At 66.1% G+C, this 57,671-nt stretch carries 48 protein-coding genes, 1 tRNA gene and 2 pseudogenes (1 of these 51 running past the window's edge); 18 read left to right on the forward strand and 33 right to left on the reverse strand.

Going from position 1 to position 57,671, the window contains the following annotated elements; all coding sequences use genetic code 11:
• Positions 1–118: 118 nt before the first annotated feature.
• The 5 genes from tuf to rpsL all read right to left on the reverse strand — a co-directional run bounded on the left by tuf (position 119) and on the right by rpsL (position 5,300).
• Positions 119–1,294: an elongation factor Tu gene (gene tuf, locus MF270_RS23505; protein WP_238368184.1), complete on the reverse strand. Its 1,176-nt coding sequence runs from the start codon at positions 1,292–1,294 to the stop codon at positions 119–121.
• Positions 1,295–1,454: 160 nt separating this feature from the next.
• Complete coding sequence (locus MF270_RS23510) at positions 1,455–2,111, reverse strand: sulfotransferase family 2 domain-containing protein (RefSeq protein WP_238368185.1); 657 nt, start codon at positions 2,109–2,111, stop codon at positions 1,455–1,457.
• Positions 2,112–2,135: 24 nt separating this feature from the next.
• The gene (gene fusA, locus MF270_RS23515) at positions 2,136–4,259 is read right to left on the reverse strand and encodes an elongation factor G (RefSeq protein ID WP_238368186.1); all 2,124 of its coding nucleotides are present in this window, start codon (positions 4,257–4,259) and stop codon (positions 2,136–2,138) included.
• A 174-nt stretch (positions 4,260–4,433) separates the two neighbouring features.
• Complete coding sequence (gene rpsG / locus MF270_RS23520) at positions 4,434–4,904, reverse strand: 30S ribosomal protein S7 (protein ID WP_238368187.1); 471 nt, start codon at positions 4,902–4,904, stop codon at positions 4,434–4,436.
• Positions 4,905–4,928: 24 nt separating this feature from the next.
• Positions 4,929–5,300 carry a 30S ribosomal protein S12 gene (rpsL, locus tag MF270_RS23525; protein WP_005862801.1) on the reverse strand — a complete coding sequence of 124 codons (372 nt, stop codon included), beginning with the start codon at positions 5,298–5,300 and terminating at the stop codon, positions 4,929–4,931.
• Positions 5,301–5,644: 344 nt separating this feature from the next.
• Between rpsL and MF270_RS23530 the strand changes: the two genes are divergently transcribed.
• Together MF270_RS23530 and MF270_RS23535 are read left to right on the forward strand one after the other, a co-directional pair.
• The gene (locus MF270_RS23530; protein ID WP_238368188.1) at positions 5,645–6,220 is read left to right on the forward strand and encodes a hypothetical protein; all 576 of its coding nucleotides are present in this window, start codon (positions 5,645–5,647) and stop codon (positions 6,218–6,220) included.
• A complete protein-coding gene (locus tag MF270_RS23535) occupies positions 6,217–7,041 on the forward strand; it encodes a glycosyltransferase (protein WP_238368189.1) in 825 nt (274 codons plus the stop codon). Before MF270_RS23530 ends, MF270_RS23535 begins: the two co-directional genes overlap by 4 nt.
• Here MF270_RS23535 and MF270_RS23540 read toward each other — a convergent pair.
• The 9 genes from MF270_RS23540 to MF270_RS23580 all read right to left on the reverse strand — a co-directional run bounded on the left by MF270_RS23540 (position 7,038) and on the right by MF270_RS23580 (position 21,582).
• Positions 7,038–7,844 (reverse strand): glycosyltransferase, encoded by an 807-nt coding sequence (locus tag MF270_RS23540; protein WP_238368190.1) that lies wholly within the window; start codon positions 7,842–7,844, stop codon positions 7,038–7,040. The two genes, MF270_RS23535 and MF270_RS23540, sit on opposite strands and share 4 nt — an antisense overlap.
• A 136-nt stretch (positions 7,845–7,980) precedes the next feature.
• On the reverse strand, positions 7,981–8,844 hold the full coding sequence (locus MF270_RS23545) for a DMT family transporter (protein WP_238368191.1): 864 nt from the start codon (positions 8,842–8,844) through the stop codon (positions 7,981–7,983).
• Positions 8,845–8,968: 124 nt separating this feature from the next.
• Positions 8,969–13,210 carry a DNA-directed RNA polymerase subunit beta' gene (gene rpoC, locus MF270_RS23550; protein WP_238368192.1) on the reverse strand — a complete coding sequence of 1,414 codons (4,242 nt, stop codon included), beginning with the start codon at positions 13,208–13,210 and terminating at the stop codon, positions 8,969–8,971.
• A gap of 72 nt (positions 13,211–13,282) precedes the next feature.
• A complete protein-coding gene (rpoB, locus tag MF270_RS23555; protein ID WP_238368193.1) occupies positions 13,283–17,419 on the reverse strand; it encodes a DNA-directed RNA polymerase subunit beta in 4,137 nt (1,378 codons plus the stop codon).
• Between the two features lie 617 nt (positions 17,420–18,036).
• On the reverse strand, positions 18,037–18,420 hold the full coding sequence (gene rplL / locus MF270_RS23560; RefSeq protein ID WP_238368194.1) for a 50S ribosomal protein L7/L12: 384 nt from the start codon (positions 18,418–18,420) through the stop codon (positions 18,037–18,039).
• 72 nt (positions 18,421–18,492) lie between these two features.
• Positions 18,493–19,005, reverse strand: a complete 513-nt coding sequence (rplJ, locus tag MF270_RS23565) for a 50S ribosomal protein L10 (protein WP_238368195.1) — start codon at positions 19,003–19,005, stop codon at positions 18,493–18,495.
• Positions 19,006–19,336: 331 nt separating this feature from the next.
• Positions 19,337–20,035 carry a 50S ribosomal protein L1 gene (gene rplA / locus MF270_RS23570; protein ID WP_238368196.1) on the reverse strand — a complete coding sequence of 233 codons (699 nt, stop codon included), beginning with the start codon at positions 20,033–20,035 and terminating at the stop codon, positions 19,337–19,339.
• 3 nt (positions 20,036–20,038) lie between these two features.
• The gene (gene rplK, locus MF270_RS23575) at positions 20,039–20,491 is read right to left on the reverse strand and encodes a 50S ribosomal protein L11 (RefSeq protein ID WP_238368197.1); all 453 of its coding nucleotides are present in this window, start codon (positions 20,489–20,491) and stop codon (positions 20,039–20,041) included.
• 182 nt (positions 20,492–20,673) lie between these two features.
• On the reverse strand, positions 20,674–21,582 hold the full coding sequence (locus MF270_RS23580; RefSeq protein ID WP_238368198.1) for a LysR substrate-binding domain-containing protein: 909 nt from the start codon (positions 21,580–21,582) through the stop codon (positions 20,674–20,676).
• A 103-nt stretch (positions 21,583–21,685) separates the two neighbouring features.
• Between MF270_RS23580 and MF270_RS23585 the strand changes: the two genes are divergently transcribed.
• Complete coding sequence (locus MF270_RS23585; RefSeq protein WP_336246053.1) at positions 21,686–22,225, forward strand: DUF6647 family protein; 540 nt, start codon at positions 21,686–21,688, stop codon at positions 22,223–22,225.
• A gap of 48 nt (positions 22,226–22,273) precedes the next feature.
• Here the strand turns inward: MF270_RS23585 and nusG are convergent, their stop codons facing one another.
• The 7 genes from nusG to MF270_RS23620 form a co-directional block, all read right to left on the reverse strand.
• On the reverse strand, positions 22,274–22,804 hold the full coding sequence (gene nusG, locus MF270_RS23590; RefSeq protein ID WP_238368200.1) for a transcription termination/antitermination protein NusG: 531 nt from the start codon (positions 22,802–22,804) through the stop codon (positions 22,274–22,276).
• 147 nt (positions 22,805–22,951) lie between these two features.
• Positions 22,952–23,149: a preprotein translocase subunit SecE gene (gene secE, locus MF270_RS23595; protein ID WP_238368201.1), complete on the reverse strand. Its 198-nt coding sequence runs from the start codon at positions 23,147–23,149 to the stop codon at positions 22,952–22,954.
• 78 nt (positions 23,150–23,227) lie between these two features.
• The gene (locus tag MF270_RS23600) at positions 23,228–23,998 is read right to left on the reverse strand and encodes a hypothetical protein (protein ID WP_238368202.1); all 771 of its coding nucleotides are present in this window, start codon (positions 23,996–23,998) and stop codon (positions 23,228–23,230) included.
• A 187-nt stretch (positions 23,999–24,185) separates the two neighbouring features.
• Positions 24,186–24,261, reverse strand: a tRNA-Trp gene (locus MF270_RS23605).
• A gap of 578 nt (positions 24,262–24,839) precedes the next feature.
• Positions 24,840–26,471, reverse strand: coding sequence for a GMC family oxidoreductase (locus MF270_RS23610; RefSeq protein ID WP_238368203.1), 1,632 nt, complete (start codon positions 26,469–26,471; stop codon positions 24,840–24,842).
• Positions 26,468–27,499: a sugar phosphate isomerase/epimerase family protein gene (locus MF270_RS23615; RefSeq protein WP_238368204.1), complete on the reverse strand. Its 1,032-nt coding sequence runs from the start codon at positions 27,497–27,499 to the stop codon at positions 26,468–26,470. The genes MF270_RS23610 and MF270_RS23615 overlap by 4 nt, the downstream gene beginning before the upstream one ends.
• A complete protein-coding gene (locus MF270_RS23620; protein ID WP_238368205.1) occupies positions 27,496–27,873 on the reverse strand; it encodes a C-glycoside deglycosidase beta subunit domain-containing protein in 378 nt (125 codons plus the stop codon). Before MF270_RS23620 ends, MF270_RS23615 begins: the two co-directional genes overlap by 4 nt.
• 239 nt (positions 27,874–28,112) lie before the next feature.
• Here MF270_RS23620 and MF270_RS23625 point away from each other — a divergent pair, with 239 nt between their 5' ends.
• From MF270_RS23625 to MF270_RS23645, 5 genes are all read left to right on the forward strand, one after another.
• On the forward strand, positions 28,113–29,354 hold the full coding sequence (locus MF270_RS23625; RefSeq protein ID WP_238368206.1) for an ABC transporter substrate-binding protein: 1,242 nt from the start codon (positions 28,113–28,115) through the stop codon (positions 29,352–29,354).
• Positions 29,355–29,474: 120 nt separating this feature from the next.
• The gene (locus MF270_RS23630) at positions 29,475–30,350 is read left to right on the forward strand and encodes a carbohydrate ABC transporter permease (RefSeq protein ID WP_238368207.1); all 876 of its coding nucleotides are present in this window, start codon (positions 29,475–29,477) and stop codon (positions 30,348–30,350) included.
• Positions 30,347–31,177, forward strand: coding sequence for a carbohydrate ABC transporter permease (locus MF270_RS23635; protein WP_238368208.1), 831 nt, complete (start codon positions 30,347–30,349; stop codon positions 31,175–31,177). The genes MF270_RS23630 and MF270_RS23635 overlap by 4 nt, the downstream gene beginning before the upstream one ends.
• 11 nt (positions 31,178–31,188) lie before the next feature.
• A complete protein-coding gene (locus MF270_RS23640; protein ID WP_238368209.1) occupies positions 31,189–32,376 on the forward strand; it encodes an ABC transporter ATP-binding protein in 1,188 nt (395 codons plus the stop codon).
• Positions 32,377–32,450: 74 nt separating this feature from the next.
• Positions 32,451–33,152: a TetR/AcrR family transcriptional regulator gene (locus tag MF270_RS23645; protein WP_238368210.1), complete on the forward strand. Its 702-nt coding sequence runs from the start codon at positions 32,451–32,453 to the stop codon at positions 33,150–33,152.
• Between the two features lie 467 nt (positions 33,153–33,619).
• Here MF270_RS23645 and MF270_RS23650 read toward each other — a convergent pair whose 3' ends face one another.
• Genes MF270_RS23650 through MF270_RS23660 form a run of 3 tightly spaced genes read right to left on the reverse strand, consistent with a single transcriptional unit; the run spans position 33,620 to position 35,685 of the window.
• Entirely contained in the window at positions 33,620–34,240 is a 621-nt protein-coding gene (locus MF270_RS23650) for a class I SAM-dependent methyltransferase (RefSeq protein WP_238368211.1), read from the reverse strand.
• 20 nt (positions 34,241–34,260) lie between these two features.
• On the reverse strand, positions 34,261–34,998 hold the full coding sequence (gene pssA / locus MF270_RS23655; RefSeq protein ID WP_238368212.1) for a CDP-diacylglycerol--serine O-phosphatidyltransferase: 738 nt from the start codon (positions 34,996–34,998) through the stop codon (positions 34,261–34,263).
• Between the two features lie 12 nt (positions 34,999–35,010).
• Entirely contained in the window at positions 35,011–35,685 is a 675-nt protein-coding gene (locus MF270_RS23660) for a phosphatidylserine decarboxylase (RefSeq protein WP_238368213.1), read from the reverse strand.
• Positions 35,686–35,827: 142 nt separating this feature from the next.
• Between MF270_RS23660 and MF270_RS23665 the strand changes: the two are divergent.
• Positions 35,828–36,250 (forward strand): annotated as a pseudogene (locus MF270_RS23665) (transposase); the annotation flags it as partial.
• Positions 36,251–36,389: 139 nt separating this feature from the next.
• Here the strand turns inward: MF270_RS23665 and MF270_RS23670 are convergent.
• Genes MF270_RS23670 through MF270_RS23695 form a run of 6 tightly spaced genes read right to left on the reverse strand, consistent with a single transcriptional unit; the run spans position 36,390 to position 48,340 of the window.
• A complete protein-coding gene (locus MF270_RS23670) occupies positions 36,390–37,175 on the reverse strand; it encodes a hypothetical protein (protein ID WP_238368214.1) in 786 nt (261 codons plus the stop codon).
• Positions 37,175–39,994, reverse strand: coding sequence for a S8 family serine peptidase (locus MF270_RS23675; RefSeq protein WP_238368215.1), 2,820 nt, complete (start codon positions 39,992–39,994; stop codon positions 37,175–37,177). The genes MF270_RS23670 and MF270_RS23675 overlap by 1 nt, the downstream gene beginning before the upstream one ends.
• 45 nt (positions 39,995–40,039) lie before the next feature.
• Entirely contained in the window at positions 40,040–44,680 is a 4,641-nt protein-coding gene (locus MF270_RS23680; protein ID WP_238368216.1) for a hypothetical protein, read from the reverse strand.
• Between the two features lie 4 nt (positions 44,681–44,684).
• On the reverse strand, positions 44,685–45,785 hold the full coding sequence (locus tag MF270_RS23685) for an AAA family ATPase (protein WP_238368217.1): 1,101 nt from the start codon (positions 45,783–45,785) through the stop codon (positions 44,685–44,687).
• A 1-nt stretch (position 45,786) separates the two neighbouring features.
• Positions 45,787–47,268: a hypothetical protein gene (locus MF270_RS23690; protein ID WP_238368218.1), complete on the reverse strand. Its 1,482-nt coding sequence runs from the start codon at positions 47,266–47,268 to the stop codon at positions 45,787–45,789.
• A gap of 1 nt (position 47,269) precedes the next feature.
• Entirely contained in the window at positions 47,270–48,340 is a 1,071-nt protein-coding gene (locus MF270_RS23695; RefSeq protein ID WP_238368219.1) for a trypsin-like serine peptidase, read from the reverse strand.
• Between the two features lie 277 nt (positions 48,341–48,617).
• Here MF270_RS23695 and MF270_RS23700 point away from each other — a divergent pair, with 277 nt between their 5' ends.
• Positions 48,618–49,259 (forward strand): flavin-containing monooxygenase, encoded by a 642-nt coding sequence (locus tag MF270_RS23700; RefSeq protein ID WP_238368220.1) that lies wholly within the window; start codon positions 48,618–48,620, stop codon positions 49,257–49,259.
• A 74-nt stretch (positions 49,260–49,333) separates the two neighbouring features.
• Here MF270_RS23700 and MF270_RS23705 read toward each other — a convergent pair.
• Positions 49,334–49,831: pseudogene (locus MF270_RS23705) on the reverse strand (AraC-like ligand-binding domain-containing protein); the annotation flags it as partial.
• 388 nt (positions 49,832–50,219) lie between these two features.
• Here MF270_RS23705 and MF270_RS23710 point away from each other — a divergent pair.
• From MF270_RS23710 to MF270_RS23745, 8 genes are all read left to right on the forward strand, one after another.
• On the forward strand, positions 50,220–51,386 hold the full coding sequence (locus MF270_RS23710; RefSeq protein WP_238368221.1) for an ABC transporter substrate-binding protein: 1,167 nt from the start codon (positions 50,220–50,222) through the stop codon (positions 51,384–51,386).
• Positions 51,387–51,447: 61 nt separating this feature from the next.
• Complete coding sequence (locus MF270_RS23715) at positions 51,448–52,311, forward strand: branched-chain amino acid ABC transporter permease (RefSeq protein WP_238368222.1); 864 nt, start codon at positions 51,448–51,450, stop codon at positions 52,309–52,311.
• Positions 52,308–53,267 carry a branched-chain amino acid ABC transporter permease gene (locus tag MF270_RS23720; protein WP_238368223.1) on the forward strand — a complete coding sequence of 320 codons (960 nt, stop codon included), beginning with the start codon at positions 52,308–52,310 and terminating at the stop codon, positions 53,265–53,267. The genes MF270_RS23715 and MF270_RS23720 overlap by 4 nt, the downstream gene beginning before the upstream one ends.
• Positions 53,254–54,003 (forward strand): ABC transporter ATP-binding protein, encoded by a 750-nt coding sequence (locus MF270_RS23725; RefSeq protein ID WP_238368224.1) that lies wholly within the window; start codon positions 53,254–53,256, stop codon positions 54,001–54,003. The genes MF270_RS23720 and MF270_RS23725 overlap by 14 nt, the downstream gene beginning before the upstream one ends.
• Entirely contained in the window at positions 53,996–54,703 is a 708-nt protein-coding gene (locus tag MF270_RS23730) for an ABC transporter ATP-binding protein (RefSeq protein ID WP_238368225.1), read from the forward strand. The genes MF270_RS23725 and MF270_RS23730 overlap by 8 nt, the downstream gene beginning before the upstream one ends.
• 10 nt (positions 54,704–54,713) lie before the next feature.
• Positions 54,714–55,940 (forward strand): cytochrome P450, encoded by a 1,227-nt coding sequence (locus MF270_RS23735; RefSeq protein ID WP_238368226.1) that lies wholly within the window; start codon positions 54,714–54,716, stop codon positions 55,938–55,940.
• Between the two features lie 19 nt (positions 55,941–55,959).
• Positions 55,960–56,283 carry a 2Fe-2S iron-sulfur cluster-binding protein gene (locus MF270_RS23740; protein ID WP_238368235.1) on the forward strand — a complete coding sequence of 108 codons (324 nt, stop codon included), beginning with the start codon at positions 55,960–55,962 and terminating at the stop codon, positions 56,281–56,283.
• Between the two features lie 105 nt (positions 56,284–56,388).
• Positions 56,389–56,883, forward strand: a complete 495-nt coding sequence (locus MF270_RS23745; protein WP_238368227.1) for a MarR family winged helix-turn-helix transcriptional regulator — start codon at positions 56,389–56,391, stop codon at positions 56,881–56,883.
• Between the two features lie 9 nt (positions 56,884–56,892).
• Here the strand turns inward: MF270_RS23745 and MF270_RS23750 are convergent, their stop codons facing one another.
• Together MF270_RS23750 and MF270_RS23755 are read right to left on the reverse strand one after the other, a co-directional pair.
• Positions 56,893–57,366, reverse strand: a complete 474-nt coding sequence (locus MF270_RS23750; RefSeq protein ID WP_238368228.1) for a GNAT family N-acetyltransferase — start codon at positions 57,364–57,366, stop codon at positions 56,893–56,895.
• Positions 57,367–57,471: 105 nt separating this feature from the next.
• Positions 57,472–57,671 carry the 3' portion of an NAD-dependent epimerase/dehydratase family protein gene (locus MF270_RS23755; RefSeq protein WP_238368229.1) on the reverse strand. The gene runs 811 nt beyond the window's last position, so 200 of the gene's 1,011 nt are visible here — the last part of the coding sequence; the start codon falls outside the window, past its right edge; the stop codon is at positions 57,472–57,474.

Below are 57,671 nucleotides of genomic sequence, written 5' to 3' on the forward strand. Positions count from 1 at the left end.
AAAGCGAAAGGGCGCCCTTTTGGGGCGCCCTTTGCTTTACTCGACCGGGTGGGCTCTCATCGCCTTTGCAGAGCAAAGACGACTGCCGCCCACTGAAGTAATCTCGGCGAAGCCGTGATTACTTCAGGATCTTCGAGACCACGCCCGAGCCGACGGTCCGGCCGCCTTCGCGGATGGCGAAGCGCAGGCCTTCTTCCATCGCGATCGGGGCGATCAGCTCGACGTTGAACTTCAGGTTGTCGCCCGGCATCACCATCTCGGTGCCTTCCGGCAGCGTCACGGTCCCGGTCACGTCGGTGGTCCGGAAGTAGAACTGCGGACGGTAGTTCTTGAAGAACGGCGTGTGACGGCCGCCTTCTTCCTTCGTCAGGATGTAGACCTCGCACTCGAAGTCGGTGTGCGGCGTGACCGAACCCGGCTTGCAGAGAACCTGGCCGCGCTCGACGCCCTCACGGTCGACGCCGCGCAGCAGCGCGCCGATGTTGTCGCCGGCTTCACCGCGGTCCAGCAGCTTGCGGAACATCTCGACGCCCGTGCAGGTCGTCTTCTTGGTGTCGCGGATGCCGATGATCTCGATCTCGTCGCCCACGTTGATCACGCCACGCTCGACGCGGCCGGTCACCACGGTGCCGCGGCCGGAAATCGAGAACACGTCCTCGATCGGCATCAGGAACGGCTGGTCCACGGCGCGGGCCGGCTGCGGGATGTACTCGTCCACGGCCGCCATCAGTTCGCGGATCTTGTTCTCGCCGATCTCCGGGTCACGCCCTTCCATCGCCGCCAGGGCCGAGCCTGCGATGATCGGAATGTCGTCGCCGGGGAAGTCGTAGGCCGACAGAAGCTCGCGCACTTCCATCTCGACCAGCTCGAGCAGTTCCTCGTCGTCCACCTGGTCGACCTTGTTCAGGAACACGACCATGGCGGGGATGCCCACCTGGCGGCCCAGCAGGATGTGCTCGCGCGTTTGCGGCATCGGGCCGTCGGCGGCGTTCACGACCAGGATCGCGCCGTCCATCTGGGCGGCACCGGTGATCATGTTCTTGACGTAGTCGGCGTGGCCGGGGCAATCGACGTGGGCGTAGTGACGCGCCTCGGTCTCGTATTCCACGTGCGCGGTCGAGATGGTGATCCCGCGGGCCTTCTCTTCGGGCGCGCCGTCGATCTGGTCATAGGCGCGGAATTCGCCGAAGTACTTCGTGATCGCAGCCGTCAGCGTCGTCTTGCCGTGGTCAACGTGACCGATCGTGCCGATGTTGCAGTGCGGTTTGCCGCGTTCAAACTTTTGTTTCGCCATGGTCTGGCTCCTCTTGCTTTTTCGAAAACGGCACCAGGTCCCGTTTCAGTCCAGTTCATCCGGAGGCCGGGGATCGTGTCATCCCGGGCGCGGTCGTCGGTGCCTTCGCCACGGCGGGCGACAAAGGCGCTGACCGGCCGGGCACGAGGGCCCGCCCGGGTCAGAAATAGTCGCCGAAGATCTCGTAATCCTCGGCAAAGGCCTTTTCGAGCCAGGCGCGGTCTTCTGCGCTGACCTCGTAACGCGGCCCGTCGACACGGGTCTTGTTGGTGCGCTGCCCGACGTCGAGCTCGACGCCGGACCGTTCGCTCAGCATCGCGAGCGCCTCTGGGATCTCGCGCATGTTGTAGACCCGGTCGTAGTAGGACGCATCGGTCCCCAGGAAGGTCGAGAGCGGTTCGATATGCGACCCGATAGTCGGGTGGCATTCGCCGTAATCGTCGAGCCGGTCCAGGAATTCCGGGAAGGTCGGGTCCGCGACCAGGCCCAGTTCCTCTGCGAGGCCGCGATTGCGCCCCCGCATGTGCATTTTCATGTCCACCACCTTGTCGAGGTAAAGCGACAACAGGCGCGACACCGGGTCCCGCACGATGGCAAAGCAGAAGAGCTCTGCCCGGTCGGGCCCTTCCAGTCGTTCGAAGGGCGACCAGTTCGTCGGATAGACACGGTGGATCGCCATGTCATCCGACTTGCTGGTCGAGTCCGGCATCCAGGGCTCGCCATGCTCGATCTCGTAGATCGCCTGCTTTATCGTCGTATTCCCGCACTTGTGCATAGGGTAATACGCGACCTTCGCTTCCCGCTCTATGATCGGCATGTCGAGTCCCTTCCGCCTGAAAGATCAGGCGTATTTTTTCTGGATCTCGTCCGAGATGTTCTGCGGCACCGGATCGTAATGGTCGAACTGCATCGTGAACTGCGCGCGGCCCGAGGACATGGAGCGCAGGGTGTTGATGTAACCGAACATGTTGGCCAGCGGCACGAAGGCGTTGATCGCGATCGCGTTGCCGCGGTTTTCCTGACCCGACACCTGGCCCCGACGCGAGGTCAGGTCGCCGATGATGCTGCCGGTGTATTCCTCCGGCGTGATCACTTCGACCTTCATCATCGGTTCCAGCAGCTTGGCGCCGGCTTTCCGCAGACCTTCACGCATGGCCATCCGCGCCGCGATTTCGAACGCCAGAACGCTCGAGTCCACGTCGTGGAACTTGCCGTCGATCAGCGCGACCTTGAAGTCGATCACCGGGAAGCCTGCCAGCGGACCGGAGTCCATGACCGACTTGATGCCCTTTTCAACGCCCGGGATGTATTCCTTGGGCACGGTACCGCCGACGATGCGCGACTCGAAGGAATAGCCTTCGCCCGGCTCTGTCGGGGAGATGATCAGCTTGACCTCGGCGAACTGGCCCGAGCCACCCGACTGTTTCTTGTGGGTGTAGGTGTGCTCGATCTCGTGACCGATGGTCTCGCGGTAAGCCACCTGCGGCGCGCCGACGTTGGCCTCGACCTTGAACTCGCGACGCAGACGGTCGACGAGGATGTCGAGGTGAAGTTCGCCCATGCCCTTCATGATGGTCTGGCCCGACTCGATGTCGGTCTCGACGCGGAAGGACGGGTCTTCGGCGGCAAGCCGCTGCAGGCCCTGGGACATCTTCTCCTGGTCGCCCTTGGTCTTGGGCTCGATGGCGATCTCGATCACCGGATCGGGGAAGGTCATCGTTTCCAGCACCACCTGCGCCTTGGGATCGCACAGGGTGTCACCGGTGGTGGTGTCCTTCAGGCCGCCCAGGGCGATGATGTCGCCGGCCCAGGCCTCGTCGATCTCTTCGCGGTTGTTCGAGTGCATCATCATCATGCGACCGACGCGCTCTTTCTTGCCCTTGGTCGAGTTCTGCATCGTGTCACCCTTGGCAAGGTGGCCCGAGTAGATCCGGACGAAGGTCAGCGAGCCGACGAAGGGGTCGTTCATGATCTTGAACGCGAGGCCGGCGAAGGGCATGTTGTCGTCCGCACGGCGGGCGATGTTGCGCTCTTCGGTCTCGTCATCGGGGCTGAAGCCCATGTAGTCGACCACGTCCAGCGGGCTGGGCAGGTAGTCGATCACGGCGTTCAGCAGCGGCTGGACACCCTTGTTCTTAAACGCCGAGCCGCCCAGGACCGGAACGAAGGACAGCGACAGCGTGCCCTTGCGCAGCAGTTTGCGCAGGGTGTCGACGTCGGGCTCTTCGCCTTCCAGGTAGGCTTCCATCGCATCGTCGTCCATCTCGACGGCGTTCTCGATCATCTTGCCGCGCCACTCTTCGGCCATGTCCTTGAGGCTGTCGCGGACGGGGGCCTTGATCCAGGACGCGCCCAGGTCTTCACCCTGCCACAGCCACTCTTCCATGGTGACGAGGTCGATCAGGCCTTCCAGCTCGTTCTCTGCACCGATCGGGATGCCGACGGGCACGGCGGTCGCGCCGGTGCGGTCCTCGATCATGCGGACGCAGTTGAAGAAGTCGGCGCCGATCTTGTCCATCTTGTTGACGAACACGATGCGCGGAACCTTGTAGCGGTCAGCCTGACGCCACACGGTTTCGGTCTGCGGTTCGACGCCGGCGTTGGCGTCGAGAACGGCAACCGCACCGTCGAGCACGGCCAGCGAGCGTTCGACTTCGATGGTGAAGTCGACGTGGCCGGGGGTGTCGATGATGTTCATGCGGTACTTGGTGTCCGACGTGCCCTCGGCGGTCGGCTCTTCCTGGCGCTGCCAGAAGGTCGTGGTCGCAGCCGAGGTGATCGTGATGCCGCGTTCCTGCTCCTGCTCCATCCAGTCCATGGTGGCGGCACCGTCGTGCACCTCACCGATGTTGTGGGATTTGCCGGTGTAGAACAGGATGCGTTCCGAGCAGGTCGTCTTGCCTGCATCGATATGCGCCATGATCCCGAAGTTGCGGTAACGTTGGAGCGGATAATCGCGTGCCATTGTCTGTGATCCTTGTCGGATGATCTCTGCGCGGGCGGCTAGCCCTCGCACGGGAAGAATTCAAGCCGTCCGATGGCGGAGTTTGCCGGAACGGGCGCGGTGGCGCCGATCGGCAACGTCATCAAACCGTCATGACGGCGGATGGGCGGCCCGGCAGGGGGCCGCCCGAAAAGCTTACCAGCGGTAGTGGCTGAACGCCTTGTTGGCATCGGCCATCTTGTGGGTGTCTTCGCGCTTTTTAACGGCGGCACCGCGCGACTGGACGGCGTCGATCAGCTCGGCGGCCAGACGCTCTTCCATCGTGTTCTCGTTGCGGGCGCGCGAGGCGTTGATCAGCCAGCGGATGGCCAGGGCTTCGCGGCGCTCGGGGCGCACTTCGACGGGCACCTGGTAGGTGGCACCGCCAACGCGGCGCGACCGGACTTCGACCGACGGCTTGATGTTGTCCAGCGCTTCGTGGAACAGCTCCACGGGGGCGCGCTTGACCTTGGCTTCGACGCGATCGAGCGCGCTGTAGACGATCCGCTCTGCGGTCGACTTCTTGCCGTGGTACATCAGGTTGTTCATGAACTTGGTCAGGACGCGATCACCATACTTGGCGTCGGGCAGGACTTCGCGCTTCTCTGCGGCGTGACGACGGGACATATCCGTATCCTCTTGTAGGTGAGCTTACTTGGGACGCTTCGCGCCGTACTTCGAACGGCGCTGCTTCCGGTCCTTGACGCCCTGGGTATCCAGAACACCGCGCAGGATGTGGTAACGGACACCCGGAAGGTCTTTCACCCGGCCGCCGCGGATCAGGACCACGGAGTGTTCCTGCAGGTTGTGGCTTTCACCGGGGATGTACGAGATGACCTCGTAGCCGTTGGTCAGGCGCACCTTGGCGACTTTCCGCATGGCCGAGTTCGGCTTCTTCGGGGTGGTGGTGTAGACGCGCGTGCAGACGCCGCGCTTCTGGGGGCATTGCTCGAGGTGCTGCGACTTGGAGCGCTTGACTTTCGGCTGCCGCGGCTTGCGGATCAGCTGCTGGATCGTTGGCATAGGGTCTCTTCCCGTTATCAACTGTCGTTTTGCAGGGCCGGGGCCCTGCGATTCAGGCTGCGGGAACAGACCCCCGCAAAAGGTTTTGGCCGCCTGCGTTTCCGTACCGGGGACAACACAGCGGCTTGAGCTTACAGAGGATCGGGCCGGTAGGTGGCCGGATCTTGATCAGGTCATTTCGGGTGCGGCAAAGGAGGGACCTGTGCCGGATAGTCGCGCGTAATAGACAGAGTCGTCCAAGCTGTCAACACTGCCCCCGTGCCGGGTGCGCGCCCGTATCATAGCGGTAGCGTCGTCCGGCGAACCCGGGCTATGGTCGGCGTAGATTTACACGGGACAGTCCAATGAATACCATCATCAAATCCACGATTTCCATTGGTGCGCTCGGCCTGCTCTCCGCCTGCGCCGAGCCGATTCCGCCGACCTTCGACGAAACCGACGTGATCGCCTCCAAGGTCCGCTATCTTGCGCTCGACGGCCTGCCCGAAACCGCCACCGCGGACATGCCGACGACGGGCACCGCCGATTACAAGGGCCGCCTGTCGGCCGATATCGACGGCGATACCGACGGCTCCGTCCTGGCCGATCTCGACCTCAGCGCGACCTTCGACACCGGGGCGATCTCGGGCCGGGTTCACAACATCAACGCCTTCGACAGCGATGGCACGCCGGATCAGAAACTGGACGGATCGATCCGACTGAACGGGTCCGTCTTCGGCAACGACATGTCGGCCACCGGCACCGGCACGCTGACCGGTGTCGATTCCGGGTTCGAGGGCGACACCCGCGCCACCGTCAACCTGAACGGCACCTTCCGCAGCAACACGGCCGCCGCCGACACGATCACGGGCGACGTCAGCGGCTTTGGCCGCGGCGACATCGATTTCACCATCACCGACGGCGAGTTCTACGCGGAATGAGCCCCCGCGGACCGCATCTGCCGGTCTTTGGCCTGTGCCGGTTTTCCTACCCGGCCGAGGGCGGGTTCCAGGTCGAACATGACGACCTCGGGACCCGCCGGGCCTATCTGTACGACCCCGCCCGGATGGAAGAGCGGTTCCGCCTGTTCGAACATCTCTGCCTGCCGGGGATCGCCGCCCAGACGGATGGCGACTTCACCCTTGGCATCGTGGTGGACGAGTGCCTGCCCGAGGCGTACATGGCCCGGCTGCTAGACGTGACCGAACCGGTGCCGCAATGCGTCGTCATGCCGACGCCGCCCTGGCAGAACCACCGCGAGGTGATGCGCGACGCGCTGACCGCGTTGCGCGGCGGGACGGACACCGCCTGCCTGCAATTCCGCCACGACGACGACGACGCGGTGAACATCCGCTTCGTCGAAAAGCTGCGCGAGATGGCAGCCGATTGCCCCGGCCTGCTCGAGCGGCACCGCATCGTGGGCTTCGATTTCAACACCGGCATCCAGGCCCGGATCGACGCCGGGGGCATCGCCCTGCGCCGCGATGTCTATCCGCAGATCGGCCTCGCCCTGGGCGTCCATCTGCGCAAGGGCGAGCGGCGCTCGATCTTCAACTTCAGCCACAACAAGCTGGCGCGGAACATCCCCGTGCTCAGCGATCCGGCGCCCGACATGTGGCTGCGCGGCTACAACGATTTCAACGATTCCCGCAGCGGCAAGAACGTCAGCCGCGAAAAGCTGTCGCCCGCCACTCCTGAAGACGAAGAGATCCTGCGCCGCGACTTCGCGCTGGACCTCGCCGCCCTGCGCGCCGCGGTCTAAAGCGCCTTCAGCGCGTCGATGCTGAGCCCGAAATGGCGGTTCAGCGCGGCCTCGATCTGGTCGGGCTTCATCTTGTGGGTGATGCCCATCTGCGTCGGGTTCGACTTGTTGTCGCCGTGGACCGTGCGCACGAAGGACGGCACCGAGATATCGGTCAGAACGTTGAAATGCTGCGCCAGCTTGCGGTGGTTGAACCGGTAGGGGTTGGCCCCGTCCCCGGCCCGCGTCACCAGCGAGGTGCCCGTCGACAGCGGCGCCTTTTCGCAGGCGTCGAAGATCTCGACCTCCTTGCCGGTCGTGCGCACGTAGAAGCCCCGGTTATAGGCGATGATGAAGGGCGTCTTGCGCCCCAGCAGCGGGATCATCCCCTGGGCCAGGTGCTTGGTCCGCTTGATGAAATCCCGGTCCACCGCGTCGTCGTCATCCAGCCGGAAGACGATCTTGTGACTGGCGCCGCGCAGGGGCACGGCGGCATAGGCCTCTTGCAGCAGCTTGTAATGGTTCGACGGGCCGACCGGCATGCAATGCAGGTTCGGAAAGGGCTCCAGCAGGTCCAGCAGACGCGCCATGTGCTGCGGCGGCAGGCTTTCGGCGGTGAGGATGATCATCTCGAAATCGGGATCGCTCTGGCTCGTCAGGGACGGCAGGCAGAGCTTTTCGAAGAGGCGAAAGCGCAGCTCCATCCGCTCGGGCGAAAAGAGATGCGCGGCGATCTTGTCGATATCCGGGTCGCCGCCGGCGTAGTAATCGGGCGTCAGCACCGAGAACCGCAGCAGGCCGATGGTCTTTGTGGTGATCGCCATGTCGATGTCGCCTCTCGCCTTTGGGGACAGGAAACATGCGCGGGGGCGGGATGGAAAGCCCCGCGCGGCGCGAAAATCCGGGGCTGTGGCCGGTGGGGTATAACCCCACCCTACATGCTGGCCGTAGGGTGGGGTTTCACCCCACCTGCCGTTCGCGCCAGAGGGTAAAGACCCCCGTCGCCGCGATGATCGCCGCGCCGACCAGGGTCAGCGTCGCCGGCCATTCGCCGAAGGCAACCCAGCCGAGTGCCAGCGCCCAGACCAGGCCGGTGTAGCGGAAGGGGGTGATCGCGCCCAGTTCTCCCATCCGCATGGCGGTGATGATGCCCCCGAAGGCGGCGATCAGGAAACCGGCCGAGGCGAGGATCAGCAGCCAGTGCCGGCCCGTCAGCGGCTGCCATTCGATGCCAAGGCTGCCGACCGCGCCAAACAGCGTGACCGAGACAAAGGCCGTGACCGTCACCAGCAGGGTCGGCACCTGCCGCGACAATTGCCGCGTGGTGATGTCGCGCAGGGTGACCAGCGCCACGGCGGCAAGAGCGTAAAGCGTGTAGATGTTGAACCCCTCGGTCCCGGGCCGCACGATCAGCAGCATGCCGCAAAAGCCGATGCCGATGGCGCTCATCCGCCGCCAGCCCAGACGTTCGCCCAGGAACAAGGCCCCGGCCAGGGTGACCGTGAGGGGCAGCAGTTGCAGCAGCGCGGTCACGTTGGCCAGCGGCATGTGCAGCAGGGCGGAGAGGAAGAACCAGGTCTCGCCCACCTCGGCCAGGCTGCGCCAGCCCAACAGCCGCCAGTCGCGGGCCGGGAACCTGAGCCGCAAGGCCCCTGCCCGCCAGGCGATGGCTACGATCAGCGCCGATGCGAGGGCCCCACGCAGCGCCAGCAGCTGGTAGAGCGGCAGGTCCGCCCCAAGCGCCTTCATGCAGGCGTCGGACAGGGTGAACCCCAGCATGGAGAGCACCATGAGCAGCGCGCCGCGCAGGTTTTCCGATTGCATGGCCGCCCCCCGTCTTTCCAACGGCGCCAGCCGAACACCATGCCCCGCGCCGGGGCAAGGGGCCAAAAAGGAAACGGCGGCGAAAACCCCCGCCGTTCCGCATCTTGTCAGGTCAGGCCCGCGATCAATCGCGGCTTTCCGGCGTTTCCACCAGTCCGCTGTCGCCCATGTCCTCGCCGATGATGTCATCGGTCGGGGCCGCCAGGGCCGCGGCGGCTGCCGCTTCCTCGCGGCGCGCCTCGATCACCACGTTGTCACGCGACCGCGCGATCTTGCGCACGTTCTGCGTGGCACCGCCGGTACCGGCCGGGATCAGGCGGCCGACAAGGATGTTCTCCTTGAGGCCGATGAGCCGGTCGCGCTTGCCCTGGACCGAGGCCTCGGTGAGCACGCGGGTCGTCTCCTGGAACGAGGCCGCCGACATGAAGGACCGGGTCTGGAGCGACGCCTTGGTGATCCCCAGCAGCACGGGCTGACCCGTGGCCGGACGACCACCGCGGGCGATGGCCTTTTCGTTGGCCTCGTCCAGTTCGACCTTCTCGACGTGTTCGCCCTTGAGCAGCGTGGTCTCGCCGCTGTCCGAGATCTCCCACTTCTTGAGCATCTGGCGCACGATGACTTCGATGTGCTTGTCGTTGATCTTCACGCCCTGCAGACGATAGACCTCCTGCACCTCGTCGATCATGTACTCGGCCAGCGCCTCGATCCCCATGATGGCGAGGATGTCGTGCGGCGCCGGGTTGCCGTCCATGATGTAGTCACCCTTCTGGACGAAGTCGCCTTCGACCACCGGGATGTGCTTGCCCTTGGGCACCATGTACTCGACCTTTTCCATCGACTCGTCCGACGGCTCGATCGCGATGCGACGCTTGTTCTTGTAGTCCTTCCCGAACCGCACGTACCCGTCGATCTCGGCGATGATCGCGTGGTCCTTGGGACGACGCGCCTCGAAGAGTTCGGCCACACGCGGCAGACCACCGGTGATGTCCTTGGTCTTCGCGCCTTCGCGCGGGATCCGAGCGACGACGTCACCGGCCTTGACGTCCTGACCGTCTTCGCAGGACAGGATGGCGTCCACCGACATCGGGTAGGTGATCGGGTTGCCGGCCGCGTTGCGCACCGGTTCGCCGTCTTCGCCCACCAGGATGATCTCGGGCTTCAGCTCGTTGCCTTTCGGCGCGGCGCGCCAGTCGGTCACGATCTTCTGCGTCATGCCAGTCGCATCGTCGGTGTCCTCGCGATAGGACACTCCGTTGGTCAGGTCCACATGCTTGGCCATGGCGTCGGCCTCGGCGATGATCGGCAGGGTATACGGGTCCCATTCGAACAGCTTGTCGCCGCGCGCCACGTCCTGCCCTTCGGTGACGAAGAGCTTGGAGCCGTAGCCCAGCTTGTGGCTGGCCCGCTGTTCGCCAGTCTCGTCGACGATCAGCAGCTTCATGTTGCGGCCCATGACAAGCATTTCGCCGTTGGTGTTCTGCAACGTGTTGGCGTTCTCGAACACGACCTTGCCTTCCTGGCTGGCCTCGAGGAACGACTGCTGACCACCCTGCGCCACGCCGCCGATGTGGAAGGTCCGCATCGTCAGCTGGGTGCCGGGCTCACCGATCGACTGCGCCGCGATGATACCCACCGCTTCGCCGACGTTCACCATGGTCCCGCGGGCAAGGTCACGACCGTAGCACATGGCGCAGACGCCCTCCTCGGCCTCGCAGGTCAGGGCCGAACGGACACGGGTCGACGGAACGCCCGCCTCCTCGATGGCATCGGCCATGCGTTCGTCGATCAACTCACCGGCACGGGCCAGGATCTGTTCCGTGCCCGGCACGAAAAGATCGTCCGCGATGACGCGGCCCAGCAGGCGCTCGCCGATCGAGGCGACGATTTCGCCGTCGTTCACGGCCGCTTCGACCGTGATCCCGTTCTCGGTGCCGCAATCCTTCATCCGCACGATGCAGTCCTGCGCCACGTCCACCAGGCGGCGGGTCAGGTAGCCCGAGTTCGCCGTCTTCAAAGCGGTGTCCGACAGGCCCTTCCGGGCGCCGTGGGTCGAGTTGAAGTATTCAAGAACGGTCAGGCCTTCCTTGAAGTTCGAGATGATCGGCGTCTCGATGATGTCGCCGTTCGGCTTCGCCATCAGGCCGCGCATCCCGCCCAGCTGCTTCATCTGCGTGACCGAGCCACGGGCACCGGAGTGCGCCATCATGTAGACCGAGTTCGGCTCCTCTTCGGCGCCGTTCTCGTCCCGGCGCTCGGCCGAGATGGTCGACATCATGGCCTCGGTGACCTTGTCGTTGCACTTCGACCAGGCATCCACGACCTTGTTGTACTTTTCGCCCTGGGTGATCAGGCCGTCCATGTACTGCTGCTCGAAATCCTTCACCTGGTCGCGGGTCTCCTCGACGATCTCCCACTTGGTGTCGGGGATCACCATGTCGTCCTTGCCAAAGCTGATGCCGGCCTTGAACGCTTCGCGGAAGCCCATGCCCATGATCTGGTCACAGAAGATGACCGATTCCTTCTGGCCGCAGTAGCGGTAGACGGTGTCGATGACCTGCTGCACTTCCTTCTTGCGCAGAAGACGGTTGACCAGCTCGAACGGGGCCTTGGCGTTCTGCGGCAGCAGCGCGCCAAGGCGGACCCGTCCGGGGGTGGTTTCGAAGCGCTGGAACACCTCGTTGCCTTCCTCGTCGATCTGCGGAATCCGCGCGGTGACGCGGGCATGCAGATGGACTTCGCCGGCGTTCAGGGCGTGCTCGACTTCCTCGATGTTCGAGAAGGCCATGCCCTCGCCCTTCATGCCTTCGCGCATGATGGTCGTGTAGTAGAGACCGAGGATCATGTCCTGCGACGGAACGATGATCGGCGCGCCGTTGGCGGGCGACAGAACGTTGTTCGTCGACATCATCAGCACGCGCGCTTCCAGCTGCGCCTCGAGGCTCAGCGGGACGTGCACGGCCATCTGGTCACCGTCGAAGTCGGCGTTGAAGGCCGAGCAGACCAGCGGGTGCAGCTGGATCGCCTTGCCCTCGATCAGCGTGGGTTCGAACGCCTGGATGCCCAGACGGTGCAGCGTCGGCGCGCGGTTCAGCATGACCGGGTGCTCGCGGATCACCTCGTCGAGGATGTCCCAGACCTCGGGGCGCTCTTTCTCGACCAGCTTCTTCGCCTGCTTCACGGTCGAGCTGAGGCCCTTGGCCTCGAGCCGCGAGTAGATGAACGGCTTGAAGAGCTCGAGCGCCATCTTCTTGGGCAGACCGCACTGGTGCAGTTTCAGTTCCGGCCCGGTCACGATCACGGACCGGCCCGAGAAGTCGACCCGCTTGCCCAGAAGGTTCTGGCGGAAGCGGCCCTGCTTGCCCTTGAGCATGTCCGACAGCGACTTGAGCGGACGCTTGTTGGCGCCGGTGATGACGCGGCCGCGACGGCCGTTGTCGAACAGCGCGTCGACCGATTCCTGCAACATCCGCTTTTCGTTGCGCACGATGATGTCGGGCGCGCGCAGCTCGATCAGGCGCTTGAGACGGTTGTTCCGGTTGATCACACGACGATAGAGGTCGTTCAGGTCCGACGTGGCGAACCGGCCGCCGTCCAGCGGGACCAGCGGGCGCAGTTCCGGCGGGATCACCGGCACGACGGTCATGATCATCCATTCCGGGCGGTTGCCGGATTCCAGGAAGGATTCCACCACCTTGAGGCGCTTGATGATCTTCTTGGGCTTCAGCTCGCCCGTGGCCTCGGCAAGATCGGCGCGCAGGGTCTCGGCCTCGGACTCGAGGTCGATCTGGGCGAGCATCTCGCGGATGGCCTCGGCGCCGATGTTCGCCGTGAAGGCGTCCATGCCGTAGTGGTCCTGCGCGTCGAGGAATTCATCCTCGGTCAGCAGCTGGCCGTAGTTGAGATCGGTCAGGCCCGGCTCGGTCACCACGTAGTTCTCGAAGTAGAGAATACGCTCGAGGTCGCGCAGGGTCATGTCCAGCATCAGGCCGATGCGGCTGGGCAGCGACTTGAGGAACCAGATGTGGGCGACCGGGGCCGCCAGCTCGATATGGCCCATGCGCTCGCGGCGGACCTTCTGCAGCGTGACTTCCACGCCGCATTTCTCGCAGACGACGCCGCGATACTTCATCCGCTTGTACTTGCCGCAGAGGCACTCGTAATCCTTGATCGGCCCGAAGATGCGGGCGCAGAACAGGCCGTCGCGCTCGGGCTTGAAGGTCCGGTAGTTGATCGTCTCGGGCTTCTTGATCTCGCCGTAGGACCACGAGAGGATCCGTTCGGGCGAGGCAAGGCTGACCTTGATCTCGTCGAACACCTTCGGCGGGGTCAGCGGGTTGAACGGGTTGTTCGTCAGTTCCTGGTTCATGTCGATTCCTTAGATGACAGGGCGAAGAGAGAGGATGGGGCGACCGGGCGGGCCGCCCCGGAGCAACGGGCGTTACTCCTCCTCCTCCGCGTCCAGGAGTTCCATGTTCAGGCCGAGGCCGCGGACTTCCTTCACGAGCACGTTGAAGCTCTCGGGAACACCCGCCTCGAAGTTGTCCTCGCCCTTGACGATGCTTTCGTAGACCTTGGTCCGGCCGGCCACGTCGTCCGACTTGACGGTCAGCATTTCCTGCAGGGTGTAGGCGGCGCCATAGGCTTCCAGCGCCCAGACCTCCATCTCCCCGAAGCGCTGGCCACCGAACTGCGCCTTGCCGCCCAGCGGCTGCTGGGTGACGAGGCTGTAAGGCCCGGTCGAGCGCGCGTGGATCTTGTCGTCCACCAGGTGGTGCAGCTTCAGCAGGTACTTCACACCCACCGTCACCTTGCGGCTGAACTGCTCACCCGTGCGGCCGTCGTACAGAACCGACTGGCCGCTCTGGTCGAACCCGGCGCGGGTCAGCGCGTCGTTCACGTCGCCTTCCTTGGCACCGTCGAAGACCGGAGTCGCGATCGGCACACCGCGGGTGACGTTGGACGCCGCCTCGATCAGCTGATCCTCTTCCATGCCCTCGATGCCCTCGGCGTAGACGTCGTCGCCATAGGCAAGACGCATCGCTTCGCGGACCGGGGTCAGGTCGCCCGTGCGGCGGTAGTCACCCAGCGCATCGTCCACCTTGAGGCCGAGGCCGCGCGCGGCCCAGCCCATGTGGGTCTCGAGGATCTGGCCGACGTTCATGCGCGACGGCACGCCCAGCGGGTTGAGGCAGAGGTCGACCGGCGTGCCGTCCCCGAGGAAGGGCATGTCTTCCATCGGAACCACGCGGCTGACGACACCCTTGTTGCCGTGACGGCCGGCCATCTTGTCGCCCGGCTGCAGCTTGCGCTTCACCGCGACGAAGACCTTGACCATCTTCATCACGCCCGGGGGCAGGTCGTCGCCACGGCGGACCTTCTCGACCTTGTCCTCGAACCGCGCGTCAAGGTGACGCTTCTGGATCTCGTACTGCTCGTGCAGGGCCTCGACGATCTTGGCATCGTCCTCGTCCTCGAGGGCAAGCTGCCACCACTGGCCACGGCTCAGGCTGCCCAGCACCTCGTCGGTGATCTGGGTGCCGGACTTGATGCCCTTGGGACCCTTGACCGCAATCTTGCCCAGGATGATGTCCTTGAGACGGGCATAGATGTTGCGGTCGAGAATGCCGAGCTCGTCGTCCCGGTCACGGGCCAGGCGCTCGATCTCTTCGCGCTCGATCTGGAGGGCACGTTCGTCCTTTTCCACGCCGTGGCGGTTGAAGACGCGCACCTCGACCACGGTTCCGAAATCGCCCGGCTTCACGCGCAGCGAGGTGTCGCGCACGTCACTGGCCTTTTCGCCGAAGATGGCGCGGAGGAGCTTTTCCTCGGGCGTCATCGGGCTTTCGCCCTTCGGGGTGATCTTGCCGACCAGGATGTCTCCCGGCTCCACGTCCGCACCGATGTAGACGATACCGGCCTCGTCGAGGTTGCGCAGGGCTTCCTCGCCGACGTTGGGGATGTCGCGGGTGATCTCTTCCGGCCCGAGCTTGGTGTCACGGGCAGCGACTTCGAATTCCTCGATGTGGATCGAGGTGAAGACGTCGTCGCGCGCGATGCGCTCGGAGATCAGGATCGAGTCCTCGTAGTTGTAGCCGTTCCAGGGCATGAAGGCCACGACGACGTTCTTGCCCAGCGCCAGCTCACCGATGTCGGTGCTGGGGCCGTCGGCAATCACTTCGCCCTTCATCACCTTGTCGCCCACCTTCACCAGCGGACGCTGGTTGATGCAGGTGTTCTGGTTCGACCGCTGGAACTTGCGCATCCGGTAGATGTCGACGCCCGGATCGCCGGGTTCGAGGTCTTCGGTCGCGCGGATCACGATCCGCTGCGCGTCGATCTGGTCGACGATCCCGGCCCGCTCGGCCTGGATCGCCGCGCCCGAGTCCACGGCGACCTTTTCCTCGATCCCGGTGCCGACCAGCGGCGCCTCGGCCCGCAGAAGCGGAACCGCCTGGCGCTGCATGTTCGACCCCATCAGGGCGCGGTTGGCGTCGTCGTTTTCCAGGAACGGGATCAGCGAGGCCGCGACCGACACCAGCTGTTTCGGCGACACGTCGATCAGGTCGACCGATTCATTCGGTGCAAGCGTGTAGTCGCCGTTCTGGCGGGTCGACACGAGGTCGTTCACGAACTTCATGTTCTCGTCGAGGTTGGCGTTGGCCTGCGCCACGGTGTGACGCATTTCCTCGGTCGCGGACATGTAGTGCACTTCGTCCGTGACCGTGCCGTCCTTGACGACGCGGTAGGGCGTTTCGATAAAGCCGTACTTGTTCACCCGCGCAAAGGTGGCGAGCGAGTTGATCAGGCCGATGTTCGGACCTTCCGGCGTTTCGATCGGGCACATCCGGCCGTAGTGCGTCGGGTGCACGTCGCGCACCTCGAAGCCGGCGCGTTCGCGGGTCAGACCGCCCGGCCCGAGGGCCGAGAGGCGCCGCTTGTGCGTCACTTCCGAGAGCGGGTTGGTCTGGTCCATGAACTGCGACAGCTGGCTCGAGCCGAAGAATTCGCGCACGGCGGCTGCGGCGGGCTTGGCGTTGATCAGGTCCTGCGGCATGACGGTGTCGATCTCGACCGACGACATGCGTTCCTTGATCGCGCGCTCCATCCGCAGCAGGCCGACGCGGTACTGGTTTTCCATCAGCTCGCCGACCGAACGCACCCGGCGGTTGCCGAGGTGGTCGATGTCGTCGATGTCGCCGCGGCCGTCGCGCAGGTCGACCAGCGCCTTGACGCAGGCCACGATGTCCTCGCGGTCCAGCGTGCGCTGGGTGTCCGGCTTGTCGAGCGCGAGACGCATGTTCATCTTGACCCGGCCCACGGCCGAAAGGTCGTAACGTTCGGAATCGAAGAACAGCGTGTCGAACAGGTTCGACGCGGCCTCGACGGTCGGCGGCTCGCCCGGGCGCATGACGCGGTAGATGTCCATGAGCGCGCTGTTGCGGTCCATGTTCTTGTCCTGCGCCATGGTGTTGCGCATGTACGGACCGACGTTCACGTTGTCGATGTCAAGAACCGGGATCTCGGTGATGCCCGCGTCCAGCAGCTCTTTCAGGGTGCCGCCGGTGACGTCGCCGTCCTTGTCGACTTCCCAGGTCAGCTCATCCCCGGCCTCGACGTAGATCGCGCCGGTTTCCTCGTTGATGATGTCCTTCGAGGCGTACTTGCCGACGATGTACTGGAACGGAACCAGCAGCGAGGTGATCTTGCCCTCGTCGATGATCTTCTTGACGGCGCGCGGCGTGACCTTCTTGCCGGCCTCGCAGATCACTTCGCCCGTGTCGGCATCGACCAGGTCAAAGGTCGGACGGGTGCCGCGCACCCGCTCGGGGAAGAACTGGGTCGCCCAGCCTTCGCCCTTGCGCAGGGTGTAGGTCACCGTCTCGTAATAGGCGTCCATGATCGCTTCCTGGCCCAGACCCAGCGCATAAAGCAGGGTCGTGACCGGCAGCTTCCGGCGGCGGTCGATGCGCGCAAAGACGATGTCCTTGGCGTCGAATTCGAAGTCGAGCCAGGAGCCGCGGTAGGGAATGATGCGGCAGGCGAACAGCAGCTTGCCCGAGCTGTGCGTCTTGCCCTTGTCATGGTCGAAGAAGACGCCCGGGCTGCGGTGCATCTGGGACACGATCACGCGCTCGGTGCCGTTCACGATGAACGTCCCGTTCGGGGTCATCAGGGGCATGTCGCCCATGAAGACGTCCTGTTCCTTGATGTCCTTGACCGACTTGTTGCCGGTATCTTCATCGATATCGAACACGATCAGGCGCAGGGTGACCTTGAGCGGGGCACTGTAGGTCAGGTCGCGCTGCTGGCATTCCTCGACGTCGAACTTGGGTTTTTCCAGCTCGTAGTCCACGAACTCGAGCACGGCCGTCTCGTTGAAGTCCTTGATCGGGAAGACCGACTGGAACACGCCCTTGATGCCTTCGCCGTCCAGCGGGACCGGCTGGTCGCCGGACTTGAGGAACAGGTCGTACGAGCTTTTCTGAACCTCGATGAGGTTCGGCATTTCAAGGACTTCGCGGATTTTGCCGTAATAGCGGCGGAGGCGTTTCTGACCGAGGAAACTTTGCGCCATGGGGTGCGGACCCTTTCGATTTTTCTCTGCCTGAATGCGCGCTGCCGGGGCCACAGCGACATTCATGTCAGGTACGGCGGGGACCAGATCCATTCTCGGCGCGCGTCCCACGGCGCGCCACTCGATCAGGTCGACCAGCCTTGGGAAACGCTGCGCTGCTGGGCACAGGGCTTGCCGAGACGGGTGAAATTTGCCGATTTTCCGGTAGGATGACCGGATACGGGGGCTTATCAAGTCATGACAAGAATGCGCGCGCCCCTTCCTTTTGACTGAACAGCCTAAAGCGGATTCGAATCGCTCGAACCCGCCAGAGGTTTTCAATTATTCGGTAAAGCGCGCGGACGCAACCCCCATGAGTGTCGGGATATGCGTCTCTACCGTTCGTGAAAGATCGCAAAAAAGCGGGGGGGCGTCAAGCAGTGTCGGGACCCGCAGCCACGGCCCGGCGTCCGGAAGGCCCTGCCCCGGCGCCTGGATCAGCAGGCGCGACCGATGGGGCGGCCCCTGCCCCGGCTGGCCAAACCTCTCGGGATCCGGCCGATCGCGCGGGCGCCGAAACGCAGACAGGCGCCCCCATGCGGGAGCGCCTGCGCAGTAAACCAGCCCGAAGGCCGGGATTACTTGAGTTCGATCTCGGCGCCAGCTGCTTCCAGCTTGCTCTTGATCTCTTCGGCTTCTTCTTTCGAAACGCCTTCCTTGACGGCCTTGCCACCGGCTTCCACCAGTTCCTTGGCTTCTTTCAGGCCCAGGCCGGTGATGCCGCGGACTTCCTTGATCACGTTGATCTTGGAGGCGCCGGCCGACTTCAGGATGACGTCGAATTCGGTCTGTTCCTCTTCGGCTGCACCGGCGTCGGCGCCGCCTGCGGGGCCGGCCATCATGACCGCGCCACCGGCTGCGGGCTCGATGCCGTACTCGTCCTTGAGGATGGTTTTCAGTTCTTGTGCTTCGAGCAGGGTCAGACCCACGATTTGCTCTGCAAGTGCTTTCAGATCAGCCATTTTTCAGCTCTTTCCGTTATCAGATGTGTTCCAACGCCAGGCGAATGCCCACGTCGCAAGTTCTCAGGTTGCTTACGCCGCCTTTTCCTCGATCGTCTTGAGGATGGAGGCGATGTTCGAAGCAGGTGCGCCAATGGCACCGGCGATGTTGGAGGCAGGTGCGCCGATCATGCCGACGATGGTAGCAATAAGCTCCTCGCGCGACGGCATCTTCGACACGGCTTCCACGCCGGCCCGGTCCAGAGCGGTCTCGCCCATTGCACCGCCAAGGATTTCAAACTTCTTGTTATCCTTGGCGAAGTCCTCGGCCACCTTGGCTGCTGCCACGGGGTCCTCGGAAAAGGTGAGAACGGTCATGCCCGTCAGCAGGCCTGCCATGCTTTCGCAGGGCTTGCCGCTCAGGGCGATCTTGGCGAGCCTGTTCTTGGCGACACGCACGGACGCATCCGCGGCACGGGCACGTGCGCGAAGGTCCTGCATCTCGGCAACCGTGAGGCCTGCGTAGTGGGCAACCACGACGACGCCAGAGCTTTCGAAGATCTGGCCGAGTTCGTCGACCACTTTCTCTTTCTGGGCTCTATCCACAGTTTCACTCCAAGTTGTGGAGGGCGGACCCTCCGGCTCTTTTCGACAGGGGAAACCCCTGCCAGTAAGGTCCGAATTTGGGTCGACGCATCTGTGGTAGGCCAGCGGTGAGGCTGACCTGGAAAAGATGACTCTTCCCGTCTCGGGCAGGACTTACGGGCCTTCGGCCCACCCACCGTCTCGGACGAACACAGGCGCTCGCGAATCGCGAACGCCTGCTGGGGGGTTCTCTAGACCAAGATTTCCGCCCTGCCAAGCCCGAACCCCGCGGGCCGACGAAAAAGGGCGGGCCCGCAGGCCCGCCCCTCGATCTGTCAGATGTCCCGCAGGATCACTCGGTCGCGGCATCCGCGACGTCGACCGACACACCCGGACCCATGGTCGAGGTGAGCGAGATCTTCTTCATGTACGAGCCCTTGGCACCCGACGGCTTGGCACGGGCCACGGCCGACACGAAGGCACGGACGTTCTCGACCAGCTTGTCCTCGTCGAAGGACGCCTTGCCGACGCCGGCCTGGATGATCCCGGCCTTCTCGACCTTGAACTGGACCTGGCCGCCCTTGGCGGATTTGACCGCTTCGGCAACATCCATGGTCACGGTGCCGACCTTGGGGTTCGGCATCAGGTTCCGGGGGCCCAGGACCTTACCGAGACGGCCGACGATCGGCATCATGTCCGGGGTCGCGATGCAGCGATCGAACTCGATCTTGCCGCCCTGGATGGTCTCCATCAGGTCCTCGGCACCGACGATGTCCGCACCGGCAGCCGTGGCCTCATCGGCCTTGGCGCCACGGGCGAAGACGGCGACGCGAACGGTCTTGCCGGTGCCGTTCGGCAGCGACACGACACCGCGGACCATCTGGTCGGCGTGACGGGGGTCGACGCCCAGGTTCATCGCGACCTCGATGGTCTCGTCGAACTTGGCGTTGGCGGTGGATTTCACCAGCTTGACCGCCTCGGCGACCGTCAGGTTTTCCTTGCCTTCGAAAGCCTCGCGCAGGGCGCGGGTACGCTTACCTTGCTTTGCCATGATTTACCCTTTCACCTCGATGCCCATCGACTTGGCCGAGCCAACGATGATCTGCATTGCTGCCTCGACGTCGTTCGCGCTGAGGTCCTTCATCTTGGCTTCGGCGATCTCGCGGACCTGCTTGACGGTCACGGAGGCGACGGTCTCGCGGCCGGGCTTCTCGGCACCGCGGGGGCGGTTCCGCTTGCCCACGGGCTTCAGGCCGGCGGCCTGCTTCAGGTAGTAAGACGCGGGCGGCGTCTTGATGTCCATGGTGAAGGACTTGTCCTGGTAGTAGGTGATCACGGTCGGGCACGGCGCACCGGGCTCCATGTCCTGCGTCTTGGCGTTGAACGCCTTGCAGAATTCCATGATGTTGATGCCGCGCTGACCCAGCGCCGGACCGACCGGCGGGGAGGGGTTGGCTTTGCCTGCAGGGATCTGCAGCTTCATCTTGCCCATCAGCTTCTTGGCCATTGGGTGTCTCCTTTTCCATCTGCCCTGCAACGCGTCGCGGGGCGGTCATGTGGCGTGGTCCGGTCCGGCGATCGCGATCGCCTCGCCTCCCACGATAGAATCACACGACCAAGCGAACTCGGTCGTGATCTGGGGGCGCTTATACCCTGAGTTCCAATTTGACAAGTGAGTTGAGTGCGGCGCTACTCGGCCGCTGCATGGCGCGCGCCGGTGCCGTCACGGCCCATCTCCTCGAAAACCCAGTCGCGAAACGCGCCGATCATCGGATCGCCGGCACGCGCGGCCGGGTAGGCGACCGAATAGATCGTCACAGGCATTGTTACCGCATCGAACAGGCGGATCAGCCGACCTGACTCGATCGTATGACGCACCATCATGTCATAGGCCAGCGCGACCCCCTGCCCCTGCTCGGCCGCAGTGGTTGCCAGTTCGCAATTGGGAAAGACCGGCCCGCGCGGCAAGGACGGAGGCGCGACCCCGGCAGCAGTGAACCATTCCTCCCAGGCGTCCAGCACCTCGTCATGCATCAACGTCAACCGCCCGAGGTCCGCCGGTGCCTGCACGTTCTCGCGCCTGGCCAGCTGCGGGCAGATGACCGGATAGCGCCAGCTCGTCATGAACGGTTCGGTCACAACACCGGGCACGGGATCATCGGCCCACTGGATGACGCAATCCGACTCGTTGGTGGCAAAGTCGGTCGAGGGCGCCCCGGTCGACACCTTGAGCCGCACGCGATCGCCGAAGGACAACCGCGACAGCCGCGGCACCAGCCAACGAGCCGCGAAGCCCGGCGTGCAGAGCAAGCGAAACGGTCGCTCTCCGGCCTCCTTCACTGATCGCGTCGTCTCGTCGAAGGCGTCCAGCAGACCGGTCAGGCGCCCCGAGTAGCCGCGCCCGGTCAGCGTCAGGGCAATCGCGTTGCCCCGTCGTTCGAACAGCTTGGTATCTAGATATTCTTCGAGCGCGCGGATCTGGTGACTGACAGCCGAAGGCGTCAGGCACAGCTCATCGGCTGCGGCCTTGAAGCTGACGTGACGTGCCGCGGCCTCGAAGGCGCGAACCGCGGCAAAGGGTGGAAACCTGCGGGCCATCGTTGAATTCCCTTCAACGGAGCATGAAAAACCGTCTTTTGCGCATGACGCAACGGCAGCCTAGCATCCTTGGCATCCACAATCAAAACCCCCGGAGGCCGACATGAGGCTGACCCACCGCTTTGGCGCGCCTATGGCGTGCGCCCTCTCAATGCTTGCCTGCTCGACCAGTAGCGCCGCCGCTGCGGAAGCGGACCTGTTGGCCTGGCGCGATGCCGAAACGCTTCCCGCGCTCGTCGCGCAGCTCGAGGACTGGCTTGACGCCAACACCGCCCTGCCCCGCCGGGATACCGCCCCCGAGATCCGCCTTGTCTCGCAGGCCCGCGCGGCCTCGATGGGAACCGCCCGCCACGCCTCGCAAGAGGGGATGGCGCGCGGCATCTACGACACCGAGACAGAGGTGGTCTATCTTGTCAGCCCCTGGGACAAGCGCGACCCGCGGGACGTGAGCGTCCTGCTGCACGAGCTGGTGCATCACCGGCAGGCGGAGGCCGGGCATTGGTACTGCCCGGGCGCACAGGAAGAGCCGGCCTACCGCCTTCAGGATGAATGGCTGTCCGGGATGGGCCTTGCGGCAGACATCAACTGGATCGCTGTCGTGCTGGAATCGTCCTGCACCCCGCGTGACATCCACCCGGACTGAAAAAGGGCGCCCGAAGGCGCCCCTGATCTTTCCACGATGTTTGGCAGTTTACTGCTTGGTCACCTGGGTGAATTCCAGCTCGACCGGGGTCTCGCGGCCGAAGATCGACACCGACACCTTGAGGCGCTGGTTGTCCTCGTCGACTTCCTCGATCATGCCGTCGAAATCCTCGAACGGGCCGTCGTTGACCTTGACCCGCTCGCCGATCTCGAAGTGGATCAGGGTGCGCGGGGTCTCTTCGCCTTCCTGGACGCGGTTGAGGATCGCGTTGACCTCGGCGTCGCGCATCGGCATCGGGCGGCCCTGCGGACCGAGGAAGCCGGTGACCCGGTTGATCGACTGGATGAGGTGGTAGCCGCGGTCCGACATCTCCATCCGCACCAGCACGTAGCCGGGCATGAAGCGCCGTTCGGTCGTGACCTTCTTGCCGCGACGGACCTCGATCACCTCTTCGGTCGGGACCAGCACCTCTTCGATCTCGTCCGTGAGGCCGTTTTCCTCGGCCGAGGTCCGGATCTGCTCTGCCACTTTCTTTTCGAAGTTCGACAGCACGCTCACGGAATACCAACGTTTGGCCATGGCGACATTCGTCCTCGTTCTGGTGCGCGTTCCCTCGGGGAACAAAAAATCGGCGCGCAACTTGATTCGCCGCGCGCCTTGGAATGATGGCTGGTCTCGTAGCGCCCCGGGGACCGAAGATCAACCCTCGGGCGCGGCCTGCATGGCTCAGCCGAAGAGGTCGAGCACGCCGGTCAGCCCGGTGCGGATCAGAAGGTCCACGAGGGCAAAGAAAATCGCTGTCAGCGTCGCCATGATGAAGACCATGACGGTGGTCAGCAGCACTTCGCGGCGGGTCGGCCAGGAGATCTTGGCGACTTCGTCGCGGGTCTGCTGGACGAACTGGAGGGGGTTGGTGCGGGCCATGCGAAAGGTTCCTTGCGTGTCCGGGGGCAGATACGCCGAACGGGCCGCGAATTCAAGGCCCGCTTGCGCCCCGGGCGGTCAGGCCGAGCGATGCAGCCGGTTCAGAGGCTCGCCCGCGGGCAGTTGCGGTTCCGAGAAGTCGGGCAGCATGACCCTGTCCTGCCACCTGCCGGGCAGCCGGGCCAGAAAGCTTTCAAGCCGGCCCACGTTGCGTTCGGCCCGGGCGCGCAGCTCCTCCTGCGTCCCGGGGGCGCGGGCCTCGCGCCCTGCCAGCCAACGCGCGCCGATCGCCTCGACACGGTCATGGCCGAGCATCAGCCAGATGCCGAGCCCCAGCCAAACGGCAAAGAACACCACGCCGACCACGGCCCAGAAATACAGGTAGATGACCGCGAGGAACACCAGCAGCCCGGCATGCCTTGGACGCAGCCGGAAGCGCGCGGGGGCGGTCCCCTCTTCGCGCTGCACCGCCCGCTCCTCGGCGCGACTGAGCCGCCCCGGCCCGGCAATGCGCGAACTGCGGCGGCGCGAGACATCGGGCGCGACCGGCGCGTCCTCGCCCGGTTCGGGCAGGTCTTCCCAGCTGCGCGGCGCCTGCGCCCAGCGACCGACGCGGATCGGCGCCTCGGGCTGCAGGAAATCGAGCTCGGGAAAGGACAGGTCCTCGATCACGGCGCGGATCTTCTTCGCGGTCGAGACGGGCGCCGCCGCCTGGGCCGACGCCTTCGGAGCCTCGGGCACGCCCGCATCATAGGGGTCGCGCGACTGCTCCTTCATCAGCGCCGCAACGGCCGAGCGAATGGCGCCTTCGTCCGGCGTATCCTGGTCTTCCGCTTGATCGAGCGCCATCCCGGCTATCCTTTTCGCGCCCCTGAACCCTGGCGAAACGAACCGTCGGCCGGGAACATTGGCCGTCGATTCTTTCCAACGCAATTTCAGCGATTAACCTTAATGACAAAGGGGGCCAAAATATGACGCGACCGCGACACGACCAAAAGATGTGCGTCGGTGGGGCTGTTTCCTGATGTCGGGAGGATGGCAGGGGCAGCAGGGTTCGAACCCGCGACCTACGGTTTTGGAGACCGTCGCTCTACCAGCTGAGCTATACCCCTGTGGTGGTGCGCTGCTTAGATTCTTTCGGGCAGAGCGTCAATCCGGTTATCACCCAGGTTATCAGTTTCTCGCTTCGTGCTCGTTCTGCTCACGGCGTCCTCCAGATCTTTCGGTCATCGGCGGCTGTGCGCCCGCGCATGCCCTCACCGGCCAAGTCAGCAAAATTGATCACCATCGCTTTCGCGTTGTGTCCGTTTGACGACAAGATCTCGTCGTCGCATCCGGCCCATGCCAGCTCAATGACGCCCCGACACCAAAGCCCATGCCGATCGAACTCAATGAGGCGCCCCTGGATTTGTGGACGCTCTTGGGTGCATCGACCTGTTCCACAACCCCAAGCGCAAGCAAAGGCACAATGGCATTCTGTCGCCCGCTGATTCCCCGGATCAGACGGCCGAAACCAAGCAAGGCAGGTGCCTGCAAACCTGCGGGCACCTCGAGACAGGACTGCGTCGAGGGTCTCCGGGCCTGAATGACAGCCCTGCGCCTGAACTTGCCTTGGCGGCATTGTGGACAGTGCCCATCGGAGCCACCGCAGAAGACAGCCACATCGGTTTGCCAACCACCGCGTCCTGCCTTAGTGGCGCGGATGTGCCCGATGGTCCTCGAGGATCAATTCGGCAGCACGCGCACCAAAGGCCATCGCCGGGCCGTTGGTATTGCCCGACACGGTGGTGGGCATGGCCGAACAATCGACGACGCGCAGCCCGTCGACACCGTGGACGCGGCAGCGCCCGTCGGTCACGGAGGTGTTCGGATCCAGACCCATGGCACAACTGCCCGACCCGTGCAGGCCTGGGCTCATCATCCATTTCAGTTCCTCGATCAGATCGGCGTCGGACTGAACGGCGGCACCGGGAATCCGCTCGGCCCCGACGAAGGGGCGCAGGGCCTCGGAACCGGCCAGTCGCCGCAGCAGGCGGACAAGCTCCACCGCCTTGCGCCGATCCCCGTCCTCACGCCACCAGCCGGCATCGACCACCGGCATGGCCAGCGGATCGCGCGACGCGATCTCGACCGAGCCGCGACTGTCCGGCCGCAGGTGAAAGCCCGCGAACATGATCCCCGGCTCTGGCGAGACCGGCCCCCGCCCCGGTTCCAGCTTGCGCTCCCGCGAGGAGCGCATCGCGAAAGGCGTGACCCCCAGCTGCATGTCGGGCCAGCTGCGATCCCCATCCGACGCGTACAGCATCGTCAGCGGCACACCGACCCGGCTCATCAGACCCCTTTGCCCGGCAAAATACTGCAGCGCGTTGCGGTAAAGCCGCCAGCCGGTATATTCCCGGTTCAGCCCCGGATCGTTGCGCAAATCATAGGTCAGCGTGACCATCTGGTGATCTGTCAGGTTGCGCCCGACGGTCGGCAGGTCGCGCAGGACCTCGATCCCGTGTTGCGCAAGAAGCGCGCCCGGACCGATCCCCGACAATTGCAGCAGTTTCGGCGACTGGTAGACACCGGCCGACAGGATCACCTCGCGTCCTGCGCGCAGGGTTTCGCGACCGGCCCCGCGCAGGATCTCGACCCCGGTGGCGCTCCCCTGCTCGATCACGACGCGGGCCACCTGCGCGCCGCTGCGCACGGTCAGGTTGGGCCGCCGAAGCGGCGCCACGAACGCGGCATGGGCCGACACGCGCCGCCCCTTCGGATCGATCGTGTGCTGGGTCCAGCCCACGCCATCGGCGCCGGGGGTGTTGATGTCGTCACGAAAGGGCAGCCCGATCGACTTTGATGCCTCGATCGTTGCGCGCATGACCGGCGTGTCCAACACGGACTGGCTGATCTGCAGCGGGCCATCGGTGCCGCGCGACGGGTCGGCGCCCGGGGCGGTGTAGCATTCGATCTGTCGAAAGCAGCGCTCGACCGACGCCCAGTCCCAGTCGGACAGGCCCATGTCGCGCCAACCGTCATAGTCGCGGGGCAGGCCGCGCAGATACCACATGCCGTTCACGGCGCTGGACCCGCCCAGGCCACGCCCGTAATTCCAGCTTTCGGGGCCGCGATCCAGCTGGTCACGCACCGGGAATTGCCAGTAATAGCGCGGATTTCCGGCCAGCTTCATGAACCCGGCGGGCATCTTGATAAAGGGGTGGCGGTTGGCGCCGCCTGCTTCCAGCAACAGGACACGGATGCCCGGATCCTGGCTGAGCCGATTGGCCAGAACGCACCCCGCGGAGCCGGCTCCGACGATGATGTAATCATAATCGCTCATGTCCGGCCGTCCTGCGCCAAGGTGGTATCGGGGTCGAGCAGGCGACGCAGGTAACCTTGTTGCGCCGCAACCATTTCGAAACCGCTGCCGTGCGAGGTGATGTGCCCCTCCCATTCGCAGGACAGATCGCCTTGCCAGCCTGCCGCGATGAACGGCGCAAGGTTGGCCGCGGTGTCGATGGCGGGGTCTTCCTGCGTTTCGGGGTCGCAATCGTAGAACTTGGCGTGCAGATGCAGCACCTGCGGCATGATCTCGGACCAGCGGGCCGGATTGCCGCGCCCGATGATGCCGAAAATCAACGAGATGTCCGATACCAGCTGCGGGTCGATCCCGGCGTCGGCGCACCAGTCGGCAAAGGCGGCCATGCGGTCGGGCGGGGTCAGCGCATCGTCGTGCCACAGCTCTGTCGCGCAATCCAGAACCGCTTGCGGGGCGCCCAGATCCTCGCGGAAATGGGCGATCTGCACCTGCGGCACGGCGCGCGCAGCCGCGCCAAAGTCGGGGATAAAGCCCAGAAGGGGCGATTTCACCTGTTCGAACATCTCGCGGTACCCCTCAATCACCGGGTGGTCCAGGAACAGCGGGGCGTGGACTTCCAGCCCCATGCGCATGTCCAGCGATTCCGCCAGCGGCACCAGCGCCCGGATCACCGCAGGAGTGGCCGCGTGCTGGAAGCGTACCAGCGAAAACCCCAGCCGCCGTGCTGATCGCATCTGGCGGGCGTGGAATGCGACAAGCTCCTCGTCGGACACCGCCTGGCCGGGGCGCAGAAACCGGTCTGCGGTGATGCCCAGGCAGGTCGCCGTCAGCCCCGCGGCCTGAACGGCGTCCCGAAACTGGCCGGCTTCGGCATCGGTGACGTCCGGAAAACTGCGAAAGCTTTGAAAGCCCACGGCTTCCAGGCCCGGCCCGAGGCCCAGCCGCCCGGTTTCGGCGATCAGATCCTTCAGATCATGGCTGCGCGCAAAGAACTCGTTGGTGAAGCTGTACAGCGATACGCCCAGCCGGATTCCGTGTGCCGGGCTCATGCCGCGCGCATCCTGCTTTGGCCGATGGCGCTGCGGTGCAGGGTCTCGGCGTAAGGCGGGAAGAACGACAGCCGGACCACGCACTCATATGCGCGGCCGGGTGCGGGATCGGACCAGGGCGCGGCAATCTCCATCGTGTCGGTGAGGAACCAGTATTCCCCCGTCAGATCGGCCATGTCCCCCAGCGGCCGGGTGCGGCCGTTCAGCGAAAAGCTCAGCCGATCGGCGTCGATCTCGACCCCGTCGATCGACAGCCCGTCTATGCGGATCACCGACAGCGGCAGCGACTGATACCACGGCAGACGCAGGCCCAGGCTCAGGGCGTTCGGCCGGGCCTTCAACGTATCGGGATCGATCAAAACGTCTGCGAGCATTCGCCCTCCTAGTGCCACCAGCATCCGGATTAGTGATATGAGTACAGATCAGTATGTTCCATAAAATACGACGTCAACACAAAATTTGAAGCGCGCTCATTTTCATGATATCCGAACAAATATCATATTTCATTAGGTCAAAAATAGTTCTTGACAGAAATAAATGATCCAACTTAGCGTAAAAACACAAAACTGAGCACGCTCCAAAAATGCTCGCACCGCAACTGGGAGAAAGCAAAATGACATACCACCGCCACGTCTTGGGCATCTCGGTCTCGGCCGGCCTGATGCTTTCCTCGGCCCTGCCGTCACTGGCGCAAGAGGCGTCGCTGCGCCTTGTCGCACCCGCCAGTGCGGTGGGTGACGCGTTGCAGCAGCTGGCCGACGCCTATGCCGCCGCACATGACGGCGTGCGCTTCACGGTCCAGAAATTCCCCTCGGGCGACAATTACGGCCAGGCAGTGATCACGCAGATCCAGTCCGGATCGGCCCCGGACCTGATCTATACCAATGCGGGTTACGGCAGCCTGGAATCGCTGATGCCCCTGGGCCAGGCCGGTCACCTGGCCGATCTGTCGGGCGGCGCCTGGGTCGCGAACTTTCCCGACAGCGCACATGACGTCTATTACGATGGCGACAACCTCTACGGCCTGCCTTTGTCGCTGACGTCGGTCGGGTTGATCCACAATACCGCGATGCTGGAAAAGCTGGGCATCGCCTATCCCGAAACCGAAGAGGATTTCTTTGCCGCCTGCGCAGCGGCGGCCGAGCAGGGCGCGAGCTTTTCGGCCGCGTCCGGGGCCTTCCCCTATTACATCGTCGAAACGATCGCGGCCTCTAAGGTGTATACGGAAACGCCTGACTGGAACGCCAAGCGCCGCGACGGAGAGGTCACCTTTGCCGAAACGCCCGGCTGGACGGCCACGTTCGAGACGTTCAAACGGATGGCCGACGAGGGCTGTTTCCAGCGCGGCTTCGAAGCGGCCAGCGTACCGGACCTGTTTGCCGCCATGGCGGGCGAACTGGCGGCGTCGAATGTCGGCCCGGTCACCCTGGGCGGTGCAGTCCTGCGAATGAACCCGTCCCTGTCGCTGGAAATCGGTCCCTGGCCGGCAGGCGATCAGACCGTCGCGCTGGGGTTCTACAACGATGCGCTGTCCGTGGCCGCTACGTCGCAGCACCTCGACGTGGCGCTGGATTTCGTTGGCTGGCTGGCCGAGCCCGAGCAGCAGCGCGCCTTCAACGGCATCACCGGAGGTGTGTCCCCTGTAGATGTGACCGAGGGCACCTACCCGGCCATGATCGCGCGGCTGGCCCCGTATTACAGCGCGGGCGAGATCGTGGGCCTGCCGCATACCGGCTGGACCAAGCTGGAAGTGCGCGATGCGTTGAACCGTGGCGCCACGCAGATCGTGACGGGTCAGGCCACCATCCCCGACGTGCTGGCCGCCATGGATGCGGCCTGGGGCGCCGCCGAGTAATCTGGACCGTCCCCGGCGCCGCCAAGCAGTGCCGGGGACGCACGCGACCAGCCGTTACGGCAAGCACGTGCAGATCTGTTAGACTGGCGGTGACGCCCACCATGACTTGAAAGTCCGTTCATGTTGTCCCCAACTGCGGCCCGCGCCCCCCTGAGCTGGGCGATCCCTGCGATCGTCATCATGTTGCTGTTCCATTACGCGGCCTTCGTGGCCGGCGGGTGGTACGCCTTTACCGACTGGAACGGGCTGACCCGCCCGAATTTCGTGGGGCTCGACAATTTCCGCAGGGTCCTGACCAGCGAAGAGGCCCGATCGGCCCTGGGCAACACCCTGTTCCTGACGGTGTTCTACGTCACCCTGTCCAATGCCATCGGGCTTGGGCTGGCGATGCTGCTCAACGGCTCGCTGCGCGGGCGCAATGCCCTGCGGGTGCTGTTCTTTGCCCCGGTGGTGATGAGCCCGCTGGCCGTGTCCTATGTCTGGAAGTTCATCTTTGCCGTCAACGGCCCGATCAATGCCGGGCTGGAGGGGGTCGGGCTCGACTCTGCGACGCGCGTCTGGCTGGGCGACCCCGATACCGCGATCTGGGCGGTTCTGGTGGTCATGGTCTGGCAGTTCTCGGGGCTGTGCATGGCCTTTTACCTCGCCGGGTTGCAGGGCATCCCCGATGAAGTGCTGGAAGCTGCGGAAATCGACGGTGCATCGCGCTGGCGCCGGTTCAGGAAAATCATCTTTCCGCTGCTGGCACCTGCCGCCACCGTGTCGATCGCCCTGCCCACGATTTTCGGCCTGCGCACCTTCGACCAGGTCATCGCGTTGACGTTTGGCGGGCCGGGCTATGCCACCGAAACCCTTGCCACACAGATTTTCAAGCAGACCTTCGGCTTTGGCCGCTTCGGCTACGGCGCCGCCTTTGCGCTGGTGCTGACGGCCCTCGTGCTGGTCGTCTCGTCGATCCAGCTGATCGTTCTGCGTGCCAGAGAGGACCGCCTGTGACCCGCTCTCCGTTTGCCATGTACGGCCGCGAACTGGGTGCGCTTGCGCTCGCCCTGCTCTGGTGCGTGCCGTTCTATTACCTGGCCATCGTGTCGCTGAAACCCACCACCGAGATCTTTGCCGATCCGGTCGGGTTTCCCGACAGGCTGGAATTCGCCAACTACGCCGAGGCCTGGGCCGGCACCATGGGCGTGAGCCTGGGCAAGGCGATGCTGAACAGCCTGATCGTGACCGTGGGCTCGGTGCTGTCGGTGATCCTGATCGGCTCGGTCACGGCCTATGTCATCGCCCGCAACGGACGCCGCATGGGCACCCTGATGTATTTCTTCTTCGTGGCGGGGATCATCCTGCCGCACCAATTGTCGGTGGTGCCGCTGTATTCGGCGATGCGCCAGATCGGGCTGGTGGGCAATCACCTGGGCCTGATCGTGCTGTATTCGGGCCTGATGACGCCGATGTCGGTGTTTCTCTATTCCGGCTTCGTGCGCACATTGCCCGCCGATTATGAGGAAGCGGCCGAAGTGGATGGGGCCAGCCGGGGCCGGATCTTTCGCATGGTGATCTTTCCCCTGCTCGCGCCCGTGACCGGGACCGTTGCGGTGATGGTCGGCATGGTCGTCTGGAACGACTTCTTCATACAGCTCATCTTCCTGTCGGGCAGCCCTGCCCAGACTCTCCCGGTGGCGATCTACGGCTTTGTCGGGGAGTTCTCGGCGCGGTGGAACCTCGTGTTCGCGGCGGTCTTCGTGTCGATCGCGCCCATCCTCGCCTTCTACCTCTTCGCGCAACGCCAGCTGATCCAAGGCTTTACCGGCGGCATCAAGTAACGGAACACCCAATGGCCAAGATCCAATTCGACGGCGTCGGCAAACGCTATGACAACGGCGCGCACGCGGTGCGCGACCTGAACCTGACCATCGAGGATGGCGAGTTCATGGTGGTGGTCGGCCCTTCGGGCTGCGGCAAGAGCACGGCATTGCGCATGGCCGCCGGACTTGAACCCATCACCGAAGGCCGCCTGCTGTTCGACGGCCACGAGGTCAACGCCTTGTCGGCCCGCGACCGGGACGTGGCGATGGTGTTCCAGAATTACGCGCTCTATCCGCATATGACGGTGTCCGAGAATATCGCCTTTCCGCTGGCCAGCCGCGGCATGGCCAAGGACGAGATCGCGCAGCGCGTCGCCCGCGCGGCCGAGACGCTGGGCCTGACCGAGTATCTGTCGCGGCGGCCCAAGGCCCTGTCCGGCGGTCAGCGCCAACGCGTCGCCATGGGTCGCGCCATCGTGCGCGATCCGCGACTGTTCCTGATGGACGAGCCCCTGTCGAACCTTGACGCCAAGCTGCGCAACCAGATGCGGGCCGAGATCATCGGCCTGCAAAAGACCCAGGGCGTGACCACGCTGTACGTGACCCATGATCAGACCGAGGCGATGACGATGGGCGACCGGATTGCGATCATGCGGGGCGGCGTGCTGCAGCAGGCCGGGGCGCCGCGCGACTTGTATGATCACCCGGCCAACCTGTTCGTGGCGGCCTTTATCGGCTCGCCCGCCATGAACCTGTTCCAGGCCGACCTTCGGTTCACCGACTCCGGCCCGGTGCTGGTCACCTCCGGCGGCACGCTGGAACTGGGCCCGGGCGCCGCCCTTCCCGCGCGCGCGCGCGACCACGACAACCGGACGGTCGTGGTCGGGTTGCGGCCCGAACATCTGTCGCTTGGTGACGGGCCCGGCCCGTCGCTTGCGGCAACCCTGACCCTGACCGAGGAACTGCCGCCCGAGAAATTGCTGCACACGCTGATCACGGCCGAAACGCCGATGACCGACCAGGTGGTCGCGGTCGCCGCGGACGTGGATGCCAGCGCGGTCGGCGATCTGGCGCAGGATGCGCGGGCGCACCGGTCGCGCCTTGTCGCACGCCTGCCGGTCGACACGCCGGTGCCGGCATCTGGACCGCTGGACTTGCGGTTCGATCCGGCACGGCTGCACCTGTTCGATGCCCGGGATGGACAAGTCATCCGCTAGGCTGCCGTGGGACTTTCGTTGCGCGCAAAATCGCCGTAGATCCTTTGAATGGGCATTTGAGGACAGATCGAGCCGTGAGCAAGCCGACCCGAAAGACGACCGCGCAGGCGGATGGTGAGACCCGGCCGCGCACGGGACGGGCCAAGCTGGAACGTCAGAAGCGGATCCGCGAGGCGTCGCGGGCCCTGTTCATGTCGAAGGGCTACGAAGAGACCACGGTGCGCGAGATCGCGCACCTGGCCAATGTCGCGCAGGGAACATTGTTCCTGTACGCCAGTTCCAAGCGCGACCTGTTGTTCATGCTGTTCAACGAGGTGCTGGAAGATGCCACCAGCGATGTCCAGGACCTGGCCGAGGCCGATATTTCCATCATGGAATATCTCATGCACATTTCGCTGGACCACCTTGTTAGGTTGACCGACGACCTCGTGATCGCCCGCGACGCCCTGGCACATCTGAACAATTACGACCGGTCCGAGCAATCCACGCGCTTCCGCGAGATCTACTCGAGCACCACCGGCGCCATTTCGCAGCGATTTGCCCGGGCCGCCGAGGCCGGAGAATTGCGACCGGACCTGGATGCCGATGCCATGGCCTCCATGGCGCAGGCGCTGATCATCGAGATGTACCGAAATTACATCTGGGCCGATATTCCCGACATTCGCGGGTCGATGCGGCGGATCTTCAAACAGATCGAGGTGATGCTGCGCGGGTTGGACGCAAACGCCGGCGCCCTCGCCATCAAGTCGGAAAAACTGCGCGACTGGAAATCCTGACGATCCGGGCCTGTCGCCCGGGTCCACATGCGATCTCTTGCAGGTTTTAGGCGCGCCGGCCCCGGTCACGCCACAGGGTTCGTGGCGCATCGGTGCGACACCTGGACCGCGACTCCTGTTGGCTCTCGGGGATGGGGGCTTGTCCCACCTCTTCCATCATCTCAACACCTTGGCCGGGGTTTTTCCTGCCGAGACATTTCCTTGGCGGTGCGTCGAGGCAGTCGCAGAACCGATTCAGATCTTGATCCGAGCCGGCCGCGAGATCACGGCGCCGTGGCAGCCAGCGCCGCACCCGGCGGTTGGTGTTCCAGACGGCTCGTGCTTGCCAGGGCGAGGAGGCACCGAAGAACCACGGTTGGGTCCCGAGTTCTGCCAGGAGCTGCGGCCAGCTGACGAACCCGGTGCCGCGATCTGACCCAAGCCGACCCTCCCGGCCGGACCGGCGCAAGCGTCGGCAACCACGCGCGTCACGCCTTCGTCTTTGACAGCACCAGCAACGTCATCATCCCGATCGGCGGCAGGGATGTCTGCATCTCGACCGCGAGGTCGGGTTCCTTCAAGACCGTCTCGATCTCGAAATCCGAATGCCACCCAAGCAGGTTCGACAAGGGCGCCGCAGCCTGTTCCACCCTCGACAGCAGCCCATGATCCCGCTTGAAATGGTTGGTGATGACCACCTTGCCACCCGGTTTGCACACCCGTGCGATCTCGGACATGACCCGTTCCGGCTCCGGCACCACGGACAGCACGTGCATCGCGGCGATGGCGTCGAAGTGCCCGTCGGGGAAATCCAGCGTCCGGGCATCCATCTGCCGCAGCGCCACCACGTGCTTGAGGTCCAAGTCCCGCACCTTGGCCCGGGCCTTGGCCAGCATCTCTTCGCTGAAGTCGATGCCGGTCACCTCGAGGTCGGGCCGGTAATGCTGCAACGACAGCCCGGTGCCGACTCCAACTTCCAGCACCGTGCCGGATCGACCATTGATGTATTCGACGGCCTGCCGCCTGCCGACATTCGTAATCGCGCCGAACGTCCGATCGTAGACCGGCGCCCACCGCTTGTAAGAGCTTTGAACTGCCTTGATGTCCATCGCGATCCTCTGCGCCTCCTTCAGCGTCTTCTTTGGTCCAGCAAAGCCCAGATCACCGTGCCGATATAGGCCACGCACAGGGCGACCAGCGAAATCCAAGGGTGTATCAACACCGCGGCGGCAACCACGGCAAATCCGACAAGGAAGTACTTCACGTTGCGGCGCGAGATCTTCGATTTCTTGAACGACCAGGTCGGAATGCGGCTGATCATCAGGAATCCGACGCCGACCATGTAGACCGCGATCAATGGGCCGGGAAGGATCGGTGCATCCGAAAAGGCGAACGACAGGTACATCGGCAGCATGACCAGAAGCGCGCCCGCAGGCGCCGGAACGCCGACGAAATAGGCCGCGTCTGCCTTGGAGTCCTTTGCCTTGTCGCTCACGTTGAAGCGGGCCAGGCGCATGACGCCGCAGACCGCGTAGACGAGAACGGCCAGCCAGGCGGCGCTGGGCAGATCCTGCAGGACCCAGAAATAGACGATCAGACCGGGCGCGACCCCGAAGTTCAGAAAGTCGGCCAGCGAATCGAGCTCTGACCCGAACTTGCTGTCGCTTCCCAGAAGACGCGCCATCCGCCCATCCAGCCCGTCAAGGACCGCAGCGGCCAGGATCAACTGAACTGCCGTCACGAACTCCTCCCGAAAGCCTTCGCGAATGGCCGACAGCCCGGCACAGATCGCCGCGATCGTCATCATGTTCGGCAGCAGCTGGATCAGCGCGAACTCGTTCGGGGGTTTGTTCGGGGCGTCGGACATCGTGGTGCCCCCTCAGTCCCGGACCGTTTCGGACAGGTCGGCGATGACGGTCTCGCCGGCGATCATGGTTTGGCCGAGCGCGACCTGCGGGACCACGCCCTCGGGCAGGTAGACATCCAGGCGCGATCCGAAGCGGATCAGGCCGAACCGCTCGCCGGTCGCCAAGACGTTGCCTTCGCTGGTGAAACAGACGATGCGCCGTGCGACCAGGCCGGCGATCTGCACCACGGCCAGGTCACGCCCGTCTTCCATTTCGATCCGCAGCCCATTCCTTTCGTTGTCCGAGCTGGCCTTGTCGAGCGACGCGTTGAAGAACTTTCCAGGGCGATAGGCAATCTTCGTGATCCTGCCCGAGATCGGCACCCGGTTCACGTGGCAGTTGAAGACACTCATGAAGATGCTCACCCGGGTCAGCGCGGTGTCGGGCATTCCCAGCTCGGCCGGCGGCACCGCGGCCTCGATCAGCGAAACGATGCCATCGGCCGGGCTCACGACGAGGCCGGGACGCGCCGGGGTCACCCGCTCGGGGTCGCGAAAGAAGTAGTAGCACCAGATTGTCAGGCAAACGCCAATCCACCCCAGCAGTCCGGACACGAGGAACAGGGCGACGGTGATGATCGCGAAGATCGCGACAAAGCGCCGTCCCTCCGGGTGCATCGGCTTGATGAAGGTGTCACGCATACGCATTGTTCGCGGGTCTCCGGGTCGACTCTTGGCACCCCGATACGTCGTTGACCTTGGTCGGCAAGGCAAGAGGCAATTCCCCCCGCGCCGGATCCTCGCCGGCAATCGTGTGACACCTGGGTGGAACCGGGCCAAGATTTGCGGCATCCCCGGCGCGCAGGTCTTGCCGGATCTGTTCGGCCAGAACCCGGAGGGCGAGCAGATCTGCAACGTCACCGCCCCCTCCCGGCAGGATCCTGCGGATGCGCCTGCGGGGCAATGGACGGCCCCTGGCACACGAAATTGCCATGTCGCCATTGCCGACCGACGCGCTCGCGCTGTCATTCCGTCCCGCATGAATGCAAAGCCGAGGAGGACCATCACCGTCCGCGCCGCCGCGCGAAATGAAACTCTGCGCGCCTCCAGGTACCTCGGCCGAACCTCGTGGTGACGATGGAGGGGATCCCACCGCGGGAGCCGCATCGAGACGAAGATGCATTGTGTGCAGTGTCCGGGGCAGCGCCTCATGTCGCGGGACGTCAACCGCCATGTCGCGGCGCTTCGGCTCCGCATAGCGGTGCGCAACGGAACAGCCCCGCGTATCGTGGCCGCCGAGGTTCGTTCCGGCAAAGCATCAACCGGCTGTCATCGAAGGTTTCGGGTTGTCATCCCGCGCCCGGCCCCGGCTGCGGAACGGCCCGGACAAGGACCCCGCTCCGCCGGGCCGATCACAGTTCGTCGATGTCGATCTCGTCTATGTTCTCGTCGATATGCGCCCCGAGTTTCGCGGCGATGCGGGGCGCGGCCCGGCGCAGCAGCGCAGGGTCGAGCGTGATCCTGCGGCTCAGGTGCGACAGCTGCGCCTCGCTGTCCTTGAACTTGACGAACAACACCTGCGTCAGGCGCGCCCGGGCCGTCAGCTCGAACGCGGCAAGGTACATCACGGGAAACCCGCCCTCGGCCCCCACATGCACCACCTGGAACTGCGAGGCGTCCGCGCGCTGGCTCTTGCGTTCGAAGAAGGTGATCCAGGGCTGGGTGTCGGACTCCTGCAACTTGCCCAGCGACTCCAGCACCTTGACGATCATCGTCGCCGGCGCGACGGAGGCCCCGAGGAGCGCGGTCATGATGTCCAGCGCCGCGTTGTGCACCTCGAGGAAGGAGCCCGACACGGTTTGTCGGCTGGCGCCGCGGCTTTCGTCCAGCAGGCCAAGCCGACCCAGCGTGCCGGTATAGGCGGCATACCACGCCTTGGACCCGCCGCCGGTCACCCGCAGCACCTTGTCGGCAGCAAGCTGGGCCAGCAGGAAGACGTTCAGCACGGCCGAGCGCAGATCGGCATCGAAACCCGCGGCAAAGCTCGAGATCTGCGAACCGACCACAAAGGACTGCGCCGCGCCCGTGTAGGACGGCGGGGCCGCGGCCTCTTCGGATTCGAAGGGCGACGGAGGCGGCGGCGCCTCGATCTCCAGCGCGTCGACAAAGGCCAGGACGGCATCGGCATCATGGGTCATCAGGCAAATCCCTTGAAGTGATCGAGCAGGGCGGCGACATCGAGGATGCCGTAGCCGGCCAGCGGATGATGGGTGGCTCCGACGGGCCGCGAGGTGACCACGAGCCCGGATTTCAGCTGCTCGGCGTTCAGCTGGCGCCCGCCGGCCTTGGCGCGCTGCGACAGCACCAGCGCCAACGCGCCGGTCACGTGCGGCGCCGCCATGCTGGTTCCCGTTTTCGCCACCACCGCGTCCAGCGCGGGCTGGCCGCTCATGGCCGACACGACCTTGTGGCCCGGCGCGGCCAGGTCAGGCTTGAATTCGCCCGACCGCGTCAGCCCCTGGCTCGAGGACCGGTTCATGCGGATCGGCAGCTCCGCGTTGCTGGCGCCCACGCAGATCACCGTGCGCGCCGTTCCCGGGATCGACAGCGTCGCGGATTCGTCGGGCACCAGGAACCGGGTGGCCCGCACGCCGGTGCGCTCGGCCCAGAAGTGAAAGCGCTGGTCCTGGCTGCGGATGTCGCGGCCCTCGAGCTCGAGGGCCCAGGTCTGGCTGGAGCCGGTCGTCGGCGGCTGGCCCGCGCCCTGCCGGATGGTCAGCGCCAGTCGGTGATCGCCGTTGTCGCGGTGGCTCCGGGTCAGGCTGAGCTCGACCCGGGCGCCGTCGAGATCGGCCGCCGTGTCCGGGCTTTCGAAGGTCACCTGCTGCGTGGCGCGCCCCGAGGGGCCGATGACGCGGAAGGCCACGTCGTTGCGCGCATCGAACCAGCCCTCGAAGTAGTCGGTACGCTGCACGGTCGCGTCGCTGTCCCATTCGATCAGCTCCACGCCCTGGAACAGCGCTTTGCTGGCATGGCCCCGCTCGGCCCGCTCGTTCCCGGCGGATTTCACGATGACGATGCCCTCGTCCCGCCCGATCCCCGTGGCCATGTCAAAGGCGGCCTCGAGCAGGCTGGTCCCGTCATGGGCGCCGGCGTTCATGCCCTGGCTCACGTTGATCGCGATGGGCCGGATCCCGGGCGAGGACGGCAACGCGCCCTCGGCCACGCCCTTGAGGAACTGCACCGCGTCGACGTGGCTGACGGAATAGCCGATGCTTGTCGGGTCGTCCGTGGCATGGGCCAGCGCCGACATGACGACAACGATGCCGGCCTCGGGCGCCATGCCCGCGGGATGGGTACCAACGGCGCGCCCCGCCGCGATGCCGGCTACATGGGTGCCGTGGCCGCCCTGCCCCAGCCGGTCGGGATCGCGCAGGCGCCGGGGATGGCTGGGCGTTCCGGCGGCATGGTCGGCGATGAAGGCGTTGATCTCGTCAGCGAGATAGACGCGCCCGTAGCTCTGCGAAAAGACAGCCGGGTTCAGCGACCGCGGCGTCGCCCCACCCGAGCCGCGCTGGTCCCAGATGGCGACGATCCGCGTGGCCGTGCCCGTGGCATCGCGGAACGCCTGATGGAGGATATCGACGCCGGTGTCGACGATGCCCACCAGCGCCGCGTCGCCCTGCTCTGCGATCGGCGGCCGGTGCACGGCGGATCCGCCGGTGAACGGCATCGAGCTTTCGAGCTCGAGCACGCCCGCCTCGCGGCTGACCTCGATGCCCGAAACCCTGGGATGGTCGGCCAGCGCGACAAGGTCTTCGGCGGTGGCAAAGGCGGTGACGACCCGCTCGACCCGCGACCCGATCTCGAGGCCGGGCGGCGGGGCCCAGTCGCCCGAGCCGCGCAGGCGGATCAGGATGGGCTGGCGCTGCGCGGGCACCGGGTCCGGGGGCGCCCCGTGGCTGGTCGGCGCAATGCCCATCTCGAAGGGCGAGATTTCGGAGATGTCGAAATCGACGAAGGTCGGCGTGTCGCCACTGGCGGTGCGGGACCGCGGCCGCAGGTTCGCGACCGCCGCCCGCAGGTCCGGCACACCGGGCGGGAAGGCCATGGCCCGGGTCAGGTCGACATAGCGGCCGATCCGGTGCGCCGCGACCCCGATCACCTGCCCCTCGATGGCGGCGTTGAGGTCGTCGGCAAAGACCAGCGGCGCGCCCGTCTCCTCCTCGAGCACGAGCGGGCTGCCTTGGGCGATCTGGGCCGCCTGGTCCTCCTTCAGGCGCTCGATCTCGTTGACCAGCGCCGTGTATTCCGCCTCGTCCAGCGGCGGCGGGCCCGGGTCGTCCGAGAGCTCCGCCCGGGTGTCGGAGTCTTCCGGCAGGACATCCTCGGACAGGTCGCCGTAGCGGTCGAAGTGGAACAGCGCGCCGGTGTGCCGGAAGTACGGCGCGACCTTGGCGACGATGTCGTTCGCGTTGACGATGCGGGTGTAGCGGGCCCCGAAGAGCTGGTGCATCCGTTCGGCCGAGCGTCGCCCCAGCAGCCGGGGCTGGCCGAAGGTCACGAGGCCGGCCAGCCCCTTGTCGGCATGGGTGGCGGCCCCCAGCAGCGCCAGGGCCCCGCCCAGCGAATGGCCCGTGAACCAGATCGCCTTGCCGCCCGCCTGCGCCAGGACGCGGTCCACGATGTCCGAGGCCCGCGCCCAGCAGCCGACAAAGCCCGCATGGGCATCCCCGCCCAGCGGCGCGAACTCGGTCCAGCCGGCCCGCAGGTTGTCGCCCCAGTCGGCCAGGCCCTGCGTGCCGCGGAACGACACGATGATCACCGCGTCATTGGCGGCGACAAAACCCTGCGTCTCGCCGACCGAGAACGCCTGCCCGCGCATCTTCCAGGTATCGCGCAGCGTCTGCTGCAACCGCTCGGGCGGGTCGTAGGCCAGCCGCGACGCCTCGCACAGCGTGTAGGCAGTCTTCCAGGTGAAATGGCGCGTCGTCAGGGCCTTGGGGTCAATGGTCATGGAAACTCTCCGGACTTGGACATGCGGGCGGGATGGGGGTGGCGGTCATCGGCAAAGCCATGGGAGGAAGGTGCAGACCGGATCGGGTGCGGGCTCCACGACGATGGGTTCCAGGACGATCGGGTCTTCGATGACGGGTTGTTCGATGATCGGCTGTTCGATGACGGGCCCATCCGGCGACGTGGGTGCCCCGATCAGGGCGCCATTCGCCGCATCGGGCCCGGCGGTATCGGGCACCGGGACAAGGCCCGAGTCCTCGAACGGGATCCCGATGGGCTCGATCGGGACCGGGTCGGCCTGGAACAGCAGCAGGACAAGGAAGACGGGCACGTAGAACAACACGACAATCCCGCTCAGCACGGCCACCCGGTCCAGCCAGAGCGCGCGCAGGACCGGATGGCCCCCGGCGCTGATCCGCCCCCGCGCGGTCAGCGCCCTGTGATCGGCCAGCAGCGCGGCGGCGCTGTCTGCGTCGAGGTAGGGCGTCACATGCCTGGTCTCGGCAAAGGGCAGCGCCGGGCGTCGCGCCGAATGCTCGATGCGCGGGAGGTCCAGCAGGTCGCGGACATGTCCCGGCAGGCTCGCAAAGAAGGCGACCCGCCGGCCGGCTTCGCGTTCGGCCCGAATGCCGCCGAGCAGGTCGGGATAGCTGGCCCGGTCAAGCTCCGGCAAGCCGGCGCGCCGGAACAGCGCGCGGCGGGCCCAGAGGCCGAAGAGGCTCAGCAGCGGGTAGCCGAGACCGATGCTCACGCCCCGGCCGATGTCGTATTGCACGCCCAGGCCGGAGCCGGGGGTGTAGTAACCCACCTGCAAGCCGCCGAATTCCACGTTCACGTCGGGCAGGGACGCCAGGATCACCGGAAGGATGAAATAGGCAAGGAAGCTGACGATGAAGGCACGGGTCACGCCGTGCCAGCCTCCGATCAAGCCCAGCGCGACGAAGCCGAGAACCTTGGCGACGTAGGGGACTGGATCGAGGGCGAGGAAAAAGGTGAATGCATCAAACTCCGCCTGGTAGCTGAGCCGCAAGAGGTCCAACGCGATCAGGCCCAACAGCCCCTGCATCACCTGCGGGCGCAGGTGGTCATAGGCGCGCGGGTTCACCAGCAGGTCGCGCAGCGCGCGCCCCGCCAGGAAACAGACGAAAAGCGCGACGATGTCACTTGTGCCGCGCAGCGTCGGCGAAATGCTGAATCCGCCCCCCCAATCAAGGCGCATTGTGCCGATGACCACCGAGGCCACCCAGCACCATGTCAGCAGGGGCGCGATCTGCGCCAGGCGCACGCGGCTGAGCCCGATCAGCAGCAGGACGACCTCGAGATAGACCTGCGGCGCGTGAACCAGGCCGATGGCGCCGAAGTAATACGAGGCCGTCAGCGCGAACCCGAGCGAGAGGAACAGCAGCTGCCAGGTGGTCAGCGCGGCCGTGGTGATGATCTCGTGGCGCAGCTCGGCCGAGCCGATGACGCGCGCCACCAGCAGGCAGGCGAAGTACTCGGCGGGCGTTTGCCGCATGCTCAGGCCGCTCAGGTCATACTGGACCCAGAACAGCAGCCCGCCGATGGCCACCGCCCAGAACCCGGCGCGGCCAAGCCCATAGGCGATCATCGCCGCCATCGGGATCGCGAAGGCGGTGAAGTCGATCGTCAGCGGACCGATCGCGTAGCTGAACGTGCCGAAGACCATGAATGCCGCGCCGGCGGGGAGGGCAAGGACCCACGCGCGCGCCGTGCTCTTCGGCCAGGCCTGGGTGAAGACGGTCCATTGGAACGGCTTGAACATCCACGGGAAGGCAAGCCGCACCAGCGCCGGCGTGACGATGATGGCCAGCGATTGGGTCAGAAGGACGGCGTCACTGCCCTGCGTGCCAAACTGGACCGACACGAAACCAAAAAGGCCAAGAGAAAGCACGAAGGACAGCAGGATCATCCAGATCCAGCGCAGCTCCCTTCCGGGTTGGTGGAGCCGGAAGATATCGGCAACCGCGGCGATGAACAGGAAGGTGGCGAAGGGGGCAAAGGCGATCACGACCCCAAAGCCCTGGCCGACATGCGTGACGGTCGCGAGCAGCGCGAAAAGGCCGGCCGAGCGGATCGGGACGATCCAGCCCGTTCGATGCGGCGTCGCCCCGCGCCATTCGAGATGCGCAAAGACGGCGGCCGCCAGCAGGAGGGTGCTTGCGAAGACGCTGAGGGCCGTGTCGATTGCGCCCTGGGCCCCGCCCGGCACATTCAGCGCAAAGCCGAGGCCGTCGAGGGCAAAGAGATCCCAGATGCCCCGGCCGGCCAGTGCAAAGCCCAGCGCCGAAACCAGGAATGCATCCCGCAAAGGTGCGCGCAGCGGCCAGGCCAGGGAAGATGCGGCGGTCGAGACCAGGATCGCCGTAGACAGAAGCGGGAGGCCGGCAAGCCCGGTCAGGCTGTCCGGCAGCGATGTGGCGGCGAACATGACGGTCATGAAGATCAGGCCCGCCGTGACCCAGCTCATCCCGGCAAGCACCTCCTCGAAGCTGCGCGCGGTGCCCGGCGGGCCGCGCCCGAGGAAGACGGCGTAAAGCACGCCGGCCGGTGCGAGCAGGGGCGCGGGCGCCTTGCTGCCCAGCGACTGCGCCACGACGACCAGCAGCCCGGCCCAGGCCACCCAGTTCAGGAGTTGGACGGTGGCGCGTGGCGCAGTCGACTGGCCCACCATGTGCAACGCCACCGCGACCGCCAGCACCGGGTAGGCCAGTGCCTCGGCCAGCTGCGCGGAGCCGCGCAGCTCGGCGGCATAGGTCAGGCCCAGCGCCGTGACCATGACTGCGAAAAGGCCGAACATGCGGCGCGCGGTGGCCGGGCTGGTCTGCTGCCCCCGAAACGCGTTGCTGAAGAATACGGCAAGCTCTCCGTGACGCCAGGCCTGCCGGCCTACCACCGCCTCGACCAGCGCCGCCGCGCCCGCGCCGCGCAGCCGCGGCAGGCCGAAGACCCGGTCGTCGATGGCCAGGCTGATCGCATCCCGGCCCGTGCTGTCCGGCACGAGGCAGTCCTGCACGGCATCGCGCAGCTCGAAAAGGCGTGCGTCGGGGATATCGCGCCGGACCAGCTGCATCGCCCAATCCGGCAGCCGCGCCACCCGCATCCAGCGCAGGCCGATCAGCTGGCCGATCGTGCCGCCATCGAGCAACGCGCGCCGATCCGCGGCCTTGAGCCGCGCGATGAGCGCCCGTGTCATGGCCACCGAAATCTCGGGGTAGATGCTGAGCCCCGCGAGGACCTCGCGCGCCTGGGGCGACAGGGTGCGGGTCAACCAACGGCCCATCGCGACCTGTTCGCCCTCCGATGGCTCGAAATCGCTGACCTGGGCGGTGTCGGACGGCAGCCGTCGCGAGGCCCGGCCAAGGCGGTCGTCCCCATCCTCCGCTGCTACGAGCGTCCAGGCCGGGTAAAGGTCGATCCCCGCCTTGCGCATCGCGCCCATGGGCCGGCGCAGCTGCGCCAGCGGCACCGTCGAAAGCACCGTCACCCGGCCGTGGCGCGCGAGCCTGGCCAGCCAAGGCACCACCTGCCGCGCGGATCTCACCAGGTCGTCCGGATGCGCCACGAGAAGGATATGGGTTTGCTCTGCCTTCGCGACGAGGGATTCGAAGCTGACCGTGCGCAGCGCCTTGCCGTCCTGCCCAATCTCGACCGGGCGCTCGGGCAGCGAGATGTAGTCGAAGCGGTCGACATGGATATGTTCCCGCGCGATGGCCGCGCGCAGATCCTCCACCAGGATCTGGAACTGGTCGCGGTGGCTGGCCCGTTGGAACAGGATCGTGAACTCGGGCTGCACCTTGCGCGACTGGTGCACCAGAGTCAGGTACCCCCCGTTGAGCACCGTGCGCAGCGCCGTCGCGGGGGCATCCAGCTTGCGCGTCTCGACTTGCTCGTGGCGGGTGAGCTGCGCGATCCGGGCCTCGGTCTGGTCGCCCGGTGCGAAAAAGATCGGCCCCGCGCCCTTGAGCGTCGGCCGCAGCCGCTCGAGCGTGTCGGGGATGCCGTCGCGCTCGGCCGCGAGGCGGCGGACGCGCCGCAGGACATGGATCAGCAGGCCAAGGACAAGCGCACCGACCAGCACGGCCAGGATGGTCGTGGCCGATGCGAAGAAGGGGCGCAGCAGGGACAGCAGCAGGTCGAAGGGCGAGGTCGAGGGCGGCTCGCCGCCGCAGATTTGCAGGGTCGGGTCGCAGGGCTTGGCTGGCACGGGCTCGCCGTCCCGCCACAACCAGACAAAAAGTGCCACCAGCAGGCCAAGGCCGGCAAGCGGCAACCCAATGGCGCCGAGGTAGAAGAGCGGGCCGCGCGGCACCCTGTCCGGCATGGTGATCTCGGTCGGGACGGCAACAGGCCCCTTTGACCGGCCGGGCTCATCCACCGCGACCGGCGCGCCGCCGGCATCGACGAAGGCCGACGAGATGATGTCACGCAGCAGCCGTTGTTCCTCCGGGGCCCGGGCCAGCACCGGGGACAGGTATTGCCAGGCCTCGGCCGCGGTCCGGATGCGCTGGCCGGACAACTCGAGCGCGGCCAGCACCCGCAGCACCTGCTCGACCTCGATCGGGCCGATGTCGAACCCGTGCAGGTCCCGCAACTCGTAGCAGAAGGTCTCGACGTAGCCGCCGCCCAGCGGCTCGGGAAAGACCGGGTCGTCGCGGGCCCCGACCATCTGGTCAGACCTGCGTCTTGGGCAGGCGATCCGCGAGGAACCGGCGCCCCTCGTCGCCGTCTTCCTTGAGTTTCAGCAGGCAGCCCAGCGTCGCGTCCAGCGCCTCGGGCGAGATCCGGGCATCTTCCCTTTCGCCCTTGCGGGTGGACAGCAGCACGATCCAGGCGATGACCTCGGCCAGGCCGGGTTTGCGGGTCAGCGCGACCTCGCCGCCGGTGAGGCCGAAGTAGATGTCGAGCGCGTCGCTCAGCAGCACCGATTTGCTGACCCCGCGCTGCAGGACGATCTCCGTGATGCGATCGCGCGACGGAGGCTCGATATGGTGGTAGGCGCAGCGCCGCAGGAAGGCGTCGGGCAACCGCTTTTCGCCGTTGCTGGTGATGAAGACGATGGGGCGTCGCGGCGCGAGCCCGGGGTTGAGATCGTGATCGAAGGGCGCGATGCGCAGGCCCAGTTCCGGGATCTCGAAGTAGCTTTCCTCGAGCCAGCCCAGCATGTCGTTGGGCGTGTCGCGCGGCGCCTTGTCGATCTCGTCCAGCAGAACGACGCGCCGCGCGGGCCCGTCCCGGCCCTCGAAGAAGGCGGCATGGGTCAGTTCCCCGGCCGTCTGCGGCACCACGAGGTCGGGCTTGATGGCCTTGAGCGAGGGATAGACGCTTGAGGGCATGTGCTCGATCCGCTGGCCCGGCCCGCCCGCCGCCAGCAGCGCGTGGCCCAGCCCGGTCAGGCGGAGGTAGTCGTGGGGGTTGCGGATCGTCTCGGCGTTCTGCAGGTCGCGGAACTGGCCCATGTGATCGAAACGGTAGTACAGGTCCGACAGTTCGGTCTGCGAGGTCACCGAGACCTTGATGACCTCGCCCAGCCCGAATTCGCGCGCCACGGCATAGGCCAGCTGGGTCTTGCCCGACCCCGGGGCGCCCGAGACCAGCAGCGGCTGGCCGAGGTTGAGCGCCACGTTGACGGCATTGCGCAGCGCGTCATCGACGATGTAGCGGTCCTCTTCCTTGTGGCTGCGCAGGACCGGGCGCCGCATCTCGAAATCCAGCTCTTCCGCGTGGTCGGGCGGGTCCGCCAGCCCCTTGTAGATGTGGAACCTGCTTGCCATCTCACCCTCCTCTCGGCGCGGTATCCGGGAACTCCCGCAGGAGATCCTGGAAGGCCTGCAGCCGCAGCGCGCCGCCTGCCACGGCGCCATGTTCATCGAAGACTTGCCTGAGGTGCATCTCGAAATGGCGCCAGTCCTCGCGGGACGCCTCGGCCGTCTCCTGGACGCTGGCGCACCATCGCGACACCGTGCCCCAGTCGATCTGCTCACGCATCGGCAAGAGCCGCACGGCCGGAACCCTGTCCGCGCCGTTCCGGGCCTCGGCCGCCTGCTCGTCTTGCTCGAGGCGCCGGGACAGCGCCATCCAGGCATCCTCGAACGGATCGTCGAACCGGTCATCGGGATCGACCCGGCGGAGCCAGCGCGCCAGCCACCCGCGCGGGGCCGGTTCCGGCCCTGCCTCGGCCTGTGCCGGGGCCGCCTGGGTGAAGTAGATGATGTGGACCAGGGGGCGGCGAAAGCGCAGCTGGCCCACGACGCTGTCCCAGTGCGCCAGCCAGGTCTCGAGCACGTCGCGGTACCAGGGCCGCGCCTCGCGCGAGGTCACGTGCAGGAAGACCGCCGTCCTGCGATTGCTCGCACTGGCGGCGCGCGCGATCTCGGACCGGAAGGCGGCGGCCTCCTGATCCGCGCCCAGCAGGTGATGGGGCGTCCCGTGGGCCGCCGCGCCCTGCCCGGCACCCGGGGGCGCAGGTTCCGCCGTGACATCCTCCACGACGGCCAGCTCCTCGCACAGCAGCTGGGCCAGCCGCCTGATCTTGTTCTCGGCCGACAGGCCCTCGACGTGGTTCAGGAAGATCGCGCCGGTCGACCGCCTGTCCTGTTCGCCCAGGATCGGATGCCGCTGGGACACCGGCATGAGCGCGCGTTCGATCTCGGACAGGAACTCGTCCTCGCAGCGGCGGACGAACTCGTTGGGCATGTCCGGCTCGACTCCGCGCAGCACGGCGACCAGCGGGATGTAGCCGCCCTGTTGCTGCGCATCCTGCCGGTGCGCCTGGGCCACCAGCGCCTGGGCGGCCACCACCAGCTTGTTCCGCTGCGGGAACATGTCCGCGAAATGGACGTCCTGCGTCAGAGCGTCGGCGATCTGCTGCGACTTTTCCCAGCGCTGGTCCCGGGGGCGGAACGCCTTTGTGCGCGTCGGATCGGCGCCGCGCGAGAACGCCTGCCGGAAGGCCAGGACCTCGTCGAAGTGCTTCTCTGCGCTGTGCCCGTGAAACGCCGCGACGAACAGCCCGAGATGCCCGGCCTCGCGGTGAATCCTTTCGACGAACCGCTGCGCGAGCTGGTCGTAATCCTCGGCCCCGAGCACGTATCGGTCGAGGCTCTTGAGCCCGGCGATGTTGCCGACGAAGGACTTGAACTCGGGCGGCGAGAAACAGCGCATGATCGCCTCGACCAGGCAGCTTCGTTGCTCGGTGTCGATGTGGGCTTCGCCGCGCGACAGCCAGTGCAGGTCGTGGTGTTCCAGGTCCGCCACGTCAGCCTTGGCCCCGTGTCGCTATATCCGCGGCGATCAGCGCCAGCGGCACACCCTGGTTGTATGTGGCGTCGCGCTGCCGGTCCGGGTCCGAGGCATGGTGCAGCGCCACGGGGTTCAGCTGCGCATCAAGCACCAACCCGCCTGACGAGCCGCCCACCGTGCGGGCCTTGTAGCGCAGCCTGTTCGGGCCATGCAGGCCCAGCGAGACGCCAAGCGACAGCTTGAGCGGCAGGCCCTCGGGATGGTGCAGGATCAGCAGGACCGCGCCCGCGGCAGGCGGCGGCGCGGCCTGCGACAGGTCGATCCGGGCGCTTGGGCCGCCTTGCCCGGTCACATGAAGCACCGCGTAGTCCAGCTCCTCGGGGGCGGCCAGTCCATCCTCTGTCAGGTCCGCGGCAGAGGGCGGCCGGCTGGGCCCCTGCCAGCCCTCCTCCGTCAGTTGCAGCGTGGTCACCGGCAGCGCCCCGCTGCTCCGGAGCGCCAGGTTGAAGGTCAGTTTCACGTCTCCCGCGCCGGCCTGCCCGTTCAGGATCGGTTGGATCACGTGCTGGTTGGTCAGGATGGTCCCGTGGCCCAGCGCGATGCCCGTCCCGTTGATCGTGACCGGGCCCGCACCCGCCCGCGCGGGATAGCTGGCCTGCGCCATCGCCGCGCCGATCTCGAGCAGCCGCTCGGTCCACAGGAACAGCTCGGCATCGGCAAAGCCGGCCATGCCCCGCTCAAAGGCCAGGACAGCCGCCTCGCTCGACACTTCCTCCGGGATTTCGGGGCTGGCCATCATCAGCCGGTCGTCGAGGTTCTGCAACTCGGGATTGGCCCCGTAGTCAGAGCTCTTGACCGCCGCCACGAGGTGCTGGAGCACGTAGAGCCGCTGCATCTTGTCGATCGCGAGCCCAAGCCGGACATCGGCGTCATGGCTGGCGGCGGCGTAATAGCCCAGCGCCTTCAGCCCGTGCATGTCGCGCATGACGACGGCCAGCGCGTCCATGTCATAGCCGAACGCCTCGAGGATCGCCTTCCGCAGGACTTTTCTCTGCGGCCCAATCAAATGATTGTAATTCATCGACATGCGTCACATCCAAAGCGGGACGAGATCTTGAATAAATACAACGTTAAGGGTTGTCGCTGCACCAGACAATAGAATCGTTGGCTTTCCCGGCGGCCTGGGCCTTGGCTTATACGGCGTGCTGCAATCGTAGCCCGGACAGCGGTGCCTTTCGTTCAAACCGGCGACAAGAAACGTTCAATACGCGCCGCGGGGTGGCCCGCTAGCCTGTCTCTCCAGCAGCCGGGGTCCGCACAGGAGGACGCGCCCCGGTTGCACCTGACCTGAAGGGAGAGAAAAGATGACGCGCAAGATAGATGCCCTCGTGATCCGAGCCGGCGTGGCCGGGCTGTACCAGCTGCACCAACTGCGGGAGACGGGGCTGGAGGTCCACAGGGTCGAGGCCGGCTCGGACGTGGGCGGCACCTGGTACTGGAACCGCTACCCTGGCGCCAAGTTCGACAGCGAAAGCTACATCTACCAGTGCCTGTTCGACGAACGGCTCTACAAGGACTGGACCTGGTCCGAACGCTTCCCCGCCCAGCCCGAGATCGAGCGCTGGATGCATTACGTCACCGACCGGCTGGACCTGCGGAAGGACATCAGCTTTTCCAGCAAGGTGACCAAGGCGGTCTACGACACGGCCAGGGGCCGCTGGGCGGTCGAGACGGACAATGGCGACCGCTATGACACGCAGTTCGTGATCGGCTGCACTGGCATGCTCTCGGCCCCGCTGACGGACCGGTTCACGGGGCAGGAGACCTTCAAGGACCAGATCGTCCACACCGGGCGCTATCCCAAGGAAGGGCTCGACCTCGAGGGCAAGCGCGTCGGCGTCATCGGCATCGGCGCGACCGGCATCCAGGTGATCCAGACCATCGCGCCGATGGCCGGCGCCTCGCGCGCCTCGGCGGCCATGATCTCTTCGGCCCGGCGCACGTAGCCGGGCGCGGCGCAGCGCGCACCGGACTCAAGCGCCACCCCCGCGGCCCCGGCCCATTGGCGCAGAAGCTCGACGCAGAGGATTTCCTCGATATGACGCGCCAGCGCCGCGTTTTCCGCCGCCCCCGACTGAACCACCGTGCGGGCGGCATAGTCCAGCAGCGACAGCCAGGCCGAGCCTGGCCCGCCGAACTTGACCCGCGCGGTCCAGAGCGCGTCGTCGAGGACGAACCCGTACCACCGCTCGGCCGTCTCGGCCATCACGTCATGGGCGATGGTGAGGTTCAGCTGCATGTGGTCCGGATCGCCCTCGAGCCAGTATTCGGTGCGGCTGCAATCCACAACGAAGCTTTCCCCCGCCCCGGTCGAGACCGACCCGCAATCCACCTGGTGGTCCAGCGCGCCGGCCAGGGTGTTGAGCACGATGATATTGCCGGCCTCGGGGTCGAGCCGGTCAAGGTGGATGCCGGTCCCGTAGGAAAACCGCGTCATCGTCACCCGCCCCGCCCGGGCCGAGATCATCGTCGCATCGGGTCGCGACAGCCGCACCAGCGGCCGCACCTGGTAAGGCATGTAGACAGCATGGCAGAAGGCCTGCACCTCGTCCCAATCGCGGGACCGTGACGCGCTGCCCCGCGGGATCGGCGCCCCGCCGGCATCCGTCAGAAGGGCCTTGTTCCAACAAAATCCCGCTCCTCCTCGCGATTTCGTAGCCCGGGCAGCATACTACAGTCGGACAGTCCGGGCATAAGCCTCATATCCCCCTTGCCAGGCGCGAAACGAATCGCTTCTGCCGACCGCGGATGCCCCGGGCCGCCCCTGCCCGACCACATGCCAGGCGCGCTTCTTGCGGTCGGATCGTCAGACGAGTTGACAACTCAATTCGAATCTGTACCTTTGCATCAGTTGATGTTTCAACTCCGTGCGCGTGGAGGCGTGCGCGGCATAACGGGAGGAAATCATGAAACGCGCTTTTCACGCGGCCGTGCTGGCCGCGCTCACCCTCGGCTTGCCTGGTGCAGCCTTGGCAGACACGATCAAGGTTGGCGTCGTGGCCCCTTATTCCGGACCCTTCGCCATCTACGGCAAGCAGTTCCAGGAAGCGATCGAGACCTACGTGGCCCAGCACGGCACCACCGCCGGCGAACACGAGATCGAGTTCATCTACAAGGATGTCGGCGGGCCGAACCCCGACCAGGCGCGCAGCCTCGCGCAGGAACTGCTGATCCGCGACCAGGTCGATTACCTGGCAGGCTTCACCTTCACCCCCAACGCGCTGGCCATCGCCCCGCTGATCGAGCAGAGCCAGACGCCTACGGTGATCTTCAACGCCGCCACCTCGTCGATCAACCGCGAGAGCGATTTCTACCTGCGCACCAGCTACACGCTGTGGCAGGTCTCGGCCCCGCTGGCGGAATGGGCCTATGACCAGGGCATGCGCTCGGTCGCCATCACGGTCACCGATTACGGCCCCGGCATCGACGCGGAAAACGCCTTCAAGGCCGCGTTCGAGGCCAAGGGCGGAGAGGTCGTGGACACGATCCGCATGCCGCTCAGCACCACCGACTTCACGCCCTTCATCCAACGGGTGCGCGACGCGGCGCCGGATGCGGTCTTTACCTTCCTGCCTGGTGGCCCGCCGACCTTTACCTACACCAAGACCTTCAACGAGAACGGCCTGGCCGAAGCCGGGATCACCTTCCTCGGCACCGCCGAGACCGAAGAGGTCAACCTGCAGGGCCTTGGCGATGCGGCCATCGGGCTCACCACGGCCTACCACTACTCGGGCGCGCACGAGTCCGAGGCGAACGACGCCTTCAAGGCCAAGCTGACCGAGCTCTTCCCCGATGCGGTGGCCAACTGGGCCTCGGTCGGGGCCTATGACGGCACGCACCTGATCTACCAGATGGTCGCGGCGGCCGGCAGCGACGGCCCGGCGGCGGTCGAGGCGGCGCTGGGTCTGGAATGGGAAAGCCCGCGCGGCCCCGTGACCATGGACCCCGAGACGCGCACCGTGGTGCAGAACGTCTACATCCGCGAGGTCGAACGCGACGCCGAGACCGGCCTGCTGATCAATGCCGAGAAGGGCGTGATCGCCACCGTCGGCGATCTGGGCTGGGACAAGTGAACCAACTGCCCGGGTCGGTGATGCGCCGGCCCGGGCAGGATCGCAGGGAAACGCGCGCGTTATGACACTTCTCCTCAATATCCTCGTGGACGGGATCGCCTACGGGATGATCCTTTTCATGATCGCCGTGGGCCTGTCGGTCACCATGGGCCTCATGCGGGTGGTCAACCTGGCGCATGGCGGCTTTGCCCTGCTGGGCGGGACCTTTGCCCATTGGCTGGGGTCCGACCTGGGCTGGCCGTTCTGGCTGGCGCTGCCGCTGGCGGTGCTGGGCACCGTGGCGCTGTCGATGCCGCTGGAACGGCTGATCTACCGCCGCGTCTACGGCTTTACCGACCTGCAACAGGTGCTGGCGACCATCGGCCTGACGTTCCTGATGATCGCCTCGGTCAACCTCTGGCAGGGGTCGAGCCTGCTGACCGTGCCGCTGCCCGAGGGGCTGAAGGCCAGCGTCGACCTCGGCTTCCGCACCCTGCCGGTGCATCGCCTTGTCGTGATCGCCTTTGGCGCGGCCGTGGTTGTGGGCCTTTGGCTGCTGCTCGACCGCACCCGCTTCGGCATCCGCCTGCGGGCGGCGGTGGACAACCGCGGCACCGCGTCGGCGCACGGGATCAACACCGACCGGATCTTCATGCTCGCCTTTGCCCTTGGCGCTGGCCTCGCTGCGCTGGGAGGCGTCCTGGGCGCCGAGATCCTGCCGATCGACGCCTATTACCCGTTGCGCTACATGGTGCTGTTCCTGATCGTCGTCGCCGTGGGCGGCATGGGGTCGATCCCTGGCTCGCTGCTGGCCGCGCTGGGGCTGGGCCTGCTTGAGACCGCCACCCGCTACCTGGTGCCCGACTACGCCACCATCGCCTTCTTTGCGCTGGTCATCGCGCTGCTGACGGTGCGCCCGAACGGGTTGATGGGGAAAATCGCATGAACACCACGATGAAAAGCTGGCTCCCCCCTCTTGCGCTGCTCGCGCTCGCCGTGGTGCTGTACTTTGCGCTGCCCTATAACCTCGCGTTCCTGACCCGCATCCTGATCATGGCGGTCCTTGTCCTGTCGCTCGACCTCGTGCTGGGGTTCGCCGGGATCGCTACGCTCGGGCAGGCTGCGTTCTACGGCGCCGGGGCCTATGCCGCCGGGCTCTTCGCGATCCACGTCTGGGCCGATCCGGTCGCCGGGCTGCTGGTCGCGGGGCTTGCCGGCGCGGCGCTCGCCTTTGTCTCGGGCCTGATCGTGCTGCGCACCCATGGCCTGACGCTGATCATGCTGACCATCGCCGTCGCCTCGATCTGCCACGAGATCGCCAACAAGGCGCGCGACGTGACCGGCGGCGCCGACGGGCTGCGCGGCATCCGGATGGAGCCGGTGCTGGGCCTCTGGCAGTTCGATTTCATCGGCAAGACCGGGTTCTGGTACGCGCTGACCGTGCTGGCTGTGGTCTTCGTGCTGCTGACCCTGATCGCCCGGTCGCCCTTTGGCCTGTCGCTGCGCGGCATCCACGAAAGCCCCGAGCGGATGACCGCCATCGGCGTCTCGGTCTACTGGCGCCGCGTCACCGCCTACACGCTGGGCGGCGGCATCGCGGGCCTCGCCGGTGCGCTCTCGGCGCAGGTGACGCAGCTCGTGAGCCTCGAAAGCTTCTCCTTCACCCTCTCGGCCGAGGCGCTGATCATGTTGATCCTCGGCGGCACCGGGCGGCTTTACGGCGCGGTGCTGGGTACGCTGGTCTTCATGTGGGTCCACCACTGGGCCGCCGCGAACGACCCGTTCAACTGGCTCTTCGTCATCGGCGGGCTGGTGCTGGCAGTCGTGTTCTTCCTGCCCCGCGGCATCATCGCCATCCCCACCGCCCTCAAACGCCTCGGAGGTCGCCATGCAGGGACTTGAAGTGCGCGGGCTCACGAAACGCTTCGGCGGGCTGACCGTGTCCGAGGATATCGACTTCGACCTCGTGCCCGGTGACCGCAAGGCGCTGATCGGTCCGAACGGGGCGGGCAAGAGCACCTTTTCCAACCTTGTGACCGGCATCCTGCGCCCCTCGGCCGGGACCATCCGGTTCGACGGGATGGACATCGGGCGGCTGTCGGAGGCGCAACGGGTCAAGCGCGGTATCGCCAAGACTTTCCAGATCACCACGCTGTTCCGCGACCTGACGGTGCGCGAGAACCTGGCGCTGACGATCCTCGAACGTCAGGGGCGCGGCTACCAGATGCTGCGCCGCGCGGGGCGGCACGCCGACACGGGCGCCGAGGTTGCCGCGCTGATCGACCAGTTCAAGCTCGAGGCGCTGGCCGACACCCGCGTCGCCGATCTGGCCTATGGCCAGCAGCGGCTGGTCGAACTGGCCATGACGCTGGCGCTGAAGCCCCGGGTTCTGATCCTGGACGAACCCGCCGCCGGGGTGCCCTCGTCCGAAACGCACCTGATCATCGACGCGATCGAGGCGCTGCCGCCCGAACTCGCCGTGCTTATCATCGAACACGACATGGACCTTGTCTTCCGCGTCGCGCGGCAGATCATCGTGCTGGTGCAGGGCCGCATCCTGACCGAGGGCACGCCGCAAGAGATCGCCACCAACGCGCAGGTGCGCGAGCTGTACCTCGGAGGGCACGGACATGACTGACCCCGTCCTGACCCTGTCGGGCGTCACCGCGGGCTATGGGCCCACCCATGTGCTGAAGGGCATCGACCTGACGCTCGCGCGCGGAGAGCCGGTCAGCGTGATCGGCCGCAACGGCGCCGGCAAGACCACGCTGCTGAACACGATCATGGGGCTGACCAAGATGCACGGCGGCGCCATCACGCTGGGAACGCGCGACATCACCGCCCTGCCCCCCTTCCGCCGCAACGCGGCCGGGATCGGGTTGGTGCCGCAAACCCGCGATATCTTCAAATCGCTCACGGTCGAGGAAAACCTGCTGGCCGCCCAATCCGGCGACGCGACGCTGGACGAGGCCTATGCGCTTTTCCCCCGCCTCAAGGAACGCCGCCGCAACGGTGGCGGGCAGCTCTCGGGCGGCGAGCAGCAGATGCTGGCCATCGCGCGCACGTTGATGACCGGCCCGGACCTGCTGCTGCTGGACGAGCCGCTGGAAGGGCTCGCCCCGGTGATCTGCGACCAGCTGATGCAGGTCTTCGACGACATCGCCGCCACCGGCACCCGCACGGTGGTGCTGGTCGAACAGCATGCCGAGGCCGCCCTGACCTTTGCCCGCCGCGCCCTGCTGATGGCCGGCGGCACCATCGTCCACGATGGCCCCGCCGCCGCGCTGCGCGGCTCTGACCTGCTTGAGCGCCATATCGGCGTCGCCCTGCATTCATGAGGACCCCCACATGACCGAAACCCTGATCGAAGGCCACAAGCCACTTGCCCCGCCACCGGGCATCCCCGTGCTCGACATCGACCCTTATGACGTGGACACGCTCTACACGCCGCACGCCTATTACGAGGCCCTGCGCGCCGCCGGGCCGGTGGCCTATATCCCGCGCTACCAGGTGCTGGCCGTGGGCCGGTTCGACGAGACCAAAACGACGTTCTCGGACCACGAGACCTTTGTCTCCTCTCGCGGGATCGGGCTGAACGATTTCAAGCTGGAAAAGCCCTGGCGACCGCCGTCCATCATCCTGGAAGTCGATCCGCCCGAGCACACGCGCACCCGCCGCGTCATGTCCAAGGCGCTGTCGCCCAAGGTGGTGCGCGGCCTGATGGACGATTTCCGCAACAGTGCCGCGACCATCCTGGACGGCCTGCTGGGCCGCGAGATCGAGGCGGTCGTGGACCTGGCCGAGGCCTTCCCCACGGCCGTCTTCCCCCGCGCCGTCGGCATGAAGGACGTGCACACCCGGCATCTTGTCGATTACGGCGCCATCGTCTTCAACGCGGTCGGGCCGGACAACGTGCTGCGCCAACGCGACATGGCCCGCGCGCCAGAAGTGGCCGCCTGGATCAACGCCGCCTGTGCCCGCGACCGGCTGACCGACGACGGTCTCGGCGCCCTGGTCTACGCCGCCGCGGACGCGGGTGACATCACCGAGGCCGAGGCCGGGATGCTTGTCCGGTCGTTCCTGTCGGCCGGGGTCGATACCACCGTGACCGGTATTGGCAACGCGCTGTGGTGCTTTTCGCAGAACCCCGACCAGTGGGAGGCGCTGAAAGCCGACCCGTCGCTGATCCGCCCCGCGTTCGAGGAAGTGCTGCGCTACACCTCGCCGGTGCACACCTTCCTGCGCACCGCCGACCGTGACACCGAGATCGGCGGCCACCCCGTGCCCGAGGGGACCAAGGTGCTGTGCGTCTTAGCCTCGGCCAACATGGACCCGGAAAAGTGGGGCGACCCGGAGGTGTTCCGCGTCGACCGCCGCCCGGTGGGCCACATGGCCTTCGGCGCGGGCATCCACGGCTGCGTCGGCCAGAACATCGCCCGCGGCGAGCTCGAGGCGCTGCTGTCGGTGATGATCGAAAAGGTCGACCGGATCGAGCCCATGGGCGAGGCCATCTGGCGGCCCAACAACGCAATCCGGGCGCTGGACAAGCTGCCCCTGAAACTGATCCCAAGCTGAGGCGGGAAAGGACCGAACAATCGTGAAAGTGACCTATATCCAGCCCGATGGCAGCCAGCAGGTGGTCGAGGGAATCGAAGGCGACAGCGTGATGCAGACGGCCGTCAACGCCGGCGTGCCGGGCATCATCGCGGAATGCGGCGGCTCGATGGCCTGCGCGACCTGCCACGTCTACGTGGACGCGGCCTGGGCCGACAAGACCGGCACCCGGTCGGAAAGCGAGGAAGACATGCTCGACTGCGCCATGGCCGAGATGACCGACCGGTCGCGCCTGTCGTGCCAGGTCAGGCTGACCGCCGACCTCGACGGGCTGACCGTCCACGTGCCCGAGGATGATTTCTGAGGCATCGGGCCACGGTGCCCCGTCGTTCCGTGGCCCGCCCCCGTGACAAGGCATGAGAATGCGGCTAACGCTCCGGCCCGGAAAGGGCCGCCCATGACCGATGACATGACGACCACGACAGGCGATGCACGCCTGAACGCTCCGACCCGCCTGCGCGACGGGACGGAAATCCTGGATATCGACCATTACGCGCCGTTCCTGCTGAACGTCGTCAGCTCGGCCTGGGGGCGCAAGACCTCGGCCATCTACCGGCGCGACTTTGGCCTTGGGCTGACCGACTGGCGGGTGATCTCGATGCTGAACATCGAACCGGGCATCACCGCCAGCCGGATCTGCGACGTGGTGCGGCTGGACAAGGGCGCGGTCAGCCGGTCGCTCAAGACGCTGGACGATCTCGGGCATCTCGACAGCGAACAGCCCTCGGGCGACCCGCGCAAGCGGCTGTGGCGGCTGTCCGAACAGGGGCAACTGGTGCATGGGCGCATCATGGCGGTCGCCCTCGGCTGCGAGGCCGAGCTGGTTTCCGGCATCACGCGGGACGACCTGGCCACGACGCTGCGCGTGCTGCGCACCATGCTGGTGAATATCGACCCCAAGTAGGGCGCGGGCTCAGCCGGTCTCGAGCCGGAACCTGAGAAAGCGCGCGCCGTCGTAGTCGACCTCTCCGGCCGGCACGGCGCCAAGCCGGGCCAGCGCGCCCAGGTGCCGGCGCGACGGTGGCAGCAGGAATGTGACATGCGGGATCCGTGCATCCGCCCGCGCGAAGGCCAGCGCCTGCTGCGCGATCCTGTGGCCAAGACCGAAGACATCCGGCCTCAGGACCAGCCCGAAGTCCCAGTCGTCGCCTTCGCGCTGGAACCCGCCCCAGCCCACGTAGGCCCCGCCGTGCAGGATCGCCCAATGGCCCAGCCCGTCGCGGGCCCAATGCGCCTCCTTCGCGGCGACGAACCGGCGCGCGGCCTTCGCGTCCCAGGCAAAGGTCAGCAGCGGCATGTGCTCGGCCACGCGCGGGTCGGACATGTGGGCCGCGATCTCGGCCGGGTCGACCTCGGTCAGGCGGGCAAAGGTGATCTGCTGGGGCATGGCTGGCATGGTCCGGGTCTGGTCTTTGGGCGGGGTCTAGCACGCCGCACTGCCCAGGGCGTCCCCGCGCCGGACAAGAGGCCGTGACCGGCCTGTAACCTCGGCTCAGGCCAGCCCATGCGCGATGAGCGACGCCGCACCGTCGCGGACGGCCTGGCGTGCGGGGATCATCTCGCGCCCCAGCAGCGCCCGGCAGGGTGCGGTGTCGAAGGTGACGACGCGGCCCAGCGAGGGCGTGATCCAGCGCAGCGCCGGCTCGCGCCGGGCCAGCAGGCGGACCAGCCAGTCGGGCGCCGGCAGGCGCG

It is taken from the genome of Mesobacterium pallidum, assembly GCF_019966535.1.
Classification (GTDB): Bacteria; Pseudomonadota; Alphaproteobacteria; order Rhodobacterales; family Rhodobacteraceae; genus Mesobacterium; species Mesobacterium pallidum.

Coding starts and splice junctions, on each gene's coding strand:
- MF270_RS23610 (WP_238368203.1), bottom strand. CDS start 26,471: ATGAGCGATTATGATTACATCATCGTCGGAGCCGGCTCCGCGGGGTGC.
- MF270_RS23640 (WP_238368209.1), top strand. CDS start 31,189: ATGGCCAAGATCCAATTCGACGGCGTCGGCAAACGCTATGACAACGGC.
- rpsG (WP_238368187.1), bottom strand. CDS start 4,904: ATGTCCCGTCGTCACGCCGCAGAGAAGCGCGAAGTCCTGCCCGACGCC.
- MF270_RS23580 (WP_238368198.1), bottom strand. CDS start 21,582: ATGGCCCGCAGGTTTCCACCCTTTGCCGCGGTTCGCGCCTTCGAGGCC.
- MF270_RS23750 (WP_238368228.1), bottom strand. CDS start 57,366: ATGCCCCAGCAGATCACCTTTGCCCGCCTGACCGAGGTCGACCCGGCC.
- MF270_RS23670 (WP_238368214.1), bottom strand. CDS start 37,175: ATGACCCATGATGCCGATGCCGTCCTGGCCTTTGTCGACGCGCTGGAG.
- rplL (WP_238368194.1), bottom strand. CDS start 18,420: ATGGCTGATCTGAAAGCACTTGCAGAGCAAATCGTGGGTCTGACCCTG.
- MF270_RS23625 (WP_238368206.1), top strand. CDS start 28,113: ATGACATACCACCGCCACGTCTTGGGCATCTCGGTCTCGGCCGGCCTG.
- MF270_RS23650 (WP_238368211.1), bottom strand. CDS start 34,240: ATGGACATCAAGGCAGTTCAAAGCTCTTACAAGCGGTGGGCGCCGGTC.
- MF270_RS23620 (WP_238368205.1), bottom strand. CDS start 27,873: ATGCTCGCAGACGTTTTGATCGATCCCGATACGTTGAAGGCCCGGCCG.
- MF270_RS23730 (WP_238368225.1), top strand. CDS start 53,996: ATGACTGACCCCGTCCTGACCCTGTCGGGCGTCACCGCGGGCTATGGG.
- MF270_RS23660 (WP_238368213.1), bottom strand. CDS start 35,685: ATGCGTATGCGTGACACCTTCATCAAGCCGATGCACCCGGAGGGACGG.
- secE (WP_238368201.1), bottom strand. CDS start 23,149: ATGGCCCGCACCAACCCCCTCCAGTTCGTCCAGCAGACCCGCGACGAA.
- MF270_RS23675 (WP_238368215.1), bottom strand. CDS start 39,994: ATGACCATTGACCCCAAGGCCCTGACGACGCGCCATTTCACCTGGAAG.
- rpoC (WP_238368192.1), bottom strand. CDS start 13,210: ATGAACCAGGAACTGACGAACAACCCGTTCAACCCGCTGACCCCGCCG.
- rplA (WP_238368196.1), bottom strand. CDS start 20,035: ATGGCAAAGCAAGGTAAGCGTACCCGCGCCCTGCGCGAGGCTTTCGAA.
- fusA (WP_238368186.1), bottom strand. CDS start 4,259: ATGGCACGCGATTATCCGCTCCAACGTTACCGCAACTTCGGGATCATG.
- MF270_RS23545 (WP_238368191.1), bottom strand. CDS start 8,844: ATGCAATCGGAAAACCTGCGCGGCGCGCTGCTCATGGTGCTCTCCATG.
- nusG (WP_238368200.1), bottom strand. CDS start 22,804: ATGGCCAAACGTTGGTATTCCGTGAGCGTGCTGTCGAACTTCGAAAAG.
- MF270_RS23695 (WP_238368219.1), bottom strand. CDS start 48,340: ATGTCGATGAATTACAATCATTTGATTGGGCCGCAGAGAAAAGTCCTG.
- MF270_RS23600 (WP_238368202.1), bottom strand. CDS start 23,998: ATGGCGCTCGATCAAGCGGAAGACCAGGATACGCCGGACGAAGGCGCC.
- MF270_RS23585 (WP_336246053.1), top strand. CDS start 21,686: ATGAGGCTGACCCACCGCTTTGGCGCGCCTATGGCGTGCGCCCTCTCA.
- MF270_RS23630 (WP_238368207.1), top strand. CDS start 29,475: ATGTTGTCCCCAACTGCGGCCCGCGCCCCCCTGAGCTGGGCGATCCCT.
- rpoB (WP_238368193.1), bottom strand. CDS start 17,419: ATGGCGCAAAGTTTCCTCGGTCAGAAACGCCTCCGCCGCTATTACGGC.
- MF270_RS23710 (WP_238368221.1), top strand. CDS start 50,220: ATGAAACGCGCTTTTCACGCGGCCGTGCTGGCCGCGCTCACCCTCGGC.
- MF270_RS23735 (WP_238368226.1), top strand. CDS start 54,714: ATGACCGAAACCCTGATCGAAGGCCACAAGCCACTTGCCCCGCCACCG.
- MF270_RS23540 (WP_238368190.1), bottom strand. CDS start 7,844: ATGGCGATCACCACAAAGACCATCGGCCTGCTGCGGTTCTCGGTGCTG.
- MF270_RS23530 (WP_238368188.1), top strand. CDS start 5,645: ATGAATACCATCATCAAATCCACGATTTCCATTGGTGCGCTCGGCCTG.
- MF270_RS23745 (WP_238368227.1), top strand. CDS start 56,389: ATGACGACCACGACAGGCGATGCACGCCTGAACGCTCCGACCCGCCTG.
- rpsL (WP_005862801.1), bottom strand. CDS start 5,300: ATGCCAACGATCCAGCAGCTGATCCGCAAGCCGCGGCAGCCGAAAGTC.
- MF270_RS23700 (WP_238368220.1), top strand. CDS start 48,618: ATGACGCGCAAGATAGATGCCCTCGTGATCCGAGCCGGCGTGGCCGGG.
- pssA (WP_238368212.1), bottom strand. CDS start 34,998: ATGTCCGACGCCCCGAACAAACCCCCGAACGAGTTCGCGCTGATCCAG.
- MF270_RS23725 (WP_238368224.1), top strand. CDS start 53,254: ATGCAGGGACTTGAAGTGCGCGGGCTCACGAAACGCTTCGGCGGGCTG.
- MF270_RS23685 (WP_238368217.1), bottom strand. CDS start 45,785: ATGGCAAGCAGGTTCCACATCTACAAGGGGCTGGCGGACCCGCCCGAC.
- MF270_RS23715 (WP_238368222.1), top strand. CDS start 51,448: ATGACACTTCTCCTCAATATCCTCGTGGACGGGATCGCCTACGGGATG.
- MF270_RS23720 (WP_238368223.1), top strand. CDS start 52,308: ATGAACACCACGATGAAAAGCTGGCTCCCCCCTCTTGCGCTGCTCGCG.
- MF270_RS23680 (WP_238368216.1), bottom strand. CDS start 44,680: ATGGTCGGGGCCCGCGACGACCCGGTCTTTCCCGAGCCGCTGGGCGGC.
- MF270_RS23615 (WP_238368204.1), bottom strand. CDS start 27,499: ATGAGCCCGGCACACGGAATCCGGCTGGGCGTATCGCTGTACAGCTTC.
- MF270_RS23510 (WP_238368185.1), bottom strand. CDS start 2,111: ATGCCGATCATAGAGCGGGAAGCGAAGGTCGCGTATTACCCTATGCAC.
- rplK (WP_238368197.1), bottom strand. CDS start 20,491: ATGGCCAAGAAGCTGATGGGCAAGATGAAGCTGCAGATCCCTGCAGGC.
- MF270_RS23535 (WP_238368189.1), top strand. CDS start 6,217: ATGAGCCCCCGCGGACCGCATCTGCCGGTCTTTGGCCTGTGCCGGTTT.
- tuf (WP_238368184.1), bottom strand. CDS start 1,294: ATGGCGAAACAAAAGTTTGAACGCGGCAAACCGCACTGCAACATCGGC.